This is a genomic window from Pseudomonas sp. 3JA (assembly GCF_036961705.1).
GTDB lineage: Bacteria > Pseudomonadota > Gammaproteobacteria > Pseudomonadales > Pseudomonadaceae > Aquipseudomonas > Aquipseudomonas fluorescens_Q.
Genome location: NZ_JBAMDJ010000014.1, coordinates 1 through 57671 on the forward strand (window position 1 = coordinate 1; position 57671 = coordinate 57671).

The following is a 57671-nucleotide window of genomic DNA, read 5'->3' on the forward strand; positions in this document are numbered from 1 at the left end:
CAAAAACGCCAGCCTTGAAGGCTGGCGTTTTTTTCAGACCACCAGATTGTTCATCTCGCAGTACTCATCCCACTCCACACCCAACACCTCGGCCGCTTCCTTGTGCAACGCAAGGCGCTGCGCCTCGAATTCCTCAGGCGTGCTGGTGTACTTGAGCGTCAACTCCCAGGGTTGCAGCCCCTGGGCTTCGGCCTCGTCCTCGAATGCCCATTGGATCTGGTCTTTCTGATCGTCGGCGGACAGGTCCTTGATCTCTTCCAGCAGCTGGGGCGCGTCCAGTACGTATTTTTTCAGCGCTTCTTCGTGCCTGGCTTCTTGGGTCAATGCTTTAACGGTCATGGCGTTCTCGCTGATCTGGGGAATGGAAGATGGATCTGGATCATCAAGGATCTCTCTGACGCAAAAAACCGTGTGAAGCCCGGTTTATCTGGCCTTCAGAACCATTCGGGGATCATCTGAAAACTGCTGGGCGATGCGCATGCAGGCAACGAATATAGGACGTTTTGCCGACGATTTACACGGTTCTTTACATCTATCTCACAAAAAAAACCTGGGTAGAAGAAGCGCTGCGGGCTTTGGAACATCTGTCAAAATAACCAGTCATAGCCATGTGCCATACCAACACCTCACAAGGAACCCCAGTGATGCGCAGCTTTTCGAAACGCTCGTCGACCCAACTTGCCACCGCGACTTTGCTGCTTGGCAGCCTGACCTTGACTGACGTTGCTCAAGCGGCGGTTGAGGTCTCCTCCGATGGGCCGTCTTACCACGACTATATTCCCGCCCTTCACTACGACCAATCCGATAAGTACAAGCTCGTCAAGACCGATGTCAGCGCCAGCGTCCTGGAAAGCCTGCCGAAAAGCGTGAAGAACAACACCGACGAACTGGAAAACCAGAAGCGCACCCTCAGCGAACAGGCTGGTCAGATCGAAGAACTCAAGCGCAACAGCGGGTCCAGCTCCTCGTCCAGCAGCAAGGAGATTGACGAGCTCAAGCGCACCATCAAGGAACAGGAACGCGACCTGAACGACCTTGGCAAGCAAGTGGAAGAACTCAAGCGCAATAGCGGCTCCAGTTCGAGTTCAAGCAACAGCGAGATTTCGTCCCTGAAACGGGAACTCAGCGATCAGGATAGAGAGATGGACCAGCTCAAACGCACGGTCGAGGAACTGAGCAGGAAGGTGAAATAACGAGGGGAGATGGTGCCCGAGACAGGAATCGAATTCGGACGCGCTAAGACTTATAGATCAGGGAAAATAGGGGTTCATATTTTAATAAAGGCACTCAAAAGGACACTCATACCTCATCCATAAAGCGAATCTGGTAGCTCAACCGTGAGCTACCAGAAGCCACCGGCACACCACTGCCGCCATCCTTAACTGCGCTCGCTGACCTGCAAATCAACGCGTAGTCCAGCCGTATAGGCCATATTTACTAACGTGTCTAAGCCGAACACTTCAGCCTTGCCACGAGTGAGATCGGAGATACGTGGTTGTGTCACTCCAAGCACCTTGGCAGCCTGAGACTGACTCAAATTGACCCGCACGATGTAGTCCGAAAGCGCTGACATCAGCACGAGGCGCAGCTTCATACTTTCATTTTCGGAGGGAGTCAAAATCTCGTCCGTAGCTGGGTTGCCCGCAGCGGTGTCCTCAGCCTCCTTCATAACCGGCTCAATAGAGCGCGCCTCGAGAAAAAGGCTCTCCTGGTTCAATTCTGCGACTTTTGCGGACAGGCCAATTTTTTCCTCAGCTTTTGCGCGAGCATGCTCAGACATGAAGTGCAACAGCTGGTTGAGTCCGGATTGATCGCCAACCGTTACGAAGTCCTTATGCTTGTTAACAAAGACAACCGACTTCTTTTTCTCTTTCAGTAGCTCGATGACGTTGCTGAGTGTTCCGGTACTTTTGCAGTCCCATACCATCAGGCCAAAATCACTATTTTTGGCCATCTCGACATCTTTAGCCGTGAAGAAAGCCCGCGACTTGGCTCTGGCTTTTGACTGGACGTGATGGACAGGCCAGTTAGCAACGTTGTTGCGCGGCGCCTCTCCCGTACAGTAAACCGTCACCTTGCTTGCGCGGTATGAGCGCAGACATTCTTGAATAGACGTATCAGCACCATCGGCATCCCCAACAACAACGTTGAGGTCAGAAGACACGATTTTGCTGATCCGCTCCTGCACTTTCTCATGCAAGTGACTGATCGAGATCGAGCCAGCGATGAAAACGGTTGTCATGGTCTACTTCCAAGTGATCGTAGCGGCATAAATTCGATTGATCTTTCTATAGGCACGCAGTGCCCGGCAAACGGCATCCATCGTCGCGCCAGTGTCAAACAGATCGTCAAACAGAAGTGCGTTCCACTGCCCATCGCCCCTGATCACGTCGTTGATAGAGATTCGGCCTGCTAGGGCGGCATCCTTTTCTGCCCTCGTGTGAAGATCCTTGAGCGACGGGCTACCAGCAGGAGCAGATGCTTTCGTGACCATCTGGTCAAAGATGGGCTTACCCGACAGCCTACCGAGCGCATACGCCAGTTCGTTCACGGGTTGCCTCGGTCGTACTGTCGAGGCAGGCATGGGGATGATCAGCCCGATCTCTCCAAACATGGGCAGCAATGATTGATGGATCTGTGCGGCCAACGGCTCAACCTGGCTCCAGTCATTTCGATATTTGAGCTGGAACAAAGCTTCACCGGGCTCGGATCGGGTGGTCTGAAATCGGTCATGACCCCATTCATCCACGCCTACATGGACGCTCGAAAGGGTATGCTTGTGGAGCGCATAACCTAAATCCCAACCGCCTTCGATTTGCTTAACTCGGACTTCCATGCCTAGTTTCCTCTTCTATAGGGGACAAGCGCTTACCCAACCGGGGCACAAAAAACCTATACAAGATTTTGTATGTAAACACAAGCAAGCCTTGGATCGGTCCACAGCTCCGACAGGGAGTACCATGAGCGTAATTTCTAAGAAAGCTGAAAAGATCCAAGCAACGGTGGAATTGCTGGATTCAGAGTTCAGCTTTGAGCAATTTCTAGCCGCTTTTCAGGCTCAATACCCAAAGGATTGGGAGAAAGTAAAGCGGGAATACTCCAAGCATGAACGCCAAACCAAACCCGGCAAGAGCCAACCTATGCCAGCCCCTATCCAGTACATGCGCAATGCACTGAACGTGCATCTCAAAGCCAGCAAGCCAAGCTGAAAGGTCCACCATGGTCACGCACTACACATATGAAGGTGGCAAGATCGCTTGCGGTCGGAATAACCACGATCTAGTTGGCACATCGGAAGTAAGGCGCGTCAGGTGTAAGAATTGCCTTGACTCTGATGTCTATCGGCAAGGCATCTGGTTCAGTGAGTTCCAAAACCAAACGGGCACGGAGCCTAAGGGGCTTCGGGAATGGGCCGCCGGGACAATGCCTTTCGACATGGCCGCTCAACACAGCTTGGCTTGCTATCGAGCAGAAATCGCAGCACTGGCTGAGCGCCTTGAGCGGCAGTTAAACCCGCTGATCATTTAGAGGCTATTCGGATTTAAGCGTGGAAAACCTGCATACGATAAAAAATCAAAAACCGGATTACCGTGTAACCCGGTCGTCTTTTCCTAGGGATTAACGACTTGGCCGCCTTTCAAAAAAGAGGACCACCATTGGCGATAGGCGTCTGCCTCAAAGGTGTGATTTACGATCGTGCCATCAGCCAGTTTTAGACGGAACTCTCTTTGACCATACAGCATATTGTTATTTTCTATCTCCTCAACCTCTACTACCGCCACATATTTGTAATGACTGGCATGAGGTACGTTTTTTTTCCAAAGCATTATTAATCTCCGTATTTGTTTGCTGTCCGAGTTTGCGCTCTACGGAGCGGTTGCCATTCTTGATAACCATTGTGTTTCTGGCTATCGGCAACCGCCCCACCGAGTTGGCTCTGGACACGCCCCGCATTTAGCAAGGCGTGCGGGTTACTATTCGGACGATGCCTTAAACGCGCTCGCCGGTAACTTGAATTTGCTGCCCATCGTTTACACCAGGCATCGTCAGGAATAGGTACATGCGCTCTTTGTACTCACTGATGACAACAGCCGTTCCGGCTTCCTTCGCTTTACTGAATCCACTTGTGATGAGTCGGTCCAACTCGCTCAGATCCGGAAACCTCTCATCAGGAGCTATACGATATTCGCGGGTAGCTGGATTGCCAGATGAGTTGATCAGCTTGCAGAGGAAAAACAGGTTGTCGTAGCCACGACCGTTGTCCTTAATCGTGCTCGAAAAATGCTCAACTTTGTATTTCGCCATGATTCCATCCTTTGTATTGGAGGCACACAGTTGCGCCTCTCCTACGGCCTCGGCCCAGCGGTTTGACGGCTGGGCTTGTGGTGCACCTGTTCGGCAGATCCACGGGTCAGACAAAGTCCTTGAGGCCTTAAGTCGGACGCCGTCACGTCGAGCGAACAGAGGCAAAATCGGCTGATAAACCTAGTGGTGGCAATGCGGGAAGACTCGAAGGTAAACCGTAATGATCTACGCACCCTGCTGCTGGGTGAACACCCACCGAATACTCAACCTGAAGGAACATTCGGCGCACTGAGCCCATCGTCAGTGGGTATCGCTACCTTTTTTCAAGCAGGCGCCTGTCTCTCCGATAGTGGTAGCTCTTTTAAGATTCGCAAGAAGATCAGCTTCGCTGACCTTTCCATTCCGAACGCTTGTGAGCTCTGCCTTTTTAAGCCAAAGATGACCTGCCTTGCTCTTGTTGGGAATAACAGTGATGACGATATCCACTGCCGGGCTTCCTGAAAACGTCCCCGACACCTCTGGCTTGGTGAAGTTGAAGGTGAGCGCATCATCGTCCGTGGCAGAGACGCTTTGAGCGGCGACAATCGGGGCTCCTGCCCGCGAAGCGATTGGAAACTTGGCCGAATAAAGGGCAGTGCCGTTGTGTACCTGCTTGGTTATCTCGAGAAAGTACTGCTCCCGATCTATGGCGCTGAAGGGCGTCGTGCATTCTTCACCTTCAGTGGCGAAATACTTTCCCTCGAACGCGTAATCACCCTGCCAGCATCCGGCTAGGGACGCACATGCCATTGCCAGTAACGTCAGTTTCCATTTCTTCACGCAGCACACTCCATGATGACAATACGCCATTATCCCCCATTACCCCCTGTCCAAGCCATAGGCTGCGCCTGCAGCATTGAGTTGCTGCACAAATAGGTGGGCACGGAATTCGTCCAGACATAAAAGCGCCGGCATCCAGTACAGACGGACCACGGAGCCCTCCGAGGCCACGATGACCCGACGTGTAGTCGCCTGTTTCAGGACCCGGAGGGAAACATTGCGGAGAGCACAACGAGCTCCTGAAGACCGACGCACATCATGGTTTACCCTCGCCGTTCGTGTCTCGACGCTCCATCCATTCGGCCCAACCCCAAGCGCTTGGGTAAAACCGGATGGCACCGCGTGAAAGAGAAAGCCCGCGCGAGGCGGGCTTAATGGGAGTTCATGACACTGCCAGGCACTGCATGAAACTGGTCAATGGTGCCCGAGACAGGAATCGAACCTGCGACCTTCGCGTTACGAGTGCGCTGCTCTACCGACTGAGCTACACGGGCGGTGGCTAAACCTAGCATCGTCCCCTGTGGCCAGGCAACCCGCGACACAGGGATTTTCACCGCACAGCAAAACGCCCCGAACCAGTCGGGGCGTTTTGCTGTTCAGCGGCTAAGCGAGGGGGTGATTAAACGCCCGATGCCTTGGCTGCTGCGACGTCCTTGATGGACAGCTTGATACGGCCGCGGTTGTCCACGTCCAGTACCAGCACTTCCACTTCCTGGCCTTCCTTGAGGATGTCGGTCACTTTCTCGACGCGAGCATCGCTCAGCATGGAGATGTGAACCAGGCCGTCCTTGCCCGGTAGGATGTTGACGAACGCGCCGAAGTCGACGATGCGTTCAACCTTGCCGACGTAGATCTTGCCGATCTCGGCTTCTGCGGTGATGCCCAGGACGCGCTGGCGTGCTGCTTCTGCCGCTTCCTTGGTTTCGCCGAAGATCTTGATCGAACCGTCGTCTTCGATGTCGATCGAAGCCTTGGTTTCTTCACAGATCGCACGGATGGTCGCGCCGCCTTTACCGATGACATCACGGATTTTGTCGGTGTCGATTTTCATCGCGATCATGGTCGGAGCATTTTCCGACAGCTCGGTACGGGACTGACCGATGATCTGGTTCATCTGACCGAGGATGTTCAGGCGCGCTTCCAGGGCCTGGCCCAGGGCGATTTCCATGATCTCTTCGGTGATGCCCTTGATCTTGATGTCCATCTGCAGTGCGGTGACGCCCTTGGCAGTACCGGCCACTTTGAAGTCCATGTCGCCCAGGTGGTCTTCGTCACCCAGGATGTCGGTCAGGACGGCGAATTTCTCGCCCTCTTTGACCAGCCCCATGGCGATACCGGCAACCGGTGCCTTCATCGGCACACCGGCGTCCATCAGGGCCAGGGAAGCGCCGCAGACCGAAGCCATCGAGCTCGAACCGTTGGACTCGGTGATTTCCGATACCACGCGAATGGTGTACGGGAACACGTCAGCGGCAGGCAGCATGGCCTGGACCGAACGACGGGCCAGACGGCCGTGACCGATTTCGCGACGACCGGCGCCACCCATGCGACCACACTCACCCACCGAGAACGGAGGGAAGTTGTAGTGCAGCATGAACGGGTCTTTCTTTTCGCCTTCCAGGGTGTCCAGCAGTTGCGCGTCACGGGCGGTGCCCAGTGTTGCAACGACCAGCGCCTGGGTTTCGCCACGGGTGAACAGTGCCGAACCGTGGGTCTTTGGCAGAACGCCGACTTCGATGTTCAGCGGACGTACGGTGCGGGTGTCGCGACCGTCGATACGCGGCTTGCCGTTGACGATGTTTTCGCGAACGGTGCGGTATTCGATTTCACCGAAAGCGGCTTTGACGTCGCTGGCCGATGGCTGGCCTTCTTCGCCGGACAGCTTGGCAACGACCTGGTCTTTCAGCTCGCCCAGGCGTGCATAACGGTCGGCCTTGACGGTGATGGTGTAGGCTTGGGAGATCGCTTCGCCGAACTCGGCACGGATCGCGCCCAGCAACTCGGTGGCTTCGGCTTGCGGAGCCCAGGTCCAGGTTGGCTTGGCGGCTTCGGCGGCCAGTTCCTTGACGGCGTTGATCACCACCTGGAACTCGTCGTGGGCGAACAGTACGGCGCCCAGCATCTGGTCTTCGGTCAGTTCCTTGGCTTCGGATTCAACCATCAGCACGGCTTCGGAAGTACCGGCCACGACCATGTCCAGGCTCGAGGCTTTCAGTTGCTCGTAGGTCGGGTTCAGCAGGTAGCCGGTGCTTTCGTGGAACGCAACGCGGGCAGCGCCGATCGGGCCATCGAAAGGAATGCCGGAGATGGCCAGGGCAGCCGAGGTACCGATCATCGCAGCGATGTCCGGATCGGTTTTCTTGCTGGTGGACACGACGGTGCAGACGACCTGCACTTCGTTCATGAAGCCTTCTGGGAACAGCGGACGGATCGGACGGTCGATCAGTCGGGAAGTCAGGGTTTCTTTCTCGGAAGGACGGCCTTCGCGCTTGAAGAAACCGCCAGGGATCTTACCGGCAGCGTAAGTCTTTTCCTGGTAGTGAACAGACAGAGGGAAGAAGCCCTTGCCTGGATCGGCTTGCTTGGCACCGACAACGGTCACCAATACGCTGACGTCGTCGTCAACGGTGACCAGCACTGCGCCGGAGGCCTGACGGGCGATACGGCCAGTCTCGAGGGTAACGGTCGACTGACCGAACTGGAATTTTTTGATTACCGGGTTCACGGTGTCCTACCTTCTTTGTGGCTCTTGGGGAACTTGTCTTCTTGCGAAATTCTTGGGCAATGACGGGAATCGGCCCGACGTTTGTCCAGGGTAAAGCGTGTATCCAGATAAAACTTGAGGCTGGGAGCCTGCCATGCGCCAGCGGGAAACCCACTGACGTACGACAGACCACCAACCTCTAGCGCAATCGCTGATTAGCGACGCAGACCCAGGCGAGCGATCAGAGCGCTGTAACGGCTCACGTCCTTGCCTTTCAGGTAGTCCAGCAGCTTACGACGCTGGTTTACCATGCGGATCAGACCACGACGGGAGTGGTGATCCTTACCGTTGGCCTTGAAGTGACCTTGCAGTTTGTTGATGTTGGCGGTCAGCAGTGCAACTTGCACTTCTGGCGAACCAGTGTCACCAACAGCTTGCTGGTAGTCAGCTACGATTTGAGCTTTTTCTTGAACGTCGAGAGCCATGAGGCAATCCTTTTAGTCAGGAAACTGTTCCGAGGAAACAGCTTCAACAGGCCAGGGACAAATCCCTGTATCTATAAATGAGTAGTGACCGTGCCTGTTAACAGCCACACTCGCCAACCTGCTGTTACGCAGGCTGGTTCCGGTCATTCCGACCGAATCAGTCGACGCGGCGCAATGCGCCCGTCTTCGCTCACTTCACCTATACCGATGAAGCGACCATTATGATCCTGTACCCGGACCATGCCGAACTTCGGCGCATCCGGGGCACGTACCGGCTGGCCATTGAGCCAGTAGAACGCGCTGTGTTCCGAGAACTGCAACAGCGGCCAATCCAGCAACCCGCTGTCCGATGGCATCAGGAAACGGTCGACCGCTTCGTTGCCGCCTTCGGCATGGACCGCTTCAAGCTCTTCCAGCGTGACCGTCTGGGCCAACGTGAAAGGCCCGGCCTGGGTCCGTCGCAATTCTGCCACGTACGCACCACAGCCGAGCTGTTCACCAATATCCTCCACCAGGGTCCGGATATAGGTGCCCTTGCTGCAATCCACGGCCAGCCGCACAGTATTACCGTCAAAGGCCAGCAATTCCAAGCGCGCAATAGTAACAGAACGCGGTTCACGCTCCACTACTTCGCCTGCACGAGCCAGTTTATACAGCGGTTGGCCATCACGCTTCAGAGCCGAGTACATCGGCGGTATCTGACTGATTTGCCCGCGAAATTTCGGCAACATCGCTTCGATATCGGCCTGACCAACGGTCACCGGGCGCTCAAGCAAAACCTCACCTTCGGCATCCGCCGTGGTGGTTGTCTTGCCCAGTTGCGCCAGGGTTTCATAACCCTTGTCGGAATCGAGCAGGTACTGGGAAAACTTGGTCGCCTCGCCAAAGCACAGCGGCAGCACGCCGGTGGCCAGCGGATCGAGGCTACCGGTGTGCCCGGCCTTTTCAGCATTGAGCAGCCAGCGAACCTTCTGCAACGCCGCGTTGGACGTGAACCCCAACGGTTTGTCGAGCAGGATGATGCCGCTGACGTTACGACGGATACGTTTGACCTGAGCCACCGAATTACTCCTTGGTGTCTTCAGGTTCAGCCGCAACCGGGTGCTGACTGTCTTCAGCCACGGCGCGTTCGATCAACGCCGACAGATGCGCTCCCCGCACGACGCTTTCGTCGTAGTGGAAGTGCAACTGTGGGACGCTGCGCAGTTTCATCTCCCGGGCCAGCTGCATACGCAGGAAGCCGGCGGCCGAGTTGAGCACCTTGATGCTCTGGGCGATTTCTTCGGCGCTGTCCTGGCCCATCACGGTGATGAAAATCTTCGCATGACCAACGTCACGGCTGACTTCCACTGCGGTAATGGTGACCAGGCCGACGCGCGGGTCTTTGACTTCGCGACGGATCAGTTGGGCCAGCTCGCGCTGCATCTGATCGCCGATTCGTTGGGTACGGCTGTATTCTTTTGCCATGTCTTGTTACCTGTTACTGCCCCACGGTGAAACCCGCGAGGTCTGAAAGCGGCAAACGCCCGGCCTGGCAAAAGCCAGACCGGGCGTTGCATTTAGAGTCCGCCACCAGGCAGTGCATGTTCATGCGGCTGCCCGGTGCGGCTCTTGAAGTGCGCGAGTCAGAGGCTGCGAGCAACCTGGACCTTCTCGAAGACTTCGATCTTGTCGCCGACCTTGACGTCGTTGTAGCTCTTGACGCCAATACCGCACTCCATGCCGGCACGTACTTCGGAAGCGTCATCCTTGAAGCGGCGCAAGGATTCCAGCTCGCCTTCGAAGATCACGATGTCTTCACGCAGTACACGGATCGGACGGTTACGGTGAACGACACCCTCGATCACCATGCAACCGGCGATGGCACCAAACTTCGGCGAACGGAACACGTCGCGAACTTCGGCAACACCCAGGATGTTCTCCCGCACGTCGCTGCCCAGCATACCGGTCAACGCTTTCTTGACGTCTTCGATGATGTCGTAGATCACGTTGTAGTAACGCATATCCAGGCCTTCCTGCTCGACGATCTTGCGAGCGCCGGCATCGGCACGCACGTTGAAGCCGAACAGTACAGCGTTGGAGGCCAGTGCCAGGTTGGCGTCGGATTCGGTGATACCACCGACACCGCCACCGACCACACGCACTTGCACTTCGTCGTTACCCAGGCCGTTCAAGGCACCGTTCAACGCTTCGAGCGAACCACGGACGTCGGATTTGAGGACGATGTTGAGCGTCTTCTTCTCTTCCTGACCCATGTTCTCGAAGATGTTTTCCAGCTTGCCAGCGTGAGCACGAGCCAGTTTGACTTCGCGGAACTTGCCTTGACGGAACAGAGCCACTTCACGGGCTTTCTTCTCGTCAGCCACAACGCTCATCTCGTCGCCAGCATCCGGGGTGCCGTCCAGGCCGAGGATCTCGACCGGGATAGCCGGGCCGGCTTCCTTGATGGACTTGCCGTTCTCGTCGAGCATGGCACGTACACGGCCGTAGTTCGAACCGACCAGCACCATGTCGCCTTGGCGCAGGGTACCGTCTTGAACCAGGACGGTCGCAACCGGACCACGGCCCTTGTCGAGGCGCGATTCAACAACCACACCACGGCCAGGAGCCGAAGGCGTAGCGGTCAGTTCCAGGACTTCGGCTTGCAACAGAACGGCTTCGAGCAGTTCGTCAACGCCGGTACCCATCTTCGCCGAGACCGGAACGAATGGAGTGTCGCCACCCCACTCTTCGGAGGTCACGCCGTGGACCGACAGTTCGCTGCGGATGCGATCGAGATCGGCGCCCGGCTTGTCGATCTTGTTCACTGCAACCACCAGCGGCACGCCAGCTGCCTGGGCATGCTGAACGGCTTCGATGGTTTGCGGCATCACGCCGTCGTCCGCTGCAACCACCAGGATCACGATGTCGGTCGCCTTGGCACCACGGGCACGCATCGCGGTAAACGCGGCGTGACCCGGGGTGTCGAGGAACGTCACCATGCCGCGGTCGGTTTCAACGTGGTAGGCGCCGATGTGCTGGGTAATACCGCCAGCCTCACCTGCCGCAACCTTCGCACGACGAATATAGTCGAGCAGGGACGTTTTACCGTGGTCAACGTGACCCATGACGGTCACGACCGGTGCACGGGAAACCGCCTCACCTTCAAACTTCAGGGACTCGGCCAGGGAATCTTCCAGGGCGGTGTCGCTGACCAGGGTCACTTTGTGGCCCAGCTCTTCAGCAACCAGTTGGGCAGTTTCCTGGTCCAGTACCTGGTTGATGGTGGCTGGCGTACCCAGCTTGAACATGAACTTGATGATTTCAGCAGCCTTGACCGACATCTGCTGGGCCAGATCGCCCACAGTGATGGTCTCGCCGATCTTCACTTCACGCACGACAGGGCCGGTAGGGCTCTGGAAACCGTGGGCGTTGCGTTTCTTCAGCTTGGCCTTGCCGCGACCGCCACGACGGAAACCGTCGCTTTCTTCGTCGGTGGTACGTGGCGCAACGCGTGGCGCTGGTGCCTTTTCCTTGACCGAAGCACGATGAGGCGCGTTCTTGCGCTCGCCATCGCCGCTGCCACGACGGTTGTCGTCGGCACGTGGCTTGTCGGGACGACGCTGTTCGTCGCGCTTGCGAGTGTCGGCTGGAGCCGGAGCCGCAGCCACTACTGGAGCGGCTTCGCGCACAGGCTCGGCTACCGGGGCAACAGCCTCGACGGCTTCTACCGGAGCAGCTTGCGCAGCAGCAGGCTGGCGACGCGCTTCTTCTTCGGCGCGACGCTTGGCTTCTTCTTCAGCCTTCTGACGAGCAGCATTTTCTACTGCGCGACGTTCTTCCTGTTCGCGTTTGCGCTCGGCTTCGATTTCTTCCGGGCTGCGCTGTACGAAGACTTTCTTCTTGCGTACTTCAACGCTGATGCTTTTGCTACCGGCAACACGCAGGGTGCTGGTGGTTTTACGCTGCAGAGTGATCTTGCGCGGTTCTTCCACTTTCGCCTTGTGACTGCTCTTCAGGTGAGTCAGCAGGGACTGCTTCTCACTGTCGGTCACATGTTCCTCGGCGGCGGTGTGCGGCAGACCTGCCTCACGCATCTGCTGCAACAGGCGCTCTACCGGTGTTTTGACCTCATCGGCCAGTTGTTTCACCGTGACTTGCGTCATGCACTTCTCTCCTCAGGCCGCGCCTAATTACTCGAACCAGTGGGCTCGGGCGGCCATGATCAACTTGCCGGCACGATCATCGTCAATGCCGTCGATGTCGAGCAGATCGTCAATAGACTGCTCGGCCAGGTCTTCGCGGGTAATTACGCCGCGCACCGCCAGTTCCATCGCCAAATCCTTGTCCATGCCCTCAAGCGAGAGCAGGTCTTCGGCCGGATGGGCGTCTGCCAGCTTTTCCTCAGTAGCGATGGCTTTGGTCAACAAACGATCCTTGGCCCGAGCGCGAAGCTCGTTGACGATCTCCTCGTCAAAGCCGTCGATGTTGAGCATTTCCTCCACCGGTACGTAGGCAATCTCTTCCAGGCTGGTAAAGCCCTCATCCACCAGCACCTGCGCCAGCTCTTCATCGACTTCAAGCTCTTCGATGAAGTTGCGCAGGATGTCGCCGGTTTCAGCTTGCTGTTTAGCCTGGATGTCCGATTCGGTCATCACGTTCAGGGTCCAGCCAGTCAACTGGCTGGCCAGACGTACGTTCTGACCACCGCGACCGATGGCCTGAGCCAGATTGTCTGCGCCAACGGCGATGTCCATGGCGTGGGCATCTTCGTCGACGATAATTGCCGCCACTTCAGCAGGCGACATGGCATTGATCACGAACTGAGCAGGGTTGTCGTCCCACAGGACGATGTCCACACGCTCGCCGCCCAACTCGCCGGATACGGCCTGGACACGCGAACCACGCATGCCGATGCAGGCACCTTGCGGGTCGATGCGCTTGTCCTTGGAGCGGACCGCGATCTTGGCACGCGAACCCGGATCACGGGAGGCGGCCATCACTTCGATCAGGCCTTCGGCAATTTCCGGCACTTCGATGCGGAACAACTCGATCAGCATTTCCGGCGCGGTACGCGACAGGATCAACTGTGGGCCGCGGTTCTCGGTGCGGATTTCCTTGAGCAGCGCACGCAAACGCACGCCAACCCGGAAAGTTTCGCGAGAGATGATGTCTTCGCGAGCCAGCAACGCTTCGGCGTTGTTGCCCAGGTCGACGATCACGTTGTCGCGGGTCACTTTTTTCACGGTGCCGGAGATGATTTCCCCCAGGCGCTCGCGATAAGCGTCGACCACTTGTGCACGCTCGGCTTCGCGAACTTTCTGCACGATGACCTGCTTGGCAGTCTGTGCAGCGATGCGACCGAACTCAATGGATTCGATTTTTTCTTCGACGACATCACCGACCTTGGCGCCCGGATGCGTTTCTGCAACCTTGCTCGGCCAGGTTTCGATAGCCGGATCATCCAGGTCGGCTTCCTCGACCACCGTCCAGCGACGGAAAGTCTCGTAGGCACCGGTGTGGCGATTGATTTCCACACGCAAATCAACTTCGTCTTCAAACCGCTTCTTGGTAGCAGTGGCCAGAGCCAGCTCCAGCGCTTCAAAAATAACGTTAGCCGGTACGCCCTTTTCATTGGATACCGACTCAACAACCAGCAGTACTTCTTTGCTCATCGTACGCCTCGCCTTTCGCAAGCCATTGGATCCGCGGGATCCGCAGTATCTGGCACGTATCAGTCAAAACTGGGAATAATGTTGGCCTTGTCGATCATATCGATCGGCAACAGGAACTCATGGTCATCTACCTGCACCACGACATCCTGCTCTTCTACACCGCGCAGAAGGCCTTGGAAGTTGCGTCGACCTTCGAAAGGCGAGCGCAGCTTGATCTTCACTTGTTCACCGGCAAACGAAGCGAACTGTTCAAGTGTGAACAGGGGGCGCTCCATGCCAGGCGAGGAAACTTCAAGGGTGTATTCGGAGGTGATTGGATCTTCAACATCCAGTACACCGCTGATCTGACGGCTGACGATGGCGCAATCATCCACCAACACGCCGCCTTCCTTATCGATATAAACGCGCAACAGTGAGTGGCGACCTTGAGCCGAGAACTCAATACCCCAGCATTCATAGCCAAGGGCCACGACCACCGGGGCCAACAAGGCCTGCAACTGTTCTAGCTTGCTCGACACCTGAACCCCCTCGTGCATGTTTGTGCATGCTGTGCAAATAAAAAAAAATGGGCGAATCGCCCATCCCTGAAACGCCGTCGAACAGCGGCGTTATAAAGTGTCCAGCTAACAAAAAGCCCCTTGGAAGGGGCCCCTGAAACTGGTTGCGGGAGCCGGATTTGAACCGACGACCTTCGGGTTATGAGCCCGACGAGCTACCAGACTGCTCCATCCCGCGACAAAGCTGGGGCGGAAGTATACGACCGATCCCTTACAGGGTCAATGTAACCCTTCCACCTACAAGAAAGCCCGCAATCGCGGGCTCTCCTGATAATTGGTACCGAGAAGGGGACTCGAACCCCTACACCCTATGGGCACAACCACCTCAAGGTTGCGTGTCTACCAATTCCACCACCTCGGCAATACAGCGTTTGAAACCTTCTTACTTCTGCTCTTGAGCTGGAGGTACGTCAGTCGCCGGGTTGGCCGACTTTTGCTCTTGAAGCACCGGGACATCATCAGAAGCCGGTTGTTGCTTAGGCGCTTCCAGTACCGCTGGGTTTGGCAAACCTACTTGAGTCAGCTCATGAGCTTTCTCTTTAGCAAAGTAACCTAACCCTAAGCTGGTCATGAAGAAACCGGCGGCAAGTATAGCAGTAAACTTACTAAGAAAGGTAGAGGAACCTTGGCTTCCGAACACAGTATTTGAAGCACCTGCACCGAAAGACGCACCAGCATCCGCACCTTTACCCTGCTGCAGCAATACGAGGGCAACTACGCCCAGTGCACCCAGCAGATGAAAAACGACTACGACTGTTTCCAGCATTTTTTCAGTTTCCCGCGGCGCGACAGATCGCACCGAACTCATCTGCATTCAGGGACGCTCCACCAATGAGCCCCCCATCGATATCCGGCATGCCGAACAGTTCGGCCGCATTGGCCGCCTTCACGCTGCCGCCGTATAGAAGCCGCACACCTCGTGCCACTTCAGAATTCTCTGCCGCCAACTGCGCGCGGATGGCGGCGTGCACATCCTGCGCCTGTTGCGGCGAAGCCGTCAGCCCGGTACCAATGGCCCAAACCGGCTCGTAGGCAATGACTGCCTTTGCAAAAGCATCGACACCCAGCTCTTCGATGATGCCACCCAGCTGACGCCCGACAACTTCAAGAGTCTTTCCAGCCTCGCGCTGCTCTCGGGTTTCCCCTACACACAGCACCGGGATCAGACCACAGGCCTGGGCCGCAGAAAACTTGCGAATCAGAGCCTTATCCTGCTCGCCCATGATCTGGCGACGCTCGGAATGTCCAATCAGGACCAGGGAACAACCCGCATCCACCAACTGACTCGGCGCAATCTCACCGGTCAACGCACCCTGCATGGATTCCACCGCAGAGTTCTGCGCGCCGACCGAAATCGACTTACCTTTCAAGCCATCAACCACCTGATTGATATACAAGCAAGGCGGGAACACCGCGACATCAACACCGCTAGGCAAGGCCAGATGACGAAGGCCCTTGATCAGCTCAGCGACGCTGGCGCGGGTACCGTGCATCTTCCAGTTACCAGCTACCATAGGGCGACGCATGCTGTACCTCGTCGGTCAAAGTGGGCGCAGATGTTACCCAACCGATTCATGACTGGCAAGCCGAATTCAGGCAGAAACTTCAGTAACCAGTTTTGCCAGCTCTTCGGCATAACCGCGAACTTGTGCTTCATCCTCTCCTTCGACCATGACGCGCACCAAAGGCTCTGTGCCGGACTTGCGCAACAACACGCGCCCACGCCCCGCCATTGCCTGCGTCACATGCTCACTGGCCTGCTTGACCTTCGCATGCTCGAGAGGATTCACACCGCCACCGAAACGCACGTTGATCAACACTTGCGGGCATTTGCGCAATGCCTGGCGCGACTGTGCGAGCCCTTCGTTACGCGCCTTGAGCGCCATCAGCACCTGCAAGGCTGCAATGATCGCATCGCCCGTGGTGGTATGGTCGAAGCATACGATGTGGCCGGAGTTCTCACCCCCGATCACCCAGTTACGCTCCAGCAGCTCCGAGATCACGTAGCGGTCACCCACGTTAGCCCGCACGAACGGGATATCCAGGTCCGCCAGGGCCAGTTCAAGCCCGAGGTTGCTCATCAACGTACCGACCACGCCGCCCTGCAGCTTGCCGCGTCCATGCAGGTCACGGGCGATGATGAACAGCAGCTCGTCACCATCGACAACCGTGCCGGTGTGATCGACCATCAGGACCCTATCGCCGTCGCCATCGAAGGCGATCCCGAGATCGGCCTGCTCGGCCAGCACTGCGGCCTGCAACGCCTCGGTATGGGTGGAACCACAGTTGTGGTTGATGTTCAGGCCATTGGGCTGAGCGGAAAGCACCACCACGTCGGCACCCAACTCGCGAAAGACGCTCGGCGCGACTTTATAGGTGGCGCCGTGAGCACAATCGACAACAATTTTCAGGCCGGAAAAGCTCGTACCGGTCGGCACACTGCCTTTGCAGAACTCGATGTAGCGACCCGACGCATCGTTGATCCGCGACACTTTGCCGATTTTGCTCGACTCAACCACAGTCATCGGCGTGTCCAGCAGCTCTTCGATCATCAGCTCGATATCATCCGGCAGCTTGGTACCCTGGCCGGAGAAGAACTTGATGCCGTTGTCATCATGAGGGTTATGCGAGGCACTGATCACGATGCCTGCCTGGGCCTGGAACGTACGCGTCAGGTAGGCAATGGCTGGCGTCGGCATCGGGCCCAGCAGCATCACATCGGCACCCGCCGATGTCAGGCCGGCCTCGAGTGCCGATTCGAACATGTAGCCGGAAATTCGCGTGTCCTTGCCGACCAGCACCTTGCACGCGCCCATTTTGCGAAACGCCATGCCGGCCGCCCAGCCGAGCTTGAGCATGAAATCAGGGGTAATAGGGTATTCGCCGACCCGACCACGAATACCGTCGGTGCCAAAGTATTTCTTGCTCATAAGTGCTCCGTCATTCTTATTCGGCTGAATCCACAGCTGCGATCATCCGCACGACATCCATCGTTTCGGCTACATCGTGCACGCGCAATATGCGTGCACCTTTGGCAAGGGCCAAGGCCGCAAGGGCGAGACCGCCATATAGGCGCTCACCCACCGGGCGGCCCAAGGCATTGCCTATCATGCTCTTTCGCGAGACCCCAACCAACAGGGGCCGCCCCAGGGCATGCAAGGCTTCCATATGCTTGAACAAGCTCAGGTTGTGAGCCAGGGTCTTGGCAAAGCCGAACCCGGGGTCAAGAATGATCCGCTCGGCGGGAATGCCCGCGGCGGCGCACTGATCCAGACGCTCCACCAGGAACTCACCTACCTCCCTGGTCACATCATCATAGTGCGGGTCATTCTGCATGGTCCCCGGCTCGCCGAGCATATGCATCAGGCACACCGGCAATCCGGTGGCCGCCGCCGCGTCCAGGGCACCATCGCGCCGCAAGGACCGAACATCGTTGATCAAACCCGCCCCCAGCCGCGCAGTCTCACGCATGACCGCAGGCGTGGACGTATCGACCGAGATAATGACATCAAGTTCGCGATGGATGCGCTCGACAATCGGCGCCACTCGCTCCAGCTCTTCAGTAGGCGAGACCGCACGGGCGCCCGGCCGGGTCGATTCACCACCCACATCGATCAGCGTTGCGCCCTCGGCCACCATGGCCTCGGCATGTCGCAGCGCAGCATCGAGCTGGTTGAATCGACCACCATCGGAAAAGGAATCAGGCGTGACATTGAGAATACCCATGACATGCGCATGGGCCAAATCAAGAACCCGGTTGCCGCAAGGCAACCGGGTCGAGGACTGAACAGAAGTCATTTCAAGCCTTAGACATCAGCGGCCGGACCGCCAATCGGTGTTTCCGGACGCTCACCCTGTACTGCCGGAGGTGTACCGGAGGTGCCAGTACCACCCGACCAGTCACGAGGTTCGCGAGGTACGCGACCCGCCATGATGTCGTCGATCTGCTCGGCATCGATGGTTTCGTACTTCATCAGCGCATCGGCCATGGCATCGAGCTTGTCACGGTTGTCCGTGAGAATCTGCCGGGCTGTGCCGTAGCACTGGTCGATGATGCTGCGCACTTCGGAATCGATCAGCTTGGCCGTTTCGCCAGAGAAGCTAGCATGCTGGCCACTGCCACCACGACCGAGGAACACTTCCCCTTCTTCTTCGGCATACATCAGCGGCCCCAGCTTCTCGGACAGGCCCCACTTGGTGACCATGTTCCGAGCGATCTGACTCGCGCGCATGATGTCGTTGGATGCCCCGGTGGTCACGCCATCGAAGCCCAACGTCATCTCTTCGGCGATACGACCGCCGTACAACGAACAGATCTGACTGATCAATGCACGCTTGGACAGGCTGTAGCGATCCTCTTCCGGCAGGAACATGGTCACGCCCAGGGCGCGACCGCGAGGAATGATCGAGACCTTGTAGACCGGATCGTGCTCGGGCACGACACGACCGACGATCGCGTGACCCGCCTCGTGATACGCGGTGTTCTGCTTTTCTTTCTCCGACATGACCATGGATTTGCGCTCAGCGCCCATCATGATCTTGTCCTTGGCCAGTTCGAATTCCTTCATTTCCACGACGCGCTTGCCGGTACGAGCGGCGAACAGCGACGCTTCGTTGACCAGGTTCGCCAGGTCGGCACCGGAAAAGCCCGGTGTACCACGCGCGATGACGGCAGGAGCGACGTCGTCACCCATTGGCACCTTGCGCATATGGACCTTGAGGATCTGCTCGCGGCCACGAATGTCCGGCAGCCCCACCACGACCTGGCGGTCGAAGCGACCTGGACGCAACAGCGCAGGGTCGAGCACGTCAGGACGGTTGGTGGCGGCAATCACGATGATGCCGTCGTTCATTTCGAAACCGTCCATCTCGACCAGCAACTGGTTGAGGGTCTGTTCACGCTCATCGTGACCGCCCCCCATGCCGGCGCCACGATGGCGACCAACGGCGTCGATCTCGTCGATGAAGATGATGCACGGCGCGTGTTTCTTGGCCTGTTCGAACATGTCGCGAACACGACTGGCGCCCACGCCGACGAACATTTCGACGAAGTCGGAACCGGAAATCGTGAAGAACGGCACCTTGGCTTCACCGGCGATCGCCTTGGCCAGCAAGGTTTTACCCGTACCCGGTGGACCCACCATCAGTACGCCGCGCGGGATACGACCGCCCAGGCGTTGGAACTTGCCCGGATCACGCAGGAACTCGACCAGCTCGCCGACTTCTTCCTTGGCTTCGTCGCAACCCGCGACGTCGGCCAGGGTGGTTTTCACCTGGTCTTCGGAAAGCAGCCGGGCCTTGCTCTTGCCAAAGCTCATCGGCCCGCCCTTGCCTCCTCCGCCGCCCTGCATCTGCCGCATGAAGAACATGAACACGGCGATGATCACCAGGATCGGGAAGCTGGCGACCAGGAGCTGGGTCCAGATGCTTTGCTGCTCAGGCTGCTTGCCTTCGACCACGACATGGTTGTCCACCAGGTCGCCGATCAGGCCATTGTCCTGGATTGCCGGACGAATGGTCTTGAAGCTGTCGCCATCGGTGCGCTTACCGGTAATCACATAGCCATCAACGGCTACGCGCTCGACCTTGCCATCCTTGACCTGCTGGATGAAGTCGGAATAGTTGAGGGTCTGCGGCTCGTTAGGGCTGGAGAAGTTGTTCATCACGGTCACCAGGACAGCGGCGATGATCAACCACAGGATCAGATTCTTTGCCATATCGTTCAATTAACTACCCTCTGAAGCAAGCTCCGCTACTGGCGCGCGCTTCGCATGATATTCACCGGCCTAACTTACTACATTACCTACGACTCTGGCAGGCGCCGTCTGTAACCCTTTGTGAAACTTTGACCGGGTAATTTTCGTTACACGGCTTTTTCAACGCGAGACAAAAAAAACTATCGCCTTCTATCAAAGACGCTCATCACTGGCCGCACCTTCAACACCACGAAAGCCCCGCGCCAGCAGATACTGTTCGCGAGAACGGTCACGGGATGACAATGGCTTGCGCATCTGCACCTTGTCGAACAATTTGCGGATGCCCTTGTGGTATTCGTCGAAGCCTTCACCCTGGAAGACCTTGATCAAAAAATCACCACCTGGACGCAAAACCCGCCCGGCAAGATCCAGCGCCAGCTCGCTGAGGAACATTGCACGAGGCATGTCGACAGCCGCCAATCCACTCATATTGGGGGCCATATCGGAAATCACAAGGTCGACCTGCGTATTTCCGACGGCTTCCAGGATTTTCGCCAACACGGCGTCTTCCGTGAAATCGCCCTGGATAAAGGTCACATCAGGGATGCTGTCCATTTCCAGGATATCGGAAGCGATCAAGCGGCCCTGACCGCCAATCAGACGACTGGTCACCTGGGACCAACCGCCCGGTGCCGCGCCGAGATCGATCACGGTCATGCCTGGACGGATCAGGCGATCCTTTTCCTGGATCTCGAGCAATTTATAGCTGGCGCGAGAGCGATAGCCGTCTTTTTGCGCCATTTTGACGTACGGATCGTTGAAATGCTCTCTGAGCCAGTTCTGGCTAGTCTTGGAACGGGCCACGGGCCACCTCTAAAAATAAAACGGGTCGTGATTAAGTGGGCGGTCCCGGACTTGCTCGGGTAAACTGGCCGCCGCTTTTTACAAGATCAGACGCAGGGGTCAGATTATGCCGCTCACTCAAGAGCAGAAGAAACAATACAAATCCATTGGCCACCATCTGAAACCGGTTTTGACTGTGGCTGACAACGGTTTGACTGAAGGTGTACTCGCCGAACTGGAGCGCGCCTTGAGCGATCACGAGCTGATCAAGATCAAGCTCAACATCCTCGACCGCGAAGCCCGCCTGGCTGCCGTTGCCGAACTGTGCAAGACCGGCAAGGCCGACCTGGTGCAGGTCATCGGCAAGATGGCGCTGATTTATCGCAAGAATTTCAGCGTCAACAAGCAACTGTCGAACGTTCACCGCTTCAAGTGATGCCAAAGGGTCAAGGGTGTGCCTCGCACACCCTGCCACTCCACCCGGGAACCGGCTGCAACACCAGCACCAACCCGGAAAAACCCAGCACCAGGTAACTGAATGCCTGCCACTGGCTCGCATCCGGCCAGCCGAGACGCACCGCGAAGAACATCCCGCACGCGTACAACGACATGAGCAACAATTGCCCACGAATGTCGCGCCATAGACTGGCAAGGCCCTCGGCCTGAACCAGCACCAAAGCCTGAAATATTACGCACGCCGCTGAGAAACCCACCAGCAGCGCCGTCAGCATGCCTGCGATTTCATCGATGAGCAGCGGTGCCAGGCCGACTCGACCCAGCACCGGTAGCAAACCGACATGCAACAACCAGACGCCGCCCACCCACAACATCTGGGTGAGCTGCCAGATCATGGCGCCCGCTCGCAGCGGGCGCCTTCGTTCAGATGTGACGGACTTCGACAATCTCATACTCGATGACACCACCCGGTGTCTTCACCGCCACCACATCGCCCTCTTCCTTGGCAATCAAGGCGCGAGCAATGGGCGAACCAACGGAAATCTTGCCGAGCTTGATGTCTGCCTCGTCCTCACCAACGATCTGGTAGGTGACGCTTTCATCGGTCTCGACGTTGGCGATTTCCACGGTAGTGCCAAAGATCACCTTACCGGTGTGCGGGATCGTCGTGACATCGATGATCACCGCATTCTGCATGCGACCTTCGATGTCACGGACACGCGCCTCGACCATCCCCTGCTCCTCTCGAGCAGCGTGGTATTCGGCGTTTTCCTTGAGATCGCCCAGCTCACGCGCTTCACCAATAGCCTGGCTCAAGCGCGGGCGCTCGACCTTGGTCAGGAAAGCGTGTTCTTCTTCCAGGGCCTTCGCGCCCTGAACTGTCATCGGGTACTTGGTTATGCTCATGCCTTCAATCCTGCATGTAGATCCTGCAAGCGACGCACGGTCTTCTCGGGACCGAACTTGAGCGCTTCGCAGATCGCTTCGCCCGCAGCAATGGTCGTGGTGCAGTAGATCTTGTGCTGCAGCGCATTGCGACGAATGGAGTAGGAATCGGCGATCGACTGGCGACCTTCGGTGGTGTTGATGATCAGCGTGACTTCGTCATTCTTGATCATGTCGACCACGTGCGGACGCCCCTCGGTCACCTTGTTCACGCGGCGCACTTTCAGGCCTGCCGCTTCGATCAGCCTGGCAGTACCGGCAGTGGCGACCACTTCGAAGCCCAAGTTGATCAGATCACGGGCTACGCCTGCAACCAGTGGCTTGTCGTCATCACGCACGCTGATGAACGCCGTGCCGCCAGTCGGCAACACTTCGCTGGCACCCATCTGGGCCTTGGCGAAGGCTTCACCGAAGGTATCGCCCACGCCCATCACTTCACCGGTGGACTTCATCTCAGGGCCGAGGATCGGGTCGACGCCAGGGAACTTGGCGAACGGGAACACCGCCTCTTTCACGCTGTAGAAGTTCGGAATGATTTCCTTGGTGAAACCGAGTTCTTTCAAGGTTTTACCGGCCATGACCCGTGCAGCGATCATCGCCAGGGAAACACCGATGCACTTGGAGACGAATGGCACGGTCCGAGAAGCGCGAGGGTTGACTTCGATGACGTAGATGTCTTCGCCCTGCAGGGCCAATTGCACGTTCATCAGGCCGACGACGCCCAGCTCCAGGGCCATTTTCTTGACCTGCTCGCGCATCTCGTCCTGGATGTGCGCCGGCAGCGAGTAAGGCGGCAGCGAGCAAGCGGAGTCACCGGAGTGAACACCGGCCTGCTCGATGTGCTGCATGATCGCGCCAATTACCACATCCTTGCCGTCGCTGACCGCGTCCACGTCCATTTCGATGGCGCAGTTGAGGAAGTGGTCCAGCAGCACCGGGCTGTCGTTGGACACCTGGACCGCTTCACGCAGGTAGCGCTTGAGCTCGTCTTCTTGATAGACGATTTCCATCGCACGGCCGCCCAGCACATAGGACGGACGCACCACCAGCGGGTAACCGATCTTGGCCGCGGCACGAATCGCTTCGTCTTCGCTGCGCACGGTGGCGTTTGGCGGCTGGCGCAGGTTCAGGCGCTCGACCATCTGCTGGAAGCGCTCACGGTCTTCGGCGCGGTCGATCGCATCCGGGCTGGTACCGATGATCGGCACGCCGGCGGCTTCCAGGGCACGGGCCAGTTTCAACGGGGTCTGGCCGCCGTACTGGACGATCACGCCTTTTGGCTTCTCGACGCGGACGATTTCCAGCACGTCTTCCAGGGTCACTGGCTCGAAGTACAGGCGATCGGAGGTGTCGTAGTCGGTGGACACGGTTTCCGGGTTGCAGTTGACCATGATGGTCTCGTAACCGTCGTCGCGCAGGGCCAATGCCGCGTGTACGCAGCAGTAGTCGAACTCGATGCCCTGGCCGATCCGGTTAGGACCGCCACCCAGGATCATGATCTTGTCGCGGGTCGATGGCGCGGCTTCGCACTCTTCTTCGTACGTGGAGTACAGGTAGGCGGTGTCAGTGGCGAACTCGGCCGCGCAGGTGTCGACGCGCTTGTAGACCGGGAACACTTCCAGCTTGTGGCGATGTGCGCGCAAGCTCTTCTCGGTCACACCCAGCAGCTTGGCCAGGCGCATGTCGGAGAAGCCTTTGCGCTTGAGGCGGAACATGGTGTCGCGGTCGATGCTGGACATGCCCAGGGTCTTGACCTTCTCTTCTTCCTTGATCAGATCTTCGATCTGTACCAGGAACCAAGGGTCGATCATGTTCATGCCGAAGATCTGCTCGACGGTCATGCCGGCACGGAAGGCATCGGCCACGTACCAGATACGCTCGGCGCCCGGCACGGTCAGCTCGCGCTTGAGCACGCTCATGCTTTCCGGGTCGGCCAGGTCCAGCTTCGGATCAAGACCGCAGACGCCCACTTCCAGGCCGCGAAGGGCTTTCTGCAAGGACTCCTGGAAAGTCCGGCCAATGGCCATGACTTCACCGACCGACTTCATTTGAGTCGTCAGGCGGGCATCGGCCTTGGCGAACTTCTCGAAGGCGAAGCGTGGCAGCTTGGTGACGACGTAGTCGATGGACGGTTCGAAGGATGCCGGGGTCTTGCCGCCGGTGATGTCGTTCGACAGCTCGTCCAGGGTGTAGCCCACGGCCAGCTTGGCAGCGACCTTGGCAATCGGGAAACCGGTGGCCTTGGAAGCCAGGGCCGACGAACGGGATACCCGCGGGTTCATCTCGATGACCACCATGCGACCGGTGTTCGGGCAGATGCCGAACTGGACATTGGAGCCGCCGGTTTCCACGCCGATCTCGCGCAGCACCGCCAGGGAGGCGTTACGCAGGATCTGGTATTCCTTGTCGGTCAGGGTCTGGGCTGGTGCGACGGTGATCGAGTCACCGGTGTGCACGCCCATCGGGTCGAAGTTTTCGATGGAGCAGACGATGATGCAGTTGTCCTTTTTGTCGCGGACAACTTCCATTTCATATTCTTTCCAACCGATCAGGGATTCGTCGATCAGCAGTTCCTTGGTCGGCGACAAGTCGAGACCACGGGCGCAGATTTCTTCGAACTCTTCACGGTTGTAAGCGATGCCGCCACCGGTGCCGCCCATGGTGAAGGACGGACGGATGATGCACGGGAAGCCAAGGCGCTCCAGGACGGCGTTGGCCTCTTCCATGCTGTGGGCGATGCCCGAGCGTGGGCAGTCCAGGCCGATGGATTTCATCGCCTTGTCGAAGCGCGAACGGTCTTCGGCCTTGTCGATGGTGTCGGCGTTGGCGCCGATCATTTCCACACCGAACTTCTCCAGGACGCCTTCGCGCTCCAGGTCCAGGGCGCAGTTCAGCGCGGTCTGGCCACCCATGGTCGGCAGCAGCGCGTCCGGGCGCTCCTTCTCGATGATCTTGGCGACGGTCTGCCACTTGATCGGCTCGATGTAGGTGGCGTCGGCCATGGCCGGGTCGGTCATGATGGTGGCCGGGTTGGAGTTCACCAGGATGACGCGGTAACCCTCTTCGCGCAGGGCTTTACAGGCCTGGGCGCCGGAGTAGTCGAATTCGCAGGCCTGGCCGATCACGATCGGGCCAGCGCCGAGAATCAGGATGCTTTTTATGTCTGTACGTTTTGGCATGGGTTTGTCACTCAAATCCGCAGGTCAGTCGGCTAGGCCGTCGAACAATCTTTGAAGCGCCCGAAGGGGCCGCCGCGCTCGGGGCCGCCCTCGGGCTTCTCGCGGTCAGCGTCGCTTGGCCATCTCGTTGATGAAGCGATCGAACAGCGGGGCCACATCGTTCGGGCCCGGGCTCGCTTCAGGGTGGCCCTGGAAGCTGAACGCGCTCTTGTCGGTACGCTCGATACCTTGCAGCGTGCCGTCGAACAGCGACTTGTGAATCGCGCGCACATTGGCCGGCAGAGTGGCTTCGTCCACCGCGAAACCGTGGTTCTGGCTGGTGATCATCACCACGCCAGTATCCAGGTCCTGCACGGGGTGGTTGGCACCGTGGTGGCCGTGGCCCATCTTCAAGGTCTTGGCGCCCGAAGCCAGAGCCAGCAGTTGGTGGCCGAGGCAGATACCGAATACCGGGATCTCGGTTTCCAGCACGTCCTTGATCGCCTGGATCGCATAGTCGCAAGGCTCCGGGTCACCCGGACCGTTGGACAGGAACACACCGTCGGGCTTGAGGGCCAGGACGTCGGCGGCCGGGGTTTGGGCCGGCACCACGGTGACGCGGCAACCACGCTCGACCAGCATGCGCAGGATGTTCAGCTTGACGCCGTAGTCGTAGGCCACGACGTGGTAAGGCAGCTCGGAAGCCTCGATCGTCGCGTGACTGTCGGTCTTCAGGTCCCAGACCGTGGAGCGCCATTCGTACTGTTTCTTGGTGCTGACGACTTTCGCCAGGTCCATGCCCTTGAGGCCAGGGAAGCCCTGGGCAGCGGCGATGGCGGCTTCTTCGGAAATGTTGTCGCCAGCCATGATGCAGCCGTTTTGCGCGCCTTTTTCCCGAAGGATGCGGGTCAGGCGACGGGTGTCGATACCGGCGATCGCCACGACGTTGTTGGCTTTCAGGTAATCGGACAGGGACATCGTGTTACGCCAGTTGCTCGCTACCAGCGGCAAGTCACGGATGACCAGGCCGGCGGACCAGACACGATCAGACTCGGCGTCTTCCGGCGTAGTGCCGGTGTTGCCGATGTGCGGGTAAGTCAGGGTAACGATTTGTTGGGCGTAGGAAGGATCGGTAAGAATTTCCTGATAGCCGGTCATTGCGGTGTTAAACACCACCTCACCAACGGTCTGACCGTCGGCTCCAATGGCTTCGCCGCGAAAAATGCTGCCATCAGCAAGGGCGAGTATGGCTGGCTTAGTCAAGAAGACCTCCCGTAAATAAAGCCTGAAAGGGCGATCGCAGGTTGTAAAAAAGCGGAGTGACGTATGGACACGTCACCCCGCTTGTTCACTGAATTATTCTGCGCGCTTTTAGTGGACACACTAAAGCTGTAGCTTACAGAAAAAGGCTTTTTTGGTCCACCGCTAATGAGCCTTGAAGGCAGGGGAATGCGACAGGCCGTCGCGAAGCGGTGTAAAACGGGGCTCAGTATAACCTGAACCCCGCACCTAGCGGCATCAACGCAGGTCGAGAACGTCCTGCATGTCGTACAAACCAGGCTCGCGGCCATCCAGCCACAGCGCCGCGCGAACGGCACCCTTGGCGAAAGTCATCCGGCTCGATGCCTTGTGGGTGATCTCCAGGCGCTCGCCTTCAGTGGCGAACAGCACGGTGTGGTCGCCCACCACATCACCGCCGCGCACAGTGGCGAAACCGATGGTGCTGCGCTCACGAGCACCGGTGTGCCCCTGACGCCCATACACTGCTACTTCCTGCAGATCACGACCCAACGCATCGGCAATCACCTCACCCATGCGCAAGGCCGTTCCCGAAGGCGCGTCGATCTTGTGCCGGTGATGCGCCTCGATGATTTCGATATCCGCATCGTCACCCAAGACCCGGGCCGCCATGTCCAGCAGCTTCAGCGACAGGTTCACGCCCACACTGAAGTTCGCGGCAAACACGATCGGAATGTCCTTGCCCGCTTCGGCCAGCAATTGCTTTTGCGCAGCATCCAGCCCCGTCGTACCGATCACCATGGCCTTGCCATGCTTGCGGCAGATCGCGAGGTTTTTCAGCATCACTTCTGGCAAGGTGAAATCAATCAGTACATCGAACTCGTCGAGCACTTTCTCCAGGCCGCCGGACATCGGCACACCGATACGCCCCAGTGAGGCCAACTCGCCCGCATCGGCACCTACCAGCGTGCTGTCGGGCCGAACGATGGCCGCCGTCAGGCCGGAAAGCGGCGAGCGCTGCTGCACCGCCTCGACCAGCGCCTTGCCCATGCGCCCCGCAGCGCCCATCACAGCTATACGTCGCATGCGAACTCCTTACAGGTCGCCGAAGAAGCGTTTTACACCTTCGAACCAACCAGTGGTTTTCGGGGAGTGACTGTTGTCATCCGCCAGCGAGTTGCGGAATTCTTCCAACAGCTCACGCTGACGCCGCCCCAGGTTGACCGGAGTCTCCACCGCAACGCGGCACATCAGGTCGCCCGCACCACCGCCACGCACTGGCGCGACGCCTTTGCCGCGGATCCGGAACTGCTTGCCGGTCTGCGTGCCCTCGGGGATTTTCAGCTTGACGCGACCGTCGAGGGTCGGGATCTCAAGCTCACCACCCAAGGCCGCATCGACGAAGCTGATCGGCACTTCGCAGAACAGGTGCTTGCCGTCGCGCTGGAAAATCGCATGCTCGCGCACGTTGATGACCACATACAGATCACCTGTCGGGCCGCCCTGGGCACCCGCCTCGCCTTCGCCGGACAGGCGAATGCGGTCACCGGTGTCGACACCGGCCGGGACTTTGACCGACAGTGTCTTGTACTCTTCGACACGCCCTTCACCGTGGCAGGAGTCGCACGGATCGGAAATGATCTTGCCTTGGCCATGGCAACGCGGGCAGGTCTGCTGCACCGAGAAGAAGCCCTGCTGCATGCGAACCTGGCCGATACCGCCACAGGTCGGGCACGTAACGGGCGAGGAGCCCTTCTTGGCGCCCGAGCCATCGCATGGCTTGCAATTGACCAGCGTTGGAACACGGATATTGACGGTAGTACCGCGCACCGCTTCTTCCAGGTTCAACTCCAACGTGTAGCGCAAATCGCTGCCACGCTGAGCGCCGCCACGGGCACCGCCGCGACCGCCACCGAAGAAATCGCTGAACACATCACCGAAAATATCGGAAAAGTTCTGACCGCCGAAACCGGCACCGCCGCCACCCATGCTTGGGTCGACGCCGGCATGACCGTACTGATCGTAAGCCGCGCGCTTGCTCGAATCGGACAGCACTTCGTAGGCCTCGTTGGCCTCCTTGAACATCTCTTCCGACGCTTTGTCGCCGGGATTACGGTCCGGGTGGTGCTTCATCGCCAGGCGACGATAGGCCTTTTTCAGGTCCGCCTCGCTGGCCCCCCGCTCGACACCCAATACTTCGTAAAAGTCACGCTTTGCCATTAGTCTTTGCACTCTTATAGGACGTCCGGCAAACCTCTCCTGAACCTTGCCAAACTCGTTGAGCCCCCATACAGGCCCGGACCCAACTCACGTCGATTCAACGATCCTGGTCTTAAGTTTTTCAGCCAGGGCCCCGGCCAAAACGCAGTGTCCGCCGCTCGGAAAGCAGGAGCATTCCCGATCACACCGCCAGCATCCGAGCGTTGTCGCATGCTGTAAAAATTCATTGACTCCAGACACGCCAACGCGGGAGCAAGCTCCCGCGCGGCGACATCCTACCAGCCACCGCACAAATGCAGTCAACCGGCCGACCAACAAGCGATTACTTGTGGTCTTTCACTTCTTCGAACTCGGCGTCAACGACGTCGTCGGCTTTCTCGGCCGATTCGCCCTGGGCAGCCGCGCCTTCTGCAGGCTGAGCCTGTTCGGCGTACATTTTCTGAGCCACTGGCGCAGAGACCTTGGACAGCTCTTCGATCTTCGCTTCGATGGCGGCCTTGTCGTCGCCTTTGACGGCAGCTTCCAGGGCAACCACGGCCGCTTCGATGGCGGTTTTCTCTTCCGCGGTCACTTTTTCGCCAGCATCAGCGATCATTTTGCGAGTCGAGTGCACCAGGGCATCGCCCTGGTTACGAGCGCTGGCCAGCTCTTCGAACTTGCGGTCTTCCTCGGCGTTGACTTCAGCATCGCGAACCATCTGCTGAATTTCTTCCTCGGACAGGCCGGAGTTGGCCTTGATCACGATCGACTGAGTCTTGCCAGTAGCCTTGTCTTTCGCGCCGACGTGCAGGATGCCGTTGGCGTCGATGTCGAAGGTCACTTCGATTTGTGGCACGCCACGTGGTGCTGGTGGAATCTCGGCCAGGTCGAACTTGCCCAGGGACTTGTTCTGCGCGGCTTGCTTACGCTCACCTTGCAGCACGTGAATGGTCACTGCGCCCTGGTTGTCGTCGGCAGTCGAGAACACCTGGGATTTCTTGGTAGGAATCGTGGTGTTTTTCTCGATCAGCGCGGTCATTACGCCGCCCATGGTTTCGATACCCAGAGTCAGCGGGCTGACGTCGAGCAGCAGAACGTCTTTCACGTCACCAGCCAATACCGCGCCCTGGATAGCAGCACCCATGGCAACAGCTTCGTCAGGGTTGACGTCTTTACGTGCTTCTTTACCGAAGAAGTCGGTCACCAACTTCTGAACCAGTGGCATACGGGTCTGACCGCCAACCAGGATCACGTCGTTGATTGAACCAACGTCGATACCGGCGTCTTTCATCGCGATGCGGCAAGGTTCGATGGTGCGCTGAACCAGGTCTTCCACCAGCGCTTCGAGCTTGGCGCGGGAGATTTTTACGTTCAGGTGCTTAGGACCGGTGGCGTCTGCGGTGATGTACGGCAGGTTCACGTCGGTCGACTGGCTAGAGGACAGTTCGATCTTGGCTTTTTCAGCGGCTTCTTTCAGGCGCTGCATGGCCAGCGGGTCACCCTTGAGGTTCATGCCGCTTTCTTTCTTGAACTCGTCGACGAGGTAGTCGATCAGGCGGATGTCGAAGTCTTCACCACCGAGGAACGTGTCACCGTTGGTTGCCAATACTTCGAACTGGTGCTCGCCGTCGACTTCAGCGATCTCGATCACGGAAACGTCGAAGGTACCGCCACCCAGGTCGTAAACGATCACGGTGTGATCGCCCTTGGCCTTGTCCATACCGTAGGCCAGAGCGGCCGCAGTCGGTTCGTTGATGATACGTTTTACGTCCAGGCCCGCGATGCGGCCGGCGTCTTTGGTCGCCTGGCGCTGGCTGTCGTTGAAATAGGCAGGCACAGTAATGACCGCCTCAGTCACCGCTTCGCCGAGGTAATCTTCGGCGGTTTTCTTCATTTTCTTGAGGATTTCAGCCGAGATCTGTGGCGGCGCCATTTTCTGGCCGTTCACTTCAACCCAGGCGTCGCCATTGTCAGCCTTGGCGATTTTGTAAGGCACCATCTTGATGTCTTTCTGGACGACTTCTTCGTCGAACTTGCGACCGATCAGACGCTTCACCGCGTACAGGGTGTTATGCGGATTGGTCACTGCCTGACGCTTGGCCGATTGGCCAACCAGAATCTCGCCATCATTGGCGTAAGCGATGATCGACGGCGTAGTACGCGCGCCTTCAGCGTTTTCGATGACTTTGGCCTTGCCGTTTTCCAGCACGGAGACGCACGAGTTGGTGGTCCCCAGGTCGATACCGATAATCTTGCCCATGTTAACTCTCCCGGAACTTGGATTTTGTTGCCGCAGCAGTGGTGGCTAACTGCGGTAGCACTTAAACGCTTGACATATAGATGGGGCCGCTACGACCGATTTCAAGCCTGCTCATCAATAGAAGGCGAAACCGGCGCTGGCGTCTTGCTGACCACGACCATGGCCGGACGCAGCAGGCGCCCATTGAGCAGATAGCCCTTCTGGAAAACCTTCAGCACACTGTTTGGCTCGACGTCGGCACTTTCCTGCATCGCCATGGCCTGGTGGTGCTCGGCGTTGAAGGGTTCGCCATGGGGATCAAGGGCTTCGAGCTGATAACGCTTGAGGGTGTCCTGGAACATCTTCAGGGTCAGCTCGATGCCTTCGCGCATCGGACGGATGTTCTCGTCGTCCGGATTGGACAGCTCCAGGCCGCGCTCCAGGCTGTCGATGATCGGCAGCAGGTCGCCAGCAAAACGCTCCAGGGCGAATTTATGAGCCTTTTCTACATCCTGCTCGGCGCGACGGCGGACATTCTGCAGGTCGGCGGCTACACGCAACGCCTGATCCTGCGCACCGGCCAGTTGCTCCTCGAGCACTTGTACACGTGCCGCCAGGTCTTCACCGGAATCCTGGGAAGCCTGATTGGCGTCTAGATTTTGCGTGTCCTGCGTCTGTTCGTCAGCCATAGATTTCTCCTCTCAACTTCGTCCGCGAGCTCGACTCGCGCTTCTGCCCCGGTATATGGGGCCGGGTTTTCCAGCTTCAAGGGCCGCCCGACGAATTAACCTTACAAAAAGCAGCTGCATAATCATTCCTCACAGCGCTAAGAAAATCACTTTCCCAAGCAAATCGAGCTAAGCGCGGGCATTGTCAGGCCGAAACAAAACACTGTATAAATAACCAGACCTAAAGCCTGGGAGCGGCCTTATGCTGGTGCACCTGTCCGTACACAACTATGCCATCGTCGAACACCTCGACCTCGAACTTGATCGAGGCATGAGTGTGATCACCGGTGAAACCGGCGCAGGCAAGTCGATCATGCTCGATGCCCTGGGCCTGACGCTGGGCGACCGCGCCGACAGTGGCGTAGTGCGCCCCGGAGCGGACAAGGCCGACATCCTGGCGACGTTCGACCTGGTCGACATCCCCGAGGCCAGCGCCTGGCTGGCCGAACGCGACCTGGACACCGACGGCCTGTGCATCCTGCGCCGGGTCATCACCGCTGAAGGGCGCTCCCGCGGCTACATCAACGGCGCGCCCTGCCCCTTGGGCGACCTCAAGGCCCTCGGCGAGCTGCTGATCGACATTCACAGCCAGCATGAACACCAATCCCTGCTCAAGACCGACACCCATCGCCGCTTGCTGGATGAATACGCCGGCGCCACCGACCTGGCCCGGCAAGTCCAACTGGCGGCCCAACGCTGGCGCCAAACCCGGCAGGAACTGGATCGACTCTCCAACTCCGGCGACGAACAGCGCGCCCGTCACCAATTGTTGAGCTATCAGCTCGAAGAGCTGGAGAACCTGGCCCTGGGTGAAAATGAACTGGCAGAGCTGGAGCAGGAACACAAGAACCTGACCAACGCCGAAACCCTGCTGGGCATTTGCCGGCAAGTGGTCGAACAATGCAGCGAGAGCGATTCGGGCAATGTGCTCAATGCGCTGACAACGAGCTTGAACCGACTCTCCAGTGTGAACAATTCGGTGGGCGCCCTGAACGAAGCGACGAACCTGCTGACGAGCGCGCAGATCCAGGTCGAAGAAGCCGTCGGGGAGCTGAATCGGTTCCTCGATCATTTCGATACCGACCCGGCCCGCCTGCAGTACCTGGAAGAGCGCCTGGACACCATCTATACACTGGCGCGCAAGCACCGCATCCAGCCGGCCGACGTTGCCGAACTCCAGCAGCGGCTGCTGGAAGAACTGGAAACCCTGAACGCCAACGATGAATCCATCGAGCGCCTGGGGGACGAACTGGCTTCTTATGCCCGTCATTATCAGGAAAAGGCCAAGGAGCTCAGTGAACTGCGGCAGCACGCCGCAACAGGGCTGGCCAGCGCCGTGGAGCAGGAAATCCAGCGCCTGGGCATGCCCGGCGGGCGCTTCACCATCGAATTGCGCCCCAACGCTGGGGACGAGCTCCAGCCCAACGGGCTGGAGCAAGTGGAACTGCTGGTCAGCGCCAACCCCGGGCAACCGCTCAAGGCCCTGGCCAAAGTCGCATCCGGCGGCGAACTGTCACGAATCAGCCTGGCCATCCAGGTCATCACCGCGCAGACTTCTCGCGTGCCGACGCTGGTATTCGACGAAGTGGACGTGGGCATCGGTGGCCCAACCGCGGAAATTGTCGGCCAGTTGCTGCGCCGACTGGGGGAACGCGGCCAGGTACTGACGGTGACTCACCTGCCCCAGGTCGCCGCTCAGGGACACCAGCATCTATTTGTGCATAAGGTACGCGGCGAGGATGCCACTCGCACCGCCGTGTCCAAGCTCAACAAAAACGAGCGCGTAGAAGAAGTGGCGCGAATGCTCGGGGGAATCGACCTCACCAAGGAATCCCTGGCCCACGCGAAAAAAATGGTCGTTACCGCGAAAATCTGAGAACGGCAGAAAGCACGAAGGCGACCCGGGGGTCGCCTTCGTTCGTTTCGCGAACCGTAATAGTCCGCGCGACATGCTTACTTTTTCTTGCGTACGTACAGCACAAGATTGTGATCAACCATCTCGAAGCCATACTTGTCGACGATTGCTTTCTGCAGCCGCTCGATTTCTTCGTCGAAGAATTCGATCACTTCACTGGTCTCGACGTTGACCATATGGTCGTGATGCTTGCCGTCGTCCAGCTCGAAGACCGCATGGCCTCCGTCGAAGTTGTGCCGCACCACCAAGCCAGCTGCCTCGAACTGGGTCAGAACACGGTAAACCGTGGCCAGACCGACGTCCTCACCAGCCTCCATAAGCGCCTTATAGACATCTTCAGCACTCATGTGGCGTTGCTCGGCGGAATCGAGCATTTGTAGAATCTTGACCCGTGGCAGGGTCACTTTGAGGCCGGCTTTGCGTAGTTCGCTATTTTCAACCATGGTCAGCTTTCTCGCGATGCTGCTTCGCAGCTTCTCTTAATGCGGGTATGATCGGCGTTTACGTTGTCCCAGCCAAGATAGTGGAAGTCGCCCACCGATGCAAAACACCAAGCTCTTGCTAACCAGTTTCACCTTTGTGGGACTGCTCGCACTCGCCGGTTGTTCATTCCCCGGGGTTTACAAAATCGACATCCAGCAGGGCAATGTCGTCACGCAGGACATGATAGACCAGTTGCGCCCGGGAATGACCCGCCGGCAAGTACGGTTTATCATGGGCAACCCCCTGCTGACCGACACGTTCCATGCCGATCGCTGGGATTACCTATACAGCTTGCAGCCAGGCGGCGGTGAGCGCCAGCAGGAACGCATCAGCGTTATCTTCAGCCCCAACGACCAACTCGTCAGCCTGTCAGGCGATTTCATGCCTGGCGTGAGCCGTGACGAAGCCATCTTGGGCAAGGACAGCGACAACACCGTTACCGACCCGACCCAGAAAGCCGAACAGCCAAAACCGGAAAAACCGGCCAAGCCAGGTTCGTTGCTGGACCAGATCCAGAAGGATGTGGACAAAGTCGAGACCGTACCAGTCCCGACGCCAGAGCCCCTGGATACATCGCCACAATAAATGGCGGCATAAAAAAACCCGGCATGCCGGGTTTTTTATTGCCTGTCATTCAAGCCAGGTTATTGCTCCGATTGGCGTGCCTGGGCAGCCTTGGCCGCGCGCAGGCGCCGAATTTCCTTCGGATCGGCCAACAACGGGCGATAAATCTCCAGTCGATCGGCCGCCTGCACCACCTGATGCTCTGGATCGGCAACCAGCTTGCCAAAAATCCCCACCGGGCAAGTCGTCAGATCCAGCTCCGGAAACACATCGCCTATACCCGATGCCGCCAGTGCGGCGCGAACACTCGCGCCCTCCTGCACCATGCAGGTGCGCAAGACCTGACGCTCCGCCGAGGCATACACCACTTCTATCTCAATCAACGCTTGAGCTCTGCATTCTGCTTGGCCCGCTGGCAGAACGCATCGACCAGGGTATTGGCGGCCTGATTGAACAGCGGCCCCAGCGTCGCCCGCACCAGAGGGCCGGCGTAGTCGAACGACAGGTCCAGGCTGATCTTGCAGGCCTTTTCACCCAGCGGCTTGAACACCCAGACACCGTGGAGCTGATTGAAAGGCCCTTCCTCCAGATTCATCTCGATGGACTGTCCCGGCACCAGCGTATTGCGCGTGACGAAGCGCTGGCTCAAGCCGCTCTTGGCAATGTTGAGGCTGGCGCGCATATGGGTTTCAGAGCTTTCCAGCACCTCGGCCGACGAGCACCACGGCAAGAACTCCGGGTAGCTCGCCACATCGTTGACCAGGTCATACAGCGCCTGCGCCGGGTAGGGCAGCAAGGCCGAGCGTTGAATATGTGTCGTCATGTAAGCGTCACTTCCACAGCTGGGCGGCAAACACTACAAGAATGCCGATGGGCGCCACATAGCGCATCAAGAACAGGCTCAAGCCGAACAATACCGGGCTACGCAGCGACAGCTCATCACGCACTGCTTCACGCCCCATGATCCATCCTGCAAACACTACGAAACACAAACCACCCAATGGCAGCATGATCCGTGAGGTGAAGAAATCAATCACGCCGAAGAAATCCAGCCCTCCGGTGGCGCCCCACTGGTAGAGATGGAACAGCCCGTCTTCGTTCACGAAAAACTTCGCCTGCTTCCATATATTGAAGGAAAACACCGTGCCCAGGCCGACAAACCAACAGGTGAAGGCCAGCCAGAAGGTTACCCAGGCACGACTGAGCCGGGTCCGTTCAACCAGGTAAGCCACCATGGGTTCCAGCAGGGAGATGGCCGAACTCCAGGCCGCGATGGCCACCAGGAGAAAAAACACCACGCCCATCACCTGGCCGAACGCCATGCTGCCAAAGGCAAAGGGCAGGCTGACGAACATCAACCCTGGCCCCTCGCTCGGATTCAGGCCGGCAGCGAAGACAATCGGAAACAATGCCACGCCCGCCAGCAGCGACACGAAGGTGTCCAGCAGTGCGACGCCGACCACAGTTCGGGTCAGGGAGGCATTCTTGGGCATGTAGGCGCCATAGATCATGATCGAACCGACCCCGACGCTCAGGGAGAAAAACGCATGCCCCATGGCCGGCAGCAGGCCGTCCAGGACTTTCTCCGGCTGGAAGTCGAACATGAAATGCACGCCTTCCATGAAATGCCCGGTGGTCATGCTGTAGCCCAGCAGCACCAGGATCATCACGAACAGCAACGGCATCATGATCCGCAGGCTGCGCTCAAGCCCGGCCACCACGCCCCGGGCAATTACCACCGCCGAGAGCACCATGAAAATCGTGTGCCAGAGGGTCAGCCTCCAGGGATCGGCAATTACATCGCCGAAGTAGGCACCTACCTGATCAGGCGTGGCCCCTTGGAAATCCCCGCGCCCCATGTCGATGATGTAGTCCAGGGACCAGCCACCGACCACACTATAGAAAGACAGGATCAACAGCGCCGTGATCATCCCGGCGAAGGCACCCCACGACCACTTGGTCGAATGGCCGGCCTCTACCGCCAGTACCTTCAGGGCATTGGCCGGGCTTTGCCGGGCCCGACGCCCGATCAGGGTTTCGGCCAGCATCACCGGTGCGCCGATCAGCGCGATGCACGCCAGGAACATCAATACGAAGGCGCCGCCACCGTAGACGCCGACCATGTACGGAAACTTCCAGATACTACCCAGCCCCACGGCAGAACCAGTCGCCGCGAGTATGAAGACCCAGCGGCTAGCCCAACTGCCGTGGACAGAAACCTTGTCTGTCGACATCGTGATCACGCCCAAGCGTTCAAAAAAGAGGCCGCATTGTCCGGGATTCACTCAACGTGCTCAAGCACGCTGCTTCACCGTAGCCGACACGCGCGCAACTGCCTATAATGCCGCCCCTATGGCTAAACAGAAGAAACACCCCACAGGGACCATCGCGCAAAATAAAAAGGCGCGACACGATTACTTCATCGAACAACGTTTCGAGGCTGGCATGGTCCTGGCCGGCTGGGAAGTAAAGAGCTTGCGTGCCGGCAAGGCGCAACTGGTCGACAGCTATGTGCTGCTCAAGGACGGCGAAGCCTGGCTGCTGGGCAGTCATATCACGCCGCTGACCACCGCCAGCACCCACGTGATTGCCGACCCGGTGCGCTCGCGCAAATTGCTGCTCAACAAACGCGAGCTGGAAAAACTTTTCGCCTCGGTGCAACAGAAGGGTTACACCTGCGTCTGCACGTCGTTGTACTGGAGCAAGCACTTGATCAAGTGCGAAATTGCCCTGGGCAAGGGCAAGAAGGAATACGACAAGCGCGATACCGAGCGTGAACGTGATGCCGGCCGCGAGCTGCAGCGTGCGGTGCGCAACAAGGGCAAGGAAGACTGAGTCTTTCGTCCTTGAGACCGCTATCGCGAGCAAGCTCGCTCCCACATAGGATCTTTTGCGAACACAGAATATGTGTACAACAGTGAGCCCGTGTGGGAGCGGGCTTGCTCGCGAATACAGAAGCCCAATCGCCACCGAACTCGCGACCTACATCCCCTTGCGCCGCTCCGCCCGCGCCACCCGCTGCACTTCCTGACGCACCTCTTCCAAAACTTCCTGCACATACAAGATATGCCGGCTGGACACTTCCCGCGCCTGTTCGGCGTGCCCGTCCATGATGGCCTGGTACAACTCCCGGTGCTGGCTGATCAGCATGTCGCGGGTTTCACTGCGCTGCTTGTACATGCCGCCGATGTTGGTCACCACGTTGCGCTTGAGCAGGTCGAACAAGCCGCGAATCGTGTGCAGCAACACCGCGTTATGACTGGCCTCGGCGATCGCCAGGTGAAACCGGGCATCCGCCGCGCCCTCCTCCGCCCGGCTGACCTCGTCGTGGCGCGAGTAACAATCCTGCAACTCGTCGAATGCCGCCGTCAGCCGCTCGCGATCCACATCCGTGGCCCGCTGCGCCGCGTAATAAGCACAGGACGCTTCCAGGGTGTGACGGAACTCCAGCAAGTCACGCTGCGCTTCGGGATTGCTTTCCAAAAGCTGCAGCAGCGGATCACTGAACGTCGAGCCCAGCGACTCCACCACATAGTTGCCGCCGCCCTGGCGACTGACCAACAAGCCTTTGGCCGCTAGCTTCTGGATCGCCTCGCGCAACGAAGGGCGTGACACACCGAACTGCTCAGCCAGGGTCCGTTCGGCCGGCAGCCGCTCACCGGACTTGAGCGTGCCCTCAAGGATCATGCCTTCAAGCCGCTCGACAATATCGTCAGACAAACGGCGCTGACGAATCTGATCAAACCCCATAACTCAATTCTCCACGATCCCGACCGCTCGCCGGGCCCTCTATTCTGGCCCATCCGGGCTTTATCCACACCCAGTAAAAGCCGCTTCTACCAACGGATCAGATGCCATCTGCACCGCTTATTCGACGAAAGTTTCAGGGCGGCAAATTGACACACGACAACCAAGGCTTTTACCCTGGCCAACAGCGATTGTAAATTGGTATTACCAATTAACCAAATCCGCTGGCAGTGCCTGACCAACAACAATTAGGGGCCCACCCATGATGCAAACCTGGCAACAGCTCTACAGCCCGCTCGGCAGCCTCGGCTTGTCCGCACTCGCGGCCGTCATTCCCATCGTATTTTTCTTCCTGGCCCTGGCGGTGTTTCGCCTCAAGGGACATGTGGCCGGCAGCATTACCCTGGCCCTGGCGATCGCCGTGGCGATTTTCGCGTTCAATATGCCCGCCGACATGGCCTTCGCAGCCGCCGGCTATGGCTTTGCCTACGGTCTGTGGCCCATCGCCTGGATCATCGTCGCCGCCGTATTCCTCTACAAACTGACGGTCAAGAGCGGCCAGTTCGAGGTGATTCGCAGCTCAGTGCTGTCGATTACCGATGACCAACGCCTGCAAGTGCTGCTGATCGGCTTTTGCTTCGGCGCGTTCCTGGAAGGGGCCGCCGGTTTCGGTGCCCCGGTGGCGATCACTGCCGCCCTGCTGGTCGGCCTGGGCTTCAACCCCCTGTATGCCGCAGGCCTGTGCCTGATCGCTAACACCGCCCCGGTCGCGTTCGGCGCGTTGGGCATTCCGATCATCGTGGCCGGTCAGGTTACCGGGATCGACGCCTTCAAGATCGGCGCCATGACCGGTCGCCAACTGCCCCTGCTGTCGCTGTTCGTGCCGTTCTGGCTGGTGTTCATGATGGACGGTCTGCGCGGCGTGCGGGAAACCTGGCCAGCAGCGCTGGTGGCCGGCTTGAGCTTCGCCATCACCCAGTACTTCACCTCCAACTTCATCGGCCCGGAACTGCCGGACATCACCTCCGCCCTGGCCAGCCTGATTTCCCTGACGCTGTTCCTGAAAGTCTGGCAGCCCAAGCGCACCGCCGGCGCCCAGATTGCCGGCGCCACCTCCAGCGCAACGGTCACCGCCAGCGTCGGCGGTTTCGGCCAACCGCGCAGCACCGTGGTCTCGCCCTACAGCCTGGGAGAAATCATCAAAGCCTGGTCGCCGTTCCTGATCCTGACCGTATTGGTGACGATCTGGACCCTCAAGCCGTTCAAGGCAATGTTCGCTGCGGGCGGTTCGATGTACGGCTGGGTGTTCAACTTCGCCATCCCGCACCTGGACCAGATGGTGATCAAGGTCGCGCCCATCGTGATCAACCCCACTGCCATTCCGGCCGTGTTCAAGCTTGATCCGATTTCCGCCACCGGCACGGCGATTTTCTTCTCCGCATTGATCTCGATGCTGGTGCTGAAGATCAATATCAAAACTGGTCTTACCACTTTTAAAGAGACACTTTTCGAGCTGCGCTGGCCGATCCTGTCCATCGGCATGGTGCTGGCATTCGCCTTCGTCACCAACTACTCGGGCATGTCGTCGACCATGGCCCTGGTGCTGGCCGGCACGGGCGCGGCGTTCCCGTTCTTCTCGCCGTTCCTGGGTTGGCTGGGCGTGTTCCTGACCGGTTCCGATACGTCGTCCAACGCCTTGTTCAGCTCGCTGCAAGCCACCACCGCGCACCAGCTCGGCGTCAACGACACCTTGCTCGTGGCGGCCAATACCAGCGGCGGCGTGACCGGCAAGATGATTTCGCCACAATCGATCGCGGTGGCCTGCGCGGCGACCGGGCTGGTGGGCAAGGAATCGGATCTGTTCCGTTTCACCCTCAAACACAGCCTATTCTTTGCAACGATTGTCGGCCTGATCACGTTGGCCCAGGCCTACTGGTTTACCGGCATGCTGGTTCATTAAGTCCTACACGCAACACTGAAAAAACCGACGCCGAACCGTGATTCGGCGTCTGCTATTCACCACCGGGTCTGCAAGGCTGCTGAAAGATTTCCTGTCTATATTCAGCAGCCTCAGCGGACGGATAACCGGGACCACCCGGAGACACGCCTGATGAGCGAGCTTTTTTATAACGCCGTGCCGAACGCGACCCGTGTCGCCCCGCCACTGCCCGAGCCTCGGCAGTACCCCAGCGAAAAACCGCAAAGGATCTACCTGTTCGGCACTTGCGTGGTCGACCTGTTCTATCCCGAAGCCGGGATGGATGCGATTCATCTGCTGGAGCGCGAAGGAATCCGGGTGGACTACCCGCAAGGGCAAAGCTGCTGCGGCCAACCGGCCTACACCTCGGGCTACACCGAGCAGGCGCGGACGGTGGCACGGGCGCAGTTGGCCCTGTTTGCCGAAGATTATCCGGTGGTCGTGCCCTCGGGCTCCTGCGCCGGCATGCTGCGCGAGCATTACGCCGATCTGTTCAAGGATGAGCCCGACACGCTCAAACAGGTTCAGGCCCTGGCGGCCCGGACCTATGAACTGGCTGAATTCCTGCTGTTCGTCTGCAAGGTGCAGTTGAACGATAGCGGCGAACCCGTGAAAGTCGCGCTGCACACGTCCTGCTCGGCACGGCGTGAAATGAACACCCATCTGCATGGCCGTGCGTTGTTGGCGCAGCTGCGCAATGTGGAGCGAGTTGAACACAGCCATGAAAGTGAATGCTGTGGCTTTGGTGGGACGTTCAGTGTTCGCATGCCGGATATTTCCGGCGCGATGGTGGCCGACAAGACCCGAGCGCTGAAGGAATCCGGCGCGCACAAGGTCATCAGTGCCGATTGTGGCTGCCTGATGAACATCAACGGCGCACTGGAAAAACAGCAGGAAGCGTTACGCGGCCAGCATCTGGCGAGCTTTCTCTGGCAGCGTAGCGGAGGTGTTGCATGAGCACGCCAACGCTGATCCCGACTGTAGAGGTGCAGGAAGATTTTCGCGCCCGGGCCCACAAGGCTTTGGACGACACGCAACTGCGAAACAACTTTCGCAGCGCGATGGATTCACTGATGACCAAACGGGCAACGTCTTTCAGCGATGCCCACGAAAGAGAACACCTGCGAGTGCTCGGCAATGCCGTCCGCGCCCGCGCGTTATCCAAGCTGCCGGACCTGCTCGAGCAACTTGAAACCAACCTGACCCGCAACGGTGTGAACGTGCACTGGGCGGAGACGGTGGACGAAGCCAATGGCATCGTCCTCTCGATCATCCGCGCTCACGAGGCGCGGCAAGTGATCAAGGGCAAATCGATGGTCAGCGAAGAGATGGAGATGAACCATTTCCTCGAGGCTCGGGACATTGAATGTCTCGAATCCGACATGGGGGAATACATCGTCCAGCTCGACCACGAGAAGCCTTCACACATCATTATGCCGGCGATCCACAAGAATGCCGGTCAGGTCGCGTCCTTGTTCCACGACAAACTCGGCGTGGAGTACACCAAGGACGTTGACCAACTCATTCAGATCGGTCGCAAGGTATTGCGGCAGAAATTCTTCGAGGCCGATATCGGCGTCTCCGGTGTCAACTTCGCCGTCGCTGAAACCGGCACGCTGCTGCTGGTGGAAAACGAAGGCAACGGACGCATGTCCACCACCGTGCCTCCCGTGCACATCGCTGTGACCGGCATCGAAAAAGTGGTGGAGAACCTGCGCGATGTCGTGCCGCTGCTCTCGCTGCTGACCCGCTCGGCCCTCGGCCAGCCCATCACCACCTACGTCAACATGATCTCCGGCCCGCGCAAGCCTGAGGAACTGGACGGCCCCCAGGAAGTCCACCTGATCCTGCTCGACAATGGTCGCAGCCAGGCGTTTGCCGACAGCGAACTGCGCCAGACGCTGAACTGCATCCGCTGCGGCGCCTGTATGAATCATTGCCCGGTCTATACCCGAATCGGCGGTCATGCCTACGGCGAGGTGTACCCGGGACCTATCGGAAAAATCATCACGCCGCACATGGTCGGCCTGGCCAAGGTGCCGGACCACCCGAGCGCCTCTTCGCTGTGCGGTGCCTGCGGTGAAGTGTGTCCGGTGAAGATTCCGATCCCGGCTTTGCTGCGGCGGTTGCGGGAAGAAAACGTCAAGGCGCCGGACAGCCCCCATCAGGTGATGCGCGGCCAGGGCAGCAAATACTCGTCCAAGGAACGCTTCATCTGGAATGCCTGGGCTCGGCTCAACAGTTCGCCACGGTTGTATCGGCTGTTCGGCTTCCTCGCCACGCGCCTGCGCGCCCTGGTGCCCAACAACGTCGGCCCCTGGACCCAGAACCACAGCGCCCCCAAACCCGCCGCCCGCTCATTGCATGACCTGGCCCGCGACCACCTGAACCAGCAGGGAGACCGCCGATGAGCGCCAAGGACAATATCCTCGCCAAGCTGCGTAAAAGCCTGACAGGCACCACGCCGGTTGCCGACAATTTCGATGTCGAACTGGTGACGCAAACCTACCGCTATGCGCCCGAGAAACGTATCCCGCAATTGCGCAAATTGATGGAAGCGGTGCACACCGAAATCCACCTGACGTCCGACGAAGGCTGGCCGACCCTGCTCGCGCAATTGCTGCGCGACCGTCAATTGCCGAGTCTGCTCATCGCCCCGACCACCGCGCACGGGCAAAAAATCACACAGCTCTGGGCGAACAATCCGGACCTGCCAACCCTCAAGGCTTACGATCGCCCCATAGAGGAATGGAAAGCCGAGTTGTTCAACGACACTCCCGCCAGCCTCACCGGCACCCTTGGCGCCATCGCCGCCACCGGCAGCCTGATTCTCTGGCCAACCCGGGAAGAACCGCGGCTGATGAGCCTGGTGCCACCGGTGCATTTCGCCCTGCTCAAGGCCAGCGAGATCCGTGACAACTTCTATGAAGTGCAGCAGGAATTCGAGTGGGCCCAAGGCATGCCCACCAACGCCCTGCTGGTATCGGGCCCGTCGAAAACCGCCGACATCGAGCAAGTCCTGGCCTACGGCGCCCATGGTCCGAAGGATCTGGTGGTTTTGATTCTGGAGGACCAATGACCCTTCCGGCCTCTTTCCTACACGACGTTCAACAACTGATCCCGCAAAAGCGCCGTTTCGACGATCCGCTGTCGACTTTGGCCTTCGGTACTGACGCCAGTTTCTATCGGCTGATTCCGAAACTAGTGGTACGCGTCGAATCCGAAGATGAAGTGATTGCCTTGCTGAAACTGGCCCAGCGCGACCAGGTGCCCGTCACCTTCCGCGCCGCCGGCACCAGCCTGTCCGGGCAAGCCATCAGCGACTCGGTGCTGATTGTGCTGGGGGATAACTGGAACGGTCGCGAGATCCGCGCGCAAGGCACGCAGATTCGCTTGCAGCCCGGCGTGATCGGCGCCCAGGCCAACGCCTGGCTGGCCCCGTTCGGACGCAAGATCGGCCCAGATCCGGCGTCGATCAACGCCTGCAAAATCGGCGGCATCGTCGCCAACAACGCCAGCGGCATGTGCTGCGGCACGGCGCAGAACACCTATCACACCCTGGCCGGCATCCGCCTGGTGCTGGCCGATGGCACGCACCTGGACACCGAAGACGACAGCAGCGTGGCGGCTTTTCGTACGAGCCATGGCGAGCTGCTGGAACGCCTGGCGACTCTGGGCCGCGAAACCCGCGCCAACACTGAACTGGCTGCGCGAATTCGACATAAATATCGTCTGAAAAATACCACCGGCCTGTCACTCAATGCCCTGGTGGATTTCGACGAGCCTGTGGATATCTTGAGCCACCTGCTGGTCGGCTCCGAAGGCACCCTCGGCTTCATCAGCGCGGTGACCTACAACACCGTTATCGACCATCCGAACAAAGCTTCGGCGCTGATCGTATTCCCGGACGTGGAAACCTGCTGCAACGCCGTCACCGTGCTGAAAAGCCAGCCAGTCTCGGCCGTGGAACTGCTGGACCGCCGCAGCCTGCGCTCGGTGCAGGACAAACCGGGCATGCCGGATTTCGTACAGCATCTGTCGATCAATGCCTGCGCCTTGCTCATCGAATCCCGCGCCGCTTCCTCGTCTTTACTGCAAGAACAACTGACCAGGATCATGGCCTCGCTGGCCGGCTTCCCGGTGGAAAAACAGGTCGACTTCACCGAAGACCCACGGGAAAACGCCCGGCTCTGGGCCATCCGCAAAGACACCTTTCCAGCGGTGGGCGCGGTCCGTAAAACCGGAACCACGGTGATCATCGAAGACGTGACCTTTCCGGTGGAACAACTCGCCATTGGCGTAAACCGCCTGATCGAGCTGTTCGACAAACATCACTACGACGAAGCGATCCTTTTCGGACACGCGCTGGAAGGTAATCTGCACTTCGTCTTCACCCAAGGCTTCAACAACCCTGAAGAAGTCGCACGCTACCAGGCGTTCATGGATGACGTGGCGCAGTTGGTGGCGGTGGAATTCGGCGGCTCGCTGAAAGCAGAGCACGGCACCGGGCGCAACATGGCGCCGTTCGTCGAGCTGGAATGGGGCAGCGATGCCTATCAACTGATGTGGCAGCTCAAACGCCTGCTCGATCCCAACGGCATCCTCAACCCGGACGTGGTGCTCAGCGAGGATCCGCAGATCCACCTCAAGCACCTCAAGCCGCTGCCGGCCGCCGATGAGATCGTGGACAAGTGCATCGAGTGTGGTTTCTGCGAACCCGTGTGTCCGTCCAAGGACCTGACCTTGAGCCCGCGCCAGCGCATCGTGATCTGGCGAGACATCCAGGCGAAGAAACGCGCCGGCACGGACACCGCCGAACTGGAACAGGCCTATCAATATCAAGGCATCGACACCTGCGCCGCGACGGGCCTGTGCGCGCAACGTTGCCCGGTAGGCATCAATACCGGCGAGCTGGTGAAAAAACTGCGCAGCCGTGAAGCTACGAAGACGAAAACCGCTAACTGGATTGAAGGAAATTTCGCCACCACGCTGCAAGGCGCACGCTTCGCCCTGCACGTGGCCAATGGTGCGCGGATGCTGCTAGGCGCCCCCCGCCTGGCGAAACTGTCGGCTTCGTTGACGCGGCTATCCAAAGGCCAGGTCCCACAGTGGACCAACGCCATGCCCCAGCCGGAAAAGGCCATCCGTTTCAGCCCTACCGTGTCGGATGAACGCCCGCGGGTGGTGTACCTGGCGGCTTGCGTATCGCGGGTCATGGGCCCGGCGGCCGAGGATAAAGAGCAGATGTCGCTGTATGAAAAGACCCAACGGCTGCTGGAAAAAGCCGGCTACCAAGTCGTCTTTCCCGACAACGTGGACAGCCTTTGCTGCGGCCAACCTTTCGCGTCCAAAGGCTACGCCGAACAAGCCGAGCACAAACGCCAGGAACTGATCGGCGCACTGCTGCACGCCAGCCGCGGCGGACTCGATCCGATCTATTGCGACACCAGCCCCTGCACGTTGCGCCTGGTCCAGGACCTCGGTGAGGTGCGCCTGGACCTGTATGACCCAGTGCGCTTCATCCGCACCCATCTGGTGGACCGTCTCGACTTCACTCCCCAAGAGGCGCCCATCGCGGTGCATGTCACGTGCAGCACCCAGCACCTTGGCGAAAGCCAGGCGCTGATCGACCTGGCGCGCAAGTGCAGTAAAAACGTGGTCATCCCGGAAGGCATCCATTGTTGCGGTTTCGCCGGCGACAAGGGTTTCTCCACACCCGAGCTGAACGCCCACTCGCTGCGCTCACTGAAGGACGCGGTACAGCATTGCAGCGAAGGGATTTCCACCAGCCGCACGTGTGAGATTGGTCTTACGCAGCACGGCGCAATCGATTACCACGGGCTGGTCTACCTGATCGATCGGGTCACCCAGGCCAGGGCGACCTGAAGAAAAATAGAACCCTGGCGCACGGGCACAGTCCACTGATCAAGTCCCGCAAACGCGGGACCTTCCAAAAACTGGTAGCCGTCCTGATGGCCAGCGATATCTGGGCCCTCAGTTCAAGGAGAGACACATGAAACGCTCTGTACTGCTAGGTCTGTTCGTTACTGCCTCGATGATGGCCTCCACTTCGTTCGCCGCAGACAAGCCGAACAGCCTGTGCGAGACCAATATCCAAACCATCAACAACGCCAAGACACAGTATCAGTCATCGGCCGATCTCAATGCCCGTGTGACAACCAGCGTACAGAGAGCACAGGCCCTCAAGGAGCAAGGCAAATTTGACGAATGCGTTGCTGAAACCCAGCAAACCATCCTGGAAATCAGAAAGACTTCTGACGGCACCAACAAATGACCGATAGGCAGGCTAACCTCCGGGTTGGCCTTGCCGGTAGATTGGCGTACACTCTGCACATGCCTGCCGCTCCCACAGATTCACGGAGTGACAGGTTCGGGGCCGTTTAGGATTCGACGCCGGTTGCGAAACTTTAGGTGCATGCCGAGTTGGTAACAGAACTCGTAAATCCACTGTTGCAACTTCTATAGTTGCCAATGACGAAACCTACGGGGACTTCGCTATCGCTGCGTAAGCAGCCTTAGCACTTCCCTTCTGGTACCTTCGGGTCCAGCAATCATTAGGGGATGTCTGTAAACCCAAAGTGATTGTCATATAGAACAGAATCGCCGTGCAGTACGTTGTGGACGAAGCGGCTAAAACTTACACAACTCGCCCAAAGCACCCTGCCCGTCGGGTCGCTGAGGGTTAACTTAATAGACACGGCTACGCATGTAGTACCGACAGCGGAGTACTGGCGGACGGGGGTTCAAATCCCCCCGGCTCCACCATTTCATCATCTAAAGACGTCCACGGACGTCTTTTTTTGTGCCTGAAATCTGGTGAAATTATGGGGCAGTGCCACCGGCCTCCGTAGGCGAACAAGCCGCGTCCCCCGTCAGCGCAAAACCATCAAACCAGAAAATAGGGCTTACGTCCTCAGCGATTTTGACTAGCTCCAATTGCGAGTCTGGGCCAATCGCTCTATGCAATAAAATGAAGCCGAGACTAGCTCAGCTCCTTGGATCGCCCACGTACCATTGACATTTTAACCTGACAGATAATTATTCTTTTGAAGATCGTGATTCTGTCTTTGTTAAATGCCGTCCAGGCGCACAGGGCCGGCTTTGCCGGCCCTGTGCGCCTGGACGGCACGATGCCTATTACATTTCGTCGGCTAACGTCTTGTAATCACAGCCCTTCACCTGCATGAGCCAACCGAATGTGCTGACCTCAAGCACAAGACTATTTTCACCCTGATGGGTACTTTCGTCATGATCAGCGGCCACCAGCATTCAAAAGACCTTAGCTTTGTGGAAATGATGAGCCTTAAAAGCAGCTCACGTGACCGTCAGGTTGATGCTGTCTATGCAGCTGACCCTCAGATGCTTGAAATGGCTGCTGCCCGTGCCAAAGCTGTCCTTCGTGGTAACTCTGGCCCAATCGCCCGCCCACAACGATTTTCTGCGCTTAGCAACTGATGCCCGAAGCGGTAAACGAAGACGCTCCGTTCGCCCTGCTTGAACGTTCAGAGCTCTTCGCTTTCCTGCTCGATCCAATTCAGCGCGTCTACCGTCCCTCAATTCAATCAGCTGTCACCGATTACGGCCTTGTGATCGTTGGCGGGCAATCGCTTACGCTTTGGACCCGGCAATACCTCATCGACGAAATGACAGGCGAGGATGTCGGATTCGTAACTAGCGATGACTTGGACTTTATCGGCAAGCCCAACTTCTATTGATTATTGTGCCCAGGCATACAATTTTCCTCCTCTCCTTTAGGAGAGAACCAGCGACTCAGTAAGCGTTCCAGGTCATCTATATAGGTGAACGCTACAGGTACCACTAGTAAGCTCAGAGCCGTTGAGGTAATCAATCCACCAATAACGGCGATGGCCATGGGTTGACGGAAGCTGGCATCAGCCCCCAGACCCAGCGCAATTGGCAGCATGCCAGCGATCATCGCCAATGTCGTCATGACAATAGGCCGGACACGTTTGTGACATGCGTTAACCAACGCTTCGAAAACGGACAGACGTTGCTGATGAATGCCCATCACCGCGTACTCTACTAGCAGGATAGAGTTTTTGGTCACAATGCCCATCAACATCACAAGACCTATCATGGACGGCAGGCTTAGCATGCCTCGGGTCACGAGCAGTGCGACAAAGGCCCCACCCACCGAAAGCGGGATGGCGAAGAGGATGGTCAGCGGCTGGAAGAAGTCACGGAATAGAAGCACCAGGACGCAGTACACGCAGAACAACCCAATAACAATGGCCATGCCGAATCCCCCCATCAGCTCAGCCATGATTTCCGCATCACCGGTTTCGATCAGCTTGACGCTGGTGGGCATTGCCTGGATCGCGGGTAAAGCTTTAGCCAGGTTCAGAGCCTGTCCTAACGGCATGCCGCCCAGGTCAGCAGTGACCGTGGCGTACCTGCGACGGTCATAACGATCGATCTGCGTAGGGCCACTCTCTACCGCAAGACTGGCAACACTGGACAACGGGACCAAGCCGTCGCGGCCGCGAACCCGAAGATTAGCTATCGTTTCCAGATCTTGTCTTGAGGTATCTGGAATGCGTACCTGAATCGCCACCTGACGGTTGTCCAGATTGAGCTTGGCCATTTTTGCGTCAAAGTCCCCATTGGTTGCAATGCGAACCGTTTCACCAATGGTTGATGTAGTCACACCACGTTCCGCTGCCTGCTGAGCGTCGGGGCGCACGATGATCTCGGGGCGCTCCAAGCTTGCCGTGGAGGTGATGTTGGCAAGACCTGGTACATCGCGCAGTTGCCGCTCCAGCGCCTGCGCCGTAGTTTTCAGCGCTGCTTTGTCGTCACTGGAGAGGATGAGCGACAGTTTCTCTCCCAGACCGCCGGAGCCCATTGAGAACCGGGCACCCGGCACCTCGAGCAGCGCGACACGTATCTGGTTCTCGATGTCAGCCTGGGCTGGACGCGTGCCGCGTGGGGAAAGCACCAACGTCATAGCAGCCCTGCGTAATTCTGCCGCTTGTGTCTGACCGCGACCCGCCGGTTGAGCGCCCCCCACGGTAGTCATTACATGCTCGATGCCAGGAATCCTTCCGATTGCGTGACTCACCGCCTCCGTCGTGACTCGGGTAGCAGCCAGATTACTGCCAGGGGGTAGTTCAATATTGATGTTGCTATAACCCTTATCGGAGGCTGGCATCAGACCTGTCTCAAGCAGCGGCACCACCGCTATCGAAGCCGCGAAAACGAGGACCGTACCTAACAACGTGAGGCGGCGATGGGTGAGGCACCAGCGCACCGCGCCAAGGTAGCGTGTCATCAGCACACCGTCCTTGGACTCCATTTGACCGCTATGGGTCTTGAGCAGGTAGGCCGCCATCATTGGGGTCAGCACCCTGGCCACAAGCAGTGACGAGAGCACCGCCACCACCGCTGTCCAGCCGAACTGCTTGAAGAACAGCCCGGGTATGCCACTCATCATGGCGGTTGGCAAAAACACCACCACCAGGGTCATGGTGGTCGCCATCACCGCCAAGGCAATTTCAGTCACCGCGTCACCGGCTGCCTGTTTGATCGGTTTGCCCATACGACTGTGGCGCTCGATGTTCTCAATCTCGACAATAGCGTCGTCCACCAAAATACCCACAATGACTGCCAACGCCAGAAGGGTCAGAGTGTTGAGCGAATAGCCAAGCCAACTCATGACCAGGAACGTAGGCAGGATAGACAAGGGTAAAGCAGAGGCAGAGATCAGCGTTGCACGCCAGTCGCGCAGGAACCACCAAACCACCAGGACGGCCAATAAAGCCCCCTCGTAGAGCATGTGCATCGATCCTTCGTACTGCTCATGCGTGTAGTCCACCGTTCCAGAAACCTTGGTAAAGCTGAGTCCTGGATCAGCGCCGTGAAGCTTGTCGAGCGCTTCGGCCACCCCGGCTGCCACGCGCGTTTCGTCAAAATCCTTGGCGCGGAATATCCTGAATCCGACAACGGGTTTGCCATCGAGCGTGGCGATCTGGGTGCGGTCCGCATAGCGATCCTTAACCACCGCTACCTGGTCCAGGTTGATGCGGCGACCATTGTCGAGCACCACGGGCAGGCTGTTCAATTCCGCAGCCGTGCGTACTGTCGCGATGGTACGCACCGCCTGCTCAGTACCACCCACCTGGCCTTTCCCGCCGGAGGACTCTTGCTCAACCGTTTTCAAGGCCCGTGATACATCGGCGGCTGTTGCCCCCATAGCGGCGAGGCTCGCAGGGTCCACTTCTACCAGCACTTGGCGCTGGACACCGCCGACCCGTTCGAACTTGCCGATACCGGGCACGCTCAGGATGGTCTTATTAAGGGTGTCGTCCACAAACCAGGACAGTGCCTCTTCGTCCATTCGCGTAGAGGCCACGGCGTATAGCAAGGTCGCTTCATCACCGCCCACCCGCACCGCACTGATCGAGGGTTGCTCCAGGTCGGTAGGCAAATCGGAACGAACTTTGTCCACCGCATCTTTGGTTTCAATCAGGGCATCGGAGAGTTTTTTCTCGAGGATGAACTCAACGTTAATCATGACCAATCCGTCGACGATGGATGTGCTGATGTGCTTGATGCCTGACAACGTCGCCAGGGAATCCTCGACCTTACGTGCGACCTCGGTCTCCATTTGGGCGGGCGCTGCACCTGGCTGCGTCAGAGAGATAACGACCGTTGGCAGATCAATGTCCGGCATGTTGGCGATTGGCAAGGCACGAAAGCCAAGGATTCCGGCCAGGGAAAGCAGGATGAAGAGCAGGATGGAGGGAATCGGGTTACGGATCGACCAAGTGGCAAAGTTCATTGTCTACTCCTGCGCTGCAACAGATGTTGCGGCAACATGCACCCAATCACCTTCGTTCAAGAAGCCGGCGCCCTGCACGGCCACCTTATCGCCGACATGAATGCCGGAAACGATCTCCACTTCGGTATTTTGCCGACGCCCCACCGTCACTGCCTGCATGACGATCCGGTCCCCCTTGAGCAACTTGGGAACATAGCTACGACCATCACGGATCACCACGCTCGCAGCAGGTACGACGACAGCGGAGCGTTCAGCCAATTCAACCGTGCCCTGCGGGTACATGCCCGCCCGAGCCATGCTGCCGGGCTCAATGTCGGCATAGACCATGCCGAGCCTCGTCTGGCCGTCCAGGCTTGGCGCCAGCTGGCGTACCACAGCTTCGGCTGAGGTACCGTCTGGTAATATCAGGTTGATGTGCTGACCGGGTTTTACTTGGGACAGTTGTACGGCAGTCAGTTCGCCACGCCACTCCAATCGATTTTGGCGAATCATGCGGAATAACTCTTGCCCATTGCTGTACACCGAGCCCACCGTGGCACTGCGGCCGCTGATAACGCCATCGTCAGGCGCTATCACTTTGGCGTAACGCAGTTGCAACAGGGTGCTCTGTAGCAATGCCTTCGCAACACCAGCCTGAGTCACGTACTGAAGCACGTCCTGTTCACTCATACCGCCCGTGCCCTTGAGTTGCAAAGCACGCTGGCGGTTGACTTCGGCCTGTTGCCAGGAAGTCTTGAGACGCGACTCGTCGGCCCCCAACAGGTCTGCATCGAAAGTAGCCAGCAGTTGCCCACGCTTCACGCGATCACCCACGTTCACGAAGATTTCAGCCAGTCTCAAACCCGATACCTGAGCGCCGATGACAGCCTCTTCCCAAGGCGCAATAGCGCCACTGGCTTGAAGGGTTATTGGCCATTGGACCCGGTTCGCAGTAGCGGCAGTGATCGTCAGGGCTGTGGCAGGCTGGATTGGCGCCGGAGTAACGGCGGCATCAGAGACGAAAAAAAAGACGCCGCCCACCATCACGCTGGCGCAAAGGGCAACGATGCTCATTGACTTGCGGCCGACGCCAGCAAATGCAAAAGACAAGTTATTCATGGGATGTGTTATCCGGAATGAGGGCGATAGCTGCGCCGGTAGCTTTGACTAGAGATATCCAGGCCTGAGCCTGATCGCGACGCGCAGAAATCTGCGCATCCTGTGCAGAGGCGAACTGGCGACGGCTGTCTTCGAGCTCGAACAAGCTGACGGCGCCGACCTTCCACTGAGCATCGCTGGCCTGCAGTGTGGTGCGAGCGGCGATCTCCCCTTCACGGGTCGACGAGACTCGGGATTCGGCCGATGCCTGAGCAGCGATGGCGTTTTCCACGTCCTGAACGGTCGTGCGCAATGTACTTTGCAAACTGGCTACGGCACGCCGGTACCGAGCGTCGGCGACCTTTACATTCGCAGCACCCGCACCGCCGTCGAACAGCGTGCCGGTCAGGCTGGGACCTATGGACCACGTGTTGAAATCCAGGCTGGAGCCTGCGGCTCGGACCCATTGACCGGTCAAGGCTGCCGTCAGATCAATGCGCGGCAGGCGATCGGCGCGGGCGACAGCAATATCCGCCCAGGCTGCGGCGACCTCTCGCTCAGCCGAGATAACATCGGGGTGTTGCGCCAGTACGGTCGCAGGCACTTCAGGTACAGCTGCCGGTGCTCTAGGCATGAACACGGGCACCGCATCCGGCGTCCGCGGTGCAACGCCTACCAGCGCCTGAACCCGGCTCGAACTCTGGCCACTGAGGGCGACCAAAGCGTTCACCTGGCGGGCGCACTGCTCTTGCTGAGTCGCCAGATTGGTACGGGACGTCGCGAGGCCGGTGAGTATACGAGCCTCGTCAACCGCAGCAGCAAAACCACTTTGAAGACGACGTCGCGTCAGCGCCAGGGTCTTTTCCCGGGAAGCGATGTCCTCAACCAGCACACGCCGACTGTTCTCGCAGGCACGCAGGATCAGCACATCATTCGCCACATCGGCTGCCAGAGTCAGTCGCGTTGAGGCAGCATCAGCCGTGCGGGCATCAAGGCGGTTTTGGGAGGCTTCAACCGATTCTTGAACCCGCCCGAAAAGATCAATCTCCCAGCTGAAGCTCGGCCCCGCCGAGGCCGAGGTGCTAAGCGCAGTCGTGCTAGAAGAAAAAGGAGAAGTGTTCCGGCTTTGATCCCGCGTCAAACTGGCGCTCGCATTAATGGTTGGCAGCGTAGCGGCGGTACTCACTCCCAGCGTCGCCCGTGCTTCGTCGATACGCATAAGCGCCTGGAGCAAAGTTGGGTTGTCAGCGAACGCCGCATCGATCAGCTTGTCGACAGCATCGTCCCCCAGGTCGTGCCACCAAGGCTTCGATGCCGGCGAATGCTGACTGTTCGCGGCGCCTGACTTTTCAGACCACACGGAGGGTATCGACAGGGTCGGTTTGGTGTAGGCCGGCTGCAACGAACAACCACCGGATACCAACATGGACGCGGCGAATGCATACATCGTCAAACGCCAGTACCACACCCACTCGGACGGACTATTCTCAGCATGACTGGCATTACTTATGATTCTGGAAGTCATCTCAGATAACCGAAAATAAAGCACGTTAAGACGTTAATGACAGTCGCAACGGCCGTAGCCGGCCACGTCGATCATGAAGTCGTCTGGTAGAGGGCAATCGCGATTTATCCTTTGCTTTCAAAGCAACCACGGAGTTTTCAGGTCTGCGTCAGTCAGGCAGTGAAAGGCGCCTGCGCCCCTCTAAGTAAGCGCTAGTGCGAAACCACGATATCGTTGATGGGGTAGCGCCACCGCTCCTCGATCCTTGCGTCATCCGCGCGATATCCAAGTGCAATCACCAGCGGAATCACAGCGCCCCGAGGAAGGCTGAGAAGTTTGGCTACCTGCGACGCGGAAAAGCCCTCCATCGGACAGGAGTCGATCCCTTTCGCAGCCGCGCCGAGCATGATTGTTTGAGCAGCGAAAATCGCATTGCGCGCGGCCCACTGACGACCGCCGATGTGCCCTATGGGAATCAGCGATAACGTCGGACGAATCAGCGCAGCGAGCAAAACAAGCGGTGACCAGAGTGCCGAAGAACCCAGTCCCAGAACTTTCTGAAACATACCTATTTGCTTGCGGTAATAAACCTTCGAGTCGGCGCCCAGCGCCGCCGAATCTTCAACATGTGCGAGCTGCGCCTTAGCGGTACGCAGGCCTAGCGCGGGGCTAGCCACTACGACAATAAAGTCTGCCGCTGACGCAGCCGCTTTCTGTCCATTGCAGGCCGCAGCGACTCTGACTTTCAAGGCCGGCTCTCGAATCCAGTGCAGCTCGTACGGTTGCATGTTCCCGCTGGAAGGTGCAAAAGCCGCTTCAGCGAGCAACGCATAAACTTCATCTTCGGGAATCGTCGTCGAGTTGAATTTACGGATTGCCCTGCGAAAGCGGTTCGCCGCCTGAAAACCGTCCCAAGGGAGTACGGGCTCTTGTGTATTCATGATTCAGATGCTCTCGATTCGTGAAGAGTGTTGTGTTTCCTCGTTTCAAATCGTAAGTTAAAGCTTATATTTTAAAAACTCGCGTTCTGGAGCGGCCCATGAGCAGAAGCCGAACGACCGTAAACCCGCGTAAACTCCCGGCCCAGGCACGCTCCCGCGCAACTGTCGAAGCCATTATTCAAGCGGCGACTTACATTTTGACCAAGGTCGGTTGGGAAGGCCTGACGACCAATGCGATTGCAGAGCGCGCGGGCGTCAATATTGGTTCGCTATATCAGTTCTTCCCGAATAAGGAAGCCGTGATCGCAGAGTTACAGCGACGTCATGTCGCTGCAACGCGAACTGATCTGCTTAACGCTTTGGAAGTTTTGCCAAGGCAGCCGTCTCTTCGAGAGGCGCTGACAATGATCGTAGAAATGATCGTCGTGGAGCATCGCATCGCGCCTGCTCTTCATAAGGCTATTCATGAAGAGCTACCACGTACCGTTCGGCAGGCAGATGATGAAAAAGATCATCTGCAGCGACAGTTCTCAGACGTCCTGAGGCCTTTCATGAAGAATGTTCCCGATCCGGATCTTTCGATTTACCTGATGGGCATCGCTGCGCATGCGATCATCCACACTGTTACCGCTGATCGACCACAATTGCTGGGTCATCAGAGCTTTATTACTGAGGTTGTCACCCTGCTTGAAAACTATCTTTACAGGCAAACGGATAATCAAGGGCAAAAGCTAAAAGCTTCTTGCGGACATCATTGAAGAGTTTGTTGTGACGTAAGTGGCAATGAAATGATTCGAGGTGCTAGGGAGATGGTTCAAGACACGATATTCAACAATACCGATGAGCCTTATGAACACGTTCATTAGATATATGCCTGACGGGCAAGGGCGATAGAAGCTTGCTACCCCGACGCTTCTGGTCCAGAGCGTGCAAAAATGTTCATGACCTCATCGTCTTGGATCATCGATGGTCGTTTCCTGAGCGATCAAGTGGAATGCCATTACGCAGGGTATTCCAAGAAAAAACGAAAACATACATTAACATTATAAATCAACAGCTTGAAGAACAAATTCAACTTACCCCGGCCTCTAAAGACATCCACGGACGTCTTTTTTTGTGCCTGAAACCCAGTGAAATCAAGGGTTTTAGAGCTACTGGGCTGGCTACTCGGCGTTGGTGCCGGCAGTGGCCATAGTATTTTTTGCGCGGGTTCCTTGGGGGAATGAGCGCGGGTTCAGGAAGTGAAGATGTGCGCCAGATACCGTTAGGCCGCTTTGCGGCCCTTCGCGGGCGAACCTGCTCCTACAGGTACTGCGCAATCTTGTAGGAGCAGGTTTGCTCGCGAAGGTCTGCAGGGCAGCCCAATTTGGCTCAACCGACTGGCACTACTCCTTGCCGAGCATCTTCATGCATTTGCCTCAAGCCGCGCAGGCGATGATGTCAGGGCATTCAGCTTGGCTTTCACGGTTTGCAGCTTGGCTTGGTTGGCACTGATGAAGCGCGAGCGCTCTTCCACCGTCTCGACAATCTTCTCAAACGCCTTGAGCTGCGGTGCGAAGAAGTCCAACAGCTTTTCGTCGTCAGCAATGATGTCGTAGATATCCTTGAAGGCGCTTTTGATCATCTCGGCAATCGACTCCTTGGCGCTCTTCAACTCCTGTTCCAGTTCATGCGCTTTATAGGCGTTGAGCAGGTCCGAGGTAAGTGTGATTGCAGCGCCTGCAGGGCCTGCCCACTTTGAAATGGCGCCGGCGATTTTGGTCGCTTGCCAAGGCTTGAATTTGATCGCCACGCCAGTCACTGCGCTGAGCGCATCGCGGGCTGCAAACACCGCCCCCTTGATGATGTCTGGGCTCAGGTTGGCAATGCCCTTGGCAGCCCCGCCCATCGACTTCAATGCACTGTCACCCATGGCATTGAGGAAGCTCTCGCTGGAGTTGAGCTGGCGGCCAATATCCTGAGAGATGCGGCTGGTTACTTTGGAAGACTGGTCGAAGGAGCGGTCAATTGCGCCCTTGATTTTCAGGTTCAACTTGAAGCCTACGCCATCTTCGGTGTAACCCAGCTCGTCCTCGAGGAATTCACGAATGTTTTCCAAGCCAAGCGGACGTAACTTGCCCAGCATGCCTTTCTCAAGGTTCTGAAGTTCTTCGAACAGCTCACCGGCCAGGCGTTTGACTTCACGACGACCCGATTCAATGTCTTGGGTGATACGTGCCGATTCTTCGGCATTCTGCTCGGCAAAAGCCTTGAGCCGCTCCAACTGTTCTTCGGCGCGCACCACATGCTGGCCGACGAGATCTCGCACTACATCCATGCCCGTCTTTGCAATCAGCACCGCAGGCACATTGTGCCGCAACACTTGCGTGGTCATGGCTTTGAGATCGTTGATGCGCGAGCGGCTTTCATAGTGCTCTGGCTTGCCAAACCAGAACGGCAGGCCGCGTCCATTCGGGTTGGAGGCCAGGCAGACGATATTCACCTTGGCCAGTTCATCCGGGCTCAGGTTGGCTGCACGCTGCAGTTTGCCTTTGAGGTTGTCCTTCTTGATCGTGGCCTGAGCATCGAACAGTACTTGCTCGGTGAGGTCAGTCACTTCGTCCATCTTGTTGA

51 protein-coding genes, 3 tRNA genes and 1 other RNA gene (1 of these 55 running past the window's edge) are annotated in these 57671 nt (G+C 58.3%); 15 read left to right on the plus strand and 40 right to left on the minus strand.

The annotated features are described in order from the left end of the window. Positions 1–33: 33 nt before the first annotated feature. Positions 34–339: a DUF6388 family protein gene (locus tag V7773_RS13035; RefSeq protein ID WP_072341097.1), complete on the minus strand. Its 306-nt coding sequence runs from the start codon at positions 337–339 to the stop codon at positions 34–36. Between the two features lie 305 nt (positions 340–644). Here V7773_RS13035 and V7773_RS13040 point away from each other — a divergent pair, with 305 nt between their 5' ends. Then, positions 645–1193, plus strand: coding sequence for a hypothetical protein (locus tag V7773_RS13040; RefSeq protein WP_336073723.1), 549 nt, complete (start codon positions 645–647; stop codon positions 1191–1193). 185 nt (positions 1194–1378) lie between these two features. Here the strand turns inward: V7773_RS13040 and V7773_RS13045 are convergent, their stop codons facing one another. Then, the gene (locus V7773_RS13045) at positions 1379–2242 is read right to left on the minus strand and encodes a helix-turn-helix domain-containing protein (protein ID WP_336073725.1); all 864 of its coding nucleotides are present in this window, start codon (positions 2240–2242) and stop codon (positions 1379–1381) included. Positions 2243–2245: 3 nt separating this feature from the next. Beyond that, positions 2246–2836, minus strand: coding sequence for a ComF family protein (locus V7773_RS13050; RefSeq protein WP_336073726.1), 591 nt, complete (start codon positions 2834–2836; stop codon positions 2246–2248). A gap of 124 nt (positions 2837–2960) precedes the next feature. Between V7773_RS13050 and V7773_RS13055 the strand changes: the two genes are divergently transcribed. Beyond that, positions 2961–3209, plus strand: coding sequence for a hypothetical protein (locus V7773_RS13055; protein ID WP_336073728.1), 249 nt, complete (start codon positions 2961–2963; stop codon positions 3207–3209). Between the two features lie 402 nt (positions 3210–3611). On the opposite strand, the gene V7773_RS13060 is transcribed toward V7773_RS13055, so the two are convergent. From V7773_RS13060 to rlmE, 19 genes are all read right to left on the minus strand, one after another. Beyond that, a complete protein-coding gene (locus V7773_RS13060; protein WP_336073729.1) occupies positions 3612–3827 on the minus strand; it encodes a hypothetical protein in 216 nt (71 codons plus the stop codon). 163 nt (positions 3828–3990) lie between these two features. After that, entirely contained in the window at positions 3991–4305 is a 315-nt protein-coding gene (locus V7773_RS13065) for a hypothetical protein (RefSeq protein WP_336073730.1), read from the minus strand. 300 nt (positions 4306–4605) lie between these two features. Then, a complete protein-coding gene (locus V7773_RS13070) occupies positions 4606–5124 on the minus strand; it encodes a hypothetical protein (protein ID WP_336073731.1) in 519 nt (172 codons plus the stop codon). A 418-nt stretch (positions 5125–5542) separates the two neighbouring features. Further along, positions 5543–5618, minus strand: a tRNA-Thr gene (locus V7773_RS13075). Positions 5619–5743: 125 nt separating this feature from the next. Beyond that, the gene (pnp, locus tag V7773_RS13080) at positions 5744–7849 is read right to left on the minus strand and encodes a polyribonucleotide nucleotidyltransferase (protein WP_003197725.1); all 2106 of its coding nucleotides are present in this window, start codon (positions 7847–7849) and stop codon (positions 5744–5746) included. 194 nt (positions 7850–8043) lie between these two features. Beyond that, positions 8044–8313, minus strand: a complete 270-nt coding sequence (gene rpsO / locus V7773_RS13085; RefSeq protein WP_011332409.1) for a 30S ribosomal protein S15 — start codon at positions 8311–8313, stop codon at positions 8044–8046. Positions 8314–8456: 143 nt separating this feature from the next. Next, a complete protein-coding gene (gene truB, locus V7773_RS13090) occupies positions 8457–9374 on the minus strand; it encodes a tRNA pseudouridine(55) synthase TruB (protein ID WP_336073736.1) in 918 nt (305 codons plus the stop codon). A gap of 4 nt (positions 9375–9378) precedes the next feature. Next, the gene (rbfA, locus tag V7773_RS13095; RefSeq protein WP_003177871.1) at positions 9379–9780 is read right to left on the minus strand and encodes a 30S ribosome-binding factor RbfA; all 402 of its coding nucleotides are present in this window, start codon (positions 9778–9780) and stop codon (positions 9379–9381) included. 158 nt (positions 9781–9938) lie between these two features. Next, the gene (gene infB, locus V7773_RS13100) at positions 9939–12458 is read right to left on the minus strand and encodes a translation initiation factor IF-2 (protein WP_063322981.1); all 2520 of its coding nucleotides are present in this window, start codon (positions 12456–12458) and stop codon (positions 9939–9941) included. Positions 12459–12485: 27 nt separating this feature from the next. Continuing rightward, positions 12486–13967, minus strand: coding sequence for a transcription termination factor NusA (nusA, locus tag V7773_RS13105; RefSeq protein ID WP_003177868.1), 1482 nt, complete (start codon positions 13965–13967; stop codon positions 12486–12488). A 59-nt stretch (positions 13968–14026) separates the two neighbouring features. Then, on the minus strand, positions 14027–14485 hold the full coding sequence (gene rimP / locus V7773_RS13110; RefSeq protein ID WP_013692254.1) for a ribosome maturation factor RimP: 459 nt from the start codon (positions 14483–14485) through the stop codon (positions 14027–14029). A 140-nt stretch (positions 14486–14625) separates the two neighbouring features. Next, positions 14626–14702, minus strand: a tRNA-Met gene (locus V7773_RS13115). Positions 14703–14799: 97 nt separating this feature from the next. Continuing rightward, positions 14800–14885: transfer RNA gene (locus V7773_RS13120), tRNA-Leu, on the minus strand. Between the two features lie 21 nt (positions 14886–14906). Continuing rightward, entirely contained in the window at positions 14907–15290 is a 384-nt protein-coding gene (gene secG / locus V7773_RS13125) for a preprotein translocase subunit SecG (RefSeq protein ID WP_003197714.1), read from the minus strand. Between the two features lie 4 nt (positions 15291–15294). Beyond that, positions 15295–16050 (minus strand): triose-phosphate isomerase, encoded by a 756-nt coding sequence (gene tpiA, locus V7773_RS13130; RefSeq protein ID WP_063322982.1) that lies wholly within the window; start codon positions 16048–16050, stop codon positions 15295–15297. A 66-nt stretch (positions 16051–16116) separates the two neighbouring features. Further along, complete coding sequence (gene glmM, locus V7773_RS13135) at positions 16117–17454, minus strand: phosphoglucosamine mutase (protein ID WP_014336574.1); 1338 nt, start codon at positions 17452–17454, stop codon at positions 16117–16119. Positions 17455–17470: 16 nt separating this feature from the next. Continuing rightward, positions 17471–18322, minus strand: coding sequence for a dihydropteroate synthase (gene folP / locus V7773_RS13140; protein WP_336073742.1), 852 nt, complete (start codon positions 18320–18322; stop codon positions 17471–17473). 8 nt (positions 18323–18330) lie between these two features. Further along, complete coding sequence (ftsH, locus tag V7773_RS13145; RefSeq protein ID WP_072341069.1) at positions 18331–20241, minus strand: ATP-dependent zinc metalloprotease FtsH; 1911 nt, start codon at positions 20239–20241, stop codon at positions 18331–18333. Between the two features lie 192 nt (positions 20242–20433). Next, positions 20434–21084: a 23S rRNA (uridine(2552)-2'-O)-methyltransferase RlmE gene (rlmE, locus tag V7773_RS13150; protein ID WP_060739222.1), complete on the minus strand. Its 651-nt coding sequence runs from the start codon at positions 21082–21084 to the stop codon at positions 20434–20436. Positions 21085–21190: 106 nt separating this feature from the next. Between rlmE and V7773_RS13155 the strand changes: the two genes are divergently transcribed. Then, entirely contained in the window at positions 21191–21499 is a 309-nt protein-coding gene (locus V7773_RS13155; RefSeq protein ID WP_003197704.1) for a YhbY family RNA-binding protein, read from the plus strand. 10 nt (positions 21500–21509) lie between these two features. Here V7773_RS13155 and V7773_RS13160 read toward each other — a convergent pair whose 3' ends face one another. The 8 genes from V7773_RS13160 to grpE form a co-directional block, all read right to left on the minus strand. After that, a complete protein-coding gene (locus V7773_RS13160) occupies positions 21510–21914 on the minus strand; it encodes a hypothetical protein (RefSeq protein WP_063322987.1) in 405 nt (134 codons plus the stop codon). A gap of 28 nt (positions 21915–21942) precedes the next feature. Next, complete coding sequence (gene greA, locus V7773_RS13165; RefSeq protein WP_030139783.1) at positions 21943–22419, minus strand: transcription elongation factor GreA; 477 nt, start codon at positions 22417–22419, stop codon at positions 21943–21945. A gap of 2 nt (positions 22420–22421) precedes the next feature. Next, entirely contained in the window at positions 22422–25643 is a 3222-nt protein-coding gene (carB, locus tag V7773_RS13170) for a carbamoyl-phosphate synthase large subunit (protein WP_336073745.1), read from the minus strand. Positions 25644–25748: 105 nt separating this feature from the next. Then, positions 25749–26885 (minus strand): glutamine-hydrolyzing carbamoyl-phosphate synthase small subunit, encoded by a 1137-nt coding sequence (gene carA / locus V7773_RS13175; protein WP_003197697.1) that lies wholly within the window; start codon positions 26883–26885, stop codon positions 25749–25751. 255 nt (positions 26886–27140) lie between these two features. After that, positions 27141–27947: a 4-hydroxy-tetrahydrodipicolinate reductase gene (gene dapB / locus V7773_RS13180; protein ID WP_092146118.1), complete on the minus strand. Its 807-nt coding sequence runs from the start codon at positions 27945–27947 to the stop codon at positions 27141–27143. Positions 27948–27956: 9 nt separating this feature from the next. After that, positions 27957–29081: a molecular chaperone DnaJ gene (gene dnaJ / locus V7773_RS13185; protein ID WP_003197693.1), complete on the minus strand. Its 1125-nt coding sequence runs from the start codon at positions 29079–29081 to the stop codon at positions 27957–27959. A 322-nt stretch (positions 29082–29403) separates the two neighbouring features. After that, the gene (gene dnaK, locus V7773_RS13190; protein ID WP_014336568.1) at positions 29404–31320 is read right to left on the minus strand and encodes a molecular chaperone DnaK; all 1917 of its coding nucleotides are present in this window, start codon (positions 31318–31320) and stop codon (positions 29404–29406) included. 101 nt (positions 31321–31421) lie between these two features. Beyond that, the gene (gene grpE / locus V7773_RS13195; RefSeq protein WP_109753477.1) at positions 31422–31988 is read right to left on the minus strand and encodes a nucleotide exchange factor GrpE; all 567 of its coding nucleotides are present in this window, start codon (positions 31986–31988) and stop codon (positions 31422–31424) included. A gap of 241 nt (positions 31989–32229) precedes the next feature. Here grpE and recN point away from each other — a divergent pair, with 241 nt between their 5' ends. Further along, positions 32230–33903 carry a DNA repair protein RecN gene (recN, locus tag V7773_RS13200; protein ID WP_336073748.1) on the plus strand — a complete coding sequence of 558 codons (1674 nt, stop codon included), beginning with the start codon at positions 32230–32232 and terminating at the stop codon, positions 33901–33903. Between the two features lie 77 nt (positions 33904–33980). Here recN and fur read toward each other — a convergent pair whose 3' ends face one another. After that, complete coding sequence (fur, locus tag V7773_RS13205; RefSeq protein ID WP_003197684.1) at positions 33981–34385, minus strand: ferric iron uptake transcriptional regulator; 405 nt, start codon at positions 34383–34385, stop codon at positions 33981–33983. Positions 34386–34482: 97 nt separating this feature from the next. Between fur and V7773_RS13210 the strand changes: the two genes are divergently transcribed. Next, complete coding sequence (locus V7773_RS13210; protein WP_072341055.1) at positions 34483–35010, plus strand: outer membrane protein assembly factor BamE; 528 nt, start codon at positions 34483–34485, stop codon at positions 35008–35010. Between the two features lie 59 nt (positions 35011–35069). Here the strand turns inward: V7773_RS13210 and V7773_RS13215 are convergent, their stop codons facing one another. The 3 genes from V7773_RS13215 to V7773_RS13225 are packed head-to-tail and all read right to left on the minus strand — an operon-like array spanning position 35070 to position 37223. Then, a complete protein-coding gene (locus tag V7773_RS13215; RefSeq protein ID WP_336073757.1) occupies positions 35070–35372 on the minus strand; it encodes an RnfH family protein in 303 nt (100 codons plus the stop codon). After that, complete coding sequence (locus tag V7773_RS13220; RefSeq protein WP_024617726.1) at positions 35369–35812, minus strand: type II toxin-antitoxin system RatA family toxin; 444 nt, start codon at positions 35810–35812, stop codon at positions 35369–35371. Before V7773_RS13220 ends, V7773_RS13215 begins: the two co-directional genes overlap by 4 nt. A gap of 7 nt (positions 35813–35819) precedes the next feature. Then, complete coding sequence (locus V7773_RS13225; RefSeq protein WP_336073759.1) at positions 35820–37223, minus strand: sodium-dependent transporter; 1404 nt, start codon at positions 37221–37223, stop codon at positions 35820–35822. 118 nt (positions 37224–37341) lie between these two features. Here V7773_RS13225 and smpB point away from each other — a divergent pair, with 118 nt between their 5' ends. Then, entirely contained in the window at positions 37342–37824 is a 483-nt protein-coding gene (smpB, locus tag V7773_RS13230) for an SsrA-binding protein SmpB (protein ID WP_042730880.1), read from the plus strand. Positions 37825–37971: 147 nt separating this feature from the next. On the opposite strand, the gene V7773_RS13235 is transcribed toward smpB, so the two are convergent. Then, positions 37972–38739 (minus strand): FCD domain-containing protein, encoded by a 768-nt coding sequence (locus V7773_RS13235; RefSeq protein ID WP_072411334.1) that lies wholly within the window; start codon positions 38737–38739, stop codon positions 37972–37974. 262 nt (positions 38740–39001) lie between these two features. Between V7773_RS13235 and V7773_RS13240 the strand changes: the two genes are divergently transcribed. The 8 genes from V7773_RS13240 to V7773_RS13275 all read left to right on the plus strand — a co-directional run bounded on the left by V7773_RS13240 (position 39002) and on the right by V7773_RS13275 (position 48450). After that, the gene (locus V7773_RS13240) at positions 39002–40696 is read left to right on the plus strand and encodes a lactate permease LctP family transporter (RefSeq protein WP_092347010.1); all 1695 of its coding nucleotides are present in this window, start codon (positions 39002–39004) and stop codon (positions 40694–40696) included. Positions 40697–40846: 150 nt separating this feature from the next. Beyond that, positions 40847–41671 carry a (Fe-S)-binding protein gene (locus V7773_RS13245; RefSeq protein ID WP_336073762.1) on the plus strand — a complete coding sequence of 275 codons (825 nt, stop codon included), beginning with the start codon at positions 40847–40849 and terminating at the stop codon, positions 41669–41671. Continuing rightward, positions 41668–43125, plus strand: coding sequence for a LutB/LldF family L-lactate oxidation iron-sulfur protein (locus tag V7773_RS13250; RefSeq protein ID WP_336073764.1), 1458 nt, complete (start codon positions 41668–41670; stop codon positions 43123–43125). Before V7773_RS13245 ends, V7773_RS13250 begins: the two co-directional genes overlap by 4 nt. After that, positions 43122–43793, plus strand: coding sequence for a LutC/YkgG family protein (locus tag V7773_RS13255; protein WP_336073765.1), 672 nt, complete (start codon positions 43122–43124; stop codon positions 43791–43793). Before V7773_RS13250 ends, V7773_RS13255 begins: the two co-directional genes overlap by 4 nt. Further along, on the plus strand, positions 43790–46600 hold the full coding sequence (locus V7773_RS13260) for an FAD-binding and (Fe-S)-binding domain-containing protein (RefSeq protein WP_336073766.1): 2811 nt from the start codon (positions 43790–43792) through the stop codon (positions 46598–46600). Before V7773_RS13255 ends, V7773_RS13260 begins: the two co-directional genes overlap by 4 nt. 127 nt (positions 46601–46727) lie before the next feature. After that, a complete protein-coding gene (locus tag V7773_RS13265; RefSeq protein ID WP_336073767.1) occupies positions 46728–47009 on the plus strand; it encodes a hypothetical protein in 282 nt (93 codons plus the stop codon). 98 nt (positions 47010–47107) lie between these two features. Further along, positions 47108–47500: a transfer-messenger RNA gene (gene ssrA, locus V7773_RS13270) on the plus strand. Positions 47501–48189: 689 nt separating this feature from the next. Then, entirely contained in the window at positions 48190–48450 is a 261-nt protein-coding gene (locus V7773_RS13275; protein WP_336073769.1) for a hypothetical protein, read from the plus strand. Here the strand turns inward: V7773_RS13275 and V7773_RS13280 are convergent. From V7773_RS13280 to V7773_RS13295, 4 genes are all read right to left on the minus strand, one after another. Beyond that, on the minus strand, positions 48444–51536 hold the full coding sequence (locus tag V7773_RS13280) for an efflux RND transporter permease subunit (protein ID WP_336073771.1): 3093 nt from the start codon (positions 51534–51536) through the stop codon (positions 48444–48446). The two genes, V7773_RS13275 and V7773_RS13280, sit on opposite strands and share 7 nt — an antisense overlap. A 3-nt stretch (positions 51537–51539) precedes the next feature. Then, the gene (locus V7773_RS13285; RefSeq protein WP_336073772.1) at positions 51540–52634 is read right to left on the minus strand and encodes an efflux RND transporter periplasmic adaptor subunit; all 1095 of its coding nucleotides are present in this window, start codon (positions 52632–52634) and stop codon (positions 51540–51542) included. Beyond that, positions 52627–54060: an efflux transporter outer membrane subunit gene (locus V7773_RS13290; RefSeq protein ID WP_336073775.1), complete on the minus strand. Its 1434-nt coding sequence runs from the start codon at positions 54058–54060 to the stop codon at positions 52627–52629. The genes V7773_RS13285 and V7773_RS13290 overlap by 8 nt, the downstream gene beginning before the upstream one ends. Positions 54061–54329: 269 nt before the next feature. After that, positions 54330–55058: a nitroreductase family protein gene (locus V7773_RS13295; protein WP_336073777.1), complete on the minus strand. Its 729-nt coding sequence runs from the start codon at positions 55056–55058 to the stop codon at positions 54330–54332. 98 nt (positions 55059–55156) lie between these two features. Between V7773_RS13295 and V7773_RS13300 the strand changes: the two genes are divergently transcribed. Beyond that, positions 55157–55816, plus strand: a complete 660-nt coding sequence (locus tag V7773_RS13300) for a TetR/AcrR family transcriptional regulator (protein WP_336073780.1) — start codon at positions 55157–55159, stop codon at positions 55814–55816. 647 nt (positions 55817–56463) lie between these two features. On the opposite strand, the gene V7773_RS13305 is transcribed toward V7773_RS13300, so the two are convergent. Next, on the minus strand, positions 56464–57671 hold the 3' portion of the coding sequence (locus V7773_RS13305) for a LeoA/HP0731 family dynamin-like GTPase (RefSeq protein ID WP_092462980.1). 526 nt of this gene lie beyond the right edge of the window; only the last 1208 of its 1734 coding nucleotides appear in the window; the start codon falls outside the window, past its right edge — the gene reads right to left on this strand; it ends in the stop codon at positions 56464–56466.

Excerpts from the sequence above, each read along its gene's own strand:
- V7773_RS13035 (WP_072341097.1), bottom strand. The coding sequence starts at position 339 with ATGACCGTTAAAGCATTGACCCAAGAAGCCAGGCACGAAGAAGCGCTG.
- V7773_RS13040 (WP_336073723.1), top strand. The coding sequence starts at position 645 with ATGCGCAGCTTTTCGAAACGCTCGTCGACCCAACTTGCCACCGCGACT.
- V7773_RS13045 (WP_336073725.1), bottom strand. The coding sequence starts at position 2,242 with ATGACAACCGTTTTCATCGCTGGCTCGATCTCGATCAGTCACTTGCAT.
- V7773_RS13050 (WP_336073726.1), bottom strand. The coding sequence starts at position 2,836 with ATGGAAGTCCGAGTTAAGCAAATCGAAGGCGGTTGGGATTTAGGTTAT.
- V7773_RS13055 (WP_336073728.1), top strand. The coding sequence starts at position 2,961 with ATGAGCGTAATTTCTAAGAAAGCTGAAAAGATCCAAGCAACGGTGGAA.
- V7773_RS13060 (WP_336073729.1), bottom strand. The coding sequence starts at position 3,827 with ATGCTTTGGAAAAAAAACGTACCTCATGCCAGTCATTACAAATATGTG.
- V7773_RS13065 (WP_336073730.1), bottom strand. The coding sequence starts at position 4,305 with ATGGCGAAATACAAAGTTGAGCATTTTTCGAGCACGATTAAGGACAAC.
- rpsO (WP_011332409.1), bottom strand. The coding sequence starts at position 8,313 with ATGGCTCTCGACGTTCAAGAAAAAGCTCAAATCGTAGCTGACTACCAG.
- rbfA (WP_003177871.1), bottom strand. The coding sequence starts at position 9,780 with ATGGCAAAAGAATACAGCCGTACCCAACGAATCGGCGATCAGATGCAG.
- infB (WP_063322981.1), bottom strand. The coding sequence starts at position 12,458 with ATGACGCAAGTCACGGTGAAACAACTGGCCGATGAGGTCAAAACACCG.
- nusA (WP_003177868.1), bottom strand. The coding sequence starts at position 13,967 with ATGAGCAAAGAAGTACTGCTGGTTGTTGAGTCGGTATCCAATGAAAAG.
- secG (WP_003197714.1), bottom strand. The coding sequence starts at position 15,290 with ATGCTGGAAACAGTCGTAGTCGTTTTTCATCTGCTGGGTGCACTGGGC.
- tpiA (WP_063322982.1), bottom strand. The coding sequence starts at position 16,050 with ATGCGTCGCCCTATGGTAGCTGGTAACTGGAAGATGCACGGTACCCGC.
- glmM (WP_014336574.1), bottom strand. The coding sequence starts at position 17,454 with ATGAGCAAGAAATACTTTGGCACCGACGGTATTCGTGGTCGGGTCGGC.
- folP (WP_336073742.1), bottom strand. The coding sequence starts at position 18,322 with ATGACTTCTGTTCAGTCCTCGACCCGGTTGCCTTGCGGCAACCGGGTT.
- ftsH (WP_072341069.1), bottom strand. The coding sequence starts at position 20,241 with ATGGCAAAGAATCTGATCCTGTGGTTGATCATCGCCGCTGTCCTGGTG.
- V7773_RS13155 (WP_003197704.1), top strand. The coding sequence starts at position 21,191 with ATGCCGCTCACTCAAGAGCAGAAGAAACAATACAAATCCATTGGCCAC.
- V7773_RS13160 (WP_063322987.1), bottom strand. The coding sequence starts at position 21,914 with ATGATCTGGCAGCTCACCCAGATGTTGTGGGTGGGCGGCGTCTGGTTG.
- carB (WP_336073745.1), bottom strand. The coding sequence starts at position 25,643 with ATGCCAAAACGTACAGACATAAAAAGCATCCTGATTCTCGGCGCTGGC.
- dapB (WP_092146118.1), bottom strand. The coding sequence starts at position 27,947 with ATGCGACGTATAGCTGTGATGGGCGCTGCGGGGCGCATGGGCAAGGCG.
- dnaJ (WP_003197693.1), bottom strand. The coding sequence starts at position 29,081 with ATGGCAAAGCGTGACTTTTACGAAGTATTGGGTGTCGAGCGGGGGGCC.
- dnaK (WP_014336568.1), bottom strand. The coding sequence starts at position 31,320 with ATGGGCAAGATTATCGGTATCGACCTGGGGACCACCAACTCGTGCGTC.
- grpE (WP_109753477.1), bottom strand. The coding sequence starts at position 31,988 with ATGGCTGACGAACAGACGCAGGACACGCAAAATCTAGACGCCAATCAG.
- recN (WP_336073748.1), top strand. The coding sequence starts at position 32,230 with ATGCTGGTGCACCTGTCCGTACACAACTATGCCATCGTCGAACACCTC.
- fur (WP_003197684.1), bottom strand. The coding sequence starts at position 34,385 with ATGGTTGAAAATAGCGAACTACGCAAAGCCGGCCTCAAAGTGACCCTG.
- V7773_RS13210 (WP_072341055.1), top strand. The coding sequence starts at position 34,483 with ATGCAAAACACCAAGCTCTTGCTAACCAGTTTCACCTTTGTGGGACTG.
- V7773_RS13220 (WP_024617726.1), bottom strand. The coding sequence starts at position 35,812 with ATGACGACACATATTCAACGCTCGGCCTTGCTGCCCTACCCGGCGCAG.
- V7773_RS13225 (WP_336073759.1), bottom strand. The coding sequence starts at position 37,223 with ATGTCGACAGACAAGGTTTCTGTCCACGGCAGTTGGGCTAGCCGCTGG.
- smpB (WP_042730880.1), top strand. The coding sequence starts at position 37,342 with ATGGCTAAACAGAAGAAACACCCCACAGGGACCATCGCGCAAAATAAA.
- V7773_RS13235 (WP_072411334.1), bottom strand. The coding sequence starts at position 38,739 with ATGGGGTTTGATCAGATTCGTCAGCGCCGTTTGTCTGACGATATTGTC.
- V7773_RS13240 (WP_092347010.1), top strand. The coding sequence starts at position 39,002 with ATGCAAACCTGGCAACAGCTCTACAGCCCGCTCGGCAGCCTCGGCTTG.
- V7773_RS13245 (WP_336073762.1), top strand. The coding sequence starts at position 40,847 with ATGAGCGAGCTTTTTTATAACGCCGTGCCGAACGCGACCCGTGTCGCC.
- V7773_RS13250 (WP_336073764.1), top strand. The coding sequence starts at position 41,668 with ATGAGCACGCCAACGCTGATCCCGACTGTAGAGGTGCAGGAAGATTTT.
- V7773_RS13255 (WP_336073765.1), top strand. The coding sequence starts at position 43,122 with ATGAGCGCCAAGGACAATATCCTCGCCAAGCTGCGTAAAAGCCTGACA.
- V7773_RS13260 (WP_336073766.1), top strand. The coding sequence starts at position 43,790 with ATGACCCTTCCGGCCTCTTTCCTACACGACGTTCAACAACTGATCCCG.
- V7773_RS13265 (WP_336073767.1), top strand. The coding sequence starts at position 46,728 with ATGAAACGCTCTGTACTGCTAGGTCTGTTCGTTACTGCCTCGATGATG.
- V7773_RS13275 (WP_336073769.1), top strand. The coding sequence starts at position 48,190 with ATGCCCGAAGCGGTAAACGAAGACGCTCCGTTCGCCCTGCTTGAACGT.
- V7773_RS13280 (WP_336073771.1), bottom strand. The coding sequence starts at position 51,536 with ATGAACTTTGCCACTTGGTCGATCCGTAACCCGATTCCCTCCATCCTG.
- V7773_RS13285 (WP_336073772.1), bottom strand. The coding sequence starts at position 52,634 with ATGAATAACTTGTCTTTTGCATTTGCTGGCGTCGGCCGCAAGTCAATG.
- V7773_RS13290 (WP_336073775.1), bottom strand. The coding sequence starts at position 54,060 with ATGTATGCATTCGCCGCGTCCATGTTGGTATCCGGTGGTTGTTCGTTG.
- V7773_RS13295 (WP_336073777.1), bottom strand. The coding sequence starts at position 55,058 with ATGAATACACAAGAGCCCGTACTCCCTTGGGACGGTTTTCAGGCGGCG.
- V7773_RS13300 (WP_336073780.1), top strand. The coding sequence starts at position 55,157 with ATGAGCAGAAGCCGAACGACCGTAAACCCGCGTAAACTCCCGGCCCAG.